Origin of the sequence: Vibrio sp. SCSIO 43155, from assembly GCF_023716605.1 — a bacterium.
Lineage (GTDB): Bacteria > Pseudomonadota > Gammaproteobacteria > Enterobacterales > Vibrionaceae > Vibrio > Vibrio harveyi.
Map to the genome: position 1 here is coordinate 692,060 of NZ_CP071853.1, position 57,671 is coordinate 749,730.

At 47.0% G+C, this 57,671-nt stretch carries 32 protein-coding genes (2 of these 32 running past the window's edge); 15 read left to right on the plus strand and 17 right to left on the minus strand.

Annotation, left to right across the window (positions count from 1 at the left end; translation table 11 throughout):
* The 6 genes in view from J4N44_RS20295 to J4N44_RS20320 are tightly spaced (at most 12 nt apart) and all read right to left on the minus strand, a layout consistent with a single transcriptional unit that may run on beyond the window.
* Positions 1-971, minus strand: the 5' portion of a protein-coding gene (locus J4N44_RS20295) for an ATP-binding cassette domain-containing protein (RefSeq protein WP_005442632.1). 1,168 nt of this gene lie to the left of the window's left edge; 971 of the gene's 2,139 nt are visible here — the first part of the coding sequence; the start codon lies at positions 969-971; the stop codon falls past the left edge of the window.
* Positions 968-2,554, minus strand: coding sequence for an ATP-binding cassette domain-containing protein (locus tag J4N44_RS20300; protein WP_041053448.1), 1,587 nt, complete (start codon positions 2,552-2,554; stop codon positions 968-970). Before J4N44_RS20300 ends, J4N44_RS20295 begins: the two co-directional genes overlap by 4 nt.
* Positions 2,544-3,968 (minus strand): TolC family protein, encoded by a 1,425-nt coding sequence (locus tag J4N44_RS20305; protein ID WP_252045665.1) that lies wholly within the window; start codon positions 3,966-3,968, stop codon positions 2,544-2,546. The genes J4N44_RS20300 and J4N44_RS20305 overlap by 11 nt, the downstream gene beginning before the upstream one ends.
* The gene (locus J4N44_RS20310; protein ID WP_252045666.1) at positions 3,943-6,174 is read right to left on the minus strand and encodes an ATP-binding response regulator; all 2,232 of its coding nucleotides are present in this window, start codon (positions 6,172-6,174) and stop codon (positions 3,943-3,945) included. Before J4N44_RS20310 ends, J4N44_RS20305 begins: the two co-directional genes overlap by 26 nt.
* A 3-nt stretch (positions 6,175-6,177) precedes the next feature.
* Positions 6,178-7,527, minus strand: coding sequence for an HlyD family type I secretion periplasmic adaptor subunit (locus J4N44_RS20315; protein ID WP_009704725.1), 1,350 nt, complete (start codon positions 7,525-7,527; stop codon positions 6,178-6,180).
* Positions 7,528-7,539: 12 nt separating this feature from the next.
* Positions 7,540-7,893, minus strand: a complete 354-nt coding sequence (locus J4N44_RS20320; protein WP_029790234.1) for a hypothetical protein — start codon at positions 7,891-7,893, stop codon at positions 7,540-7,542.
* Between the two features lie 200 nt (positions 7,894-8,093).
* Between J4N44_RS20320 and J4N44_RS20325 the strand changes: the two genes are divergently transcribed.
* The 4 genes from J4N44_RS20325 (at position 8,094) to J4N44_RS20340 (ending at position 34,513) form a co-directional block, all read left to right on the plus strand.
* Positions 8,094-31,091, plus strand: a complete 22,998-nt coding sequence (locus J4N44_RS20325; protein ID WP_252045667.1) for a tandem-95 repeat protein — start codon at positions 8,094-8,096, stop codon at positions 31,089-31,091.
* A gap of 167 nt (positions 31,092-31,258) precedes the next feature.
* Entirely contained in the window at positions 31,259-31,612 is a 354-nt protein-coding gene (locus tag J4N44_RS20330; RefSeq protein WP_005375589.1) for a hypothetical protein, read from the plus strand.
* 121 nt (positions 31,613-31,733) lie between these two features.
* Positions 31,734-33,734 carry a HAMP domain-containing methyl-accepting chemotaxis protein gene (locus tag J4N44_RS20335; RefSeq protein ID WP_252045668.1) on the plus strand — a complete coding sequence of 667 codons (2,001 nt, stop codon included), beginning with the start codon at positions 31,734-31,736 and terminating at the stop codon, positions 33,732-33,734.
* Positions 33,735-34,033: 299 nt separating this feature from the next.
* A complete protein-coding gene (locus J4N44_RS20340; RefSeq protein ID WP_005388254.1) occupies positions 34,034-34,513 on the plus strand; it encodes a Dps family protein in 480 nt (159 codons plus the stop codon).
* Between the two features lie 95 nt (positions 34,514-34,608).
* Here the strand turns inward: J4N44_RS20340 and J4N44_RS20345 are convergent, their stop codons facing one another.
* The gene (locus J4N44_RS20345) at positions 34,609-35,223 is read right to left on the minus strand and encodes an HAD family hydrolase (protein WP_005388252.1); all 615 of its coding nucleotides are present in this window, start codon (positions 35,221-35,223) and stop codon (positions 34,609-34,611) included.
* Between the two features lie 124 nt (positions 35,224-35,347).
* Between J4N44_RS20345 and J4N44_RS20350 the strand changes: the two genes are divergently transcribed.
* A complete protein-coding gene (locus J4N44_RS20350) occupies positions 35,348-36,343 on the plus strand; it encodes a S66 family peptidase (protein ID WP_252045669.1) in 996 nt (331 codons plus the stop codon).
* A gap of 28 nt (positions 36,344-36,371) precedes the next feature.
* Here J4N44_RS20350 and J4N44_RS20355 read toward each other — a convergent pair whose 3' ends face one another.
* From J4N44_RS20355 to J4N44_RS20370, 4 genes are all read right to left on the minus strand, one after another.
* On the minus strand, positions 36,372-37,448 hold the full coding sequence (locus tag J4N44_RS20355) for a PQQ-dependent sugar dehydrogenase (RefSeq protein ID WP_252045670.1): 1,077 nt from the start codon (positions 37,446-37,448) through the stop codon (positions 36,372-36,374).
* Between the two features lie 149 nt (positions 37,449-37,597).
* Positions 37,598-38,746 carry an L-threonine dehydrogenase gene (yiaY, locus tag J4N44_RS20360; RefSeq protein WP_005442614.1) on the minus strand — a complete coding sequence of 383 codons (1,149 nt, stop codon included), beginning with the start codon at positions 38,744-38,746 and terminating at the stop codon, positions 37,598-37,600.
* Positions 38,747-39,080: 334 nt separating this feature from the next.
* Positions 39,081-39,731 (minus strand): isoprenoid biosynthesis glyoxalase ElbB, encoded by a 651-nt coding sequence (gene elbB / locus J4N44_RS20365; RefSeq protein WP_005442612.1) that lies wholly within the window; start codon positions 39,729-39,731, stop codon positions 39,081-39,083.
* 12 nt (positions 39,732-39,743) lie between these two features.
* Entirely contained in the window at positions 39,744-39,890 is a 147-nt protein-coding gene (locus J4N44_RS20370; protein WP_005453721.1) for a hypothetical protein, read from the minus strand.
* Positions 39,891-40,019: 129 nt separating this feature from the next.
* On the opposite strand from J4N44_RS20370, the gene yddG reads away from it, so the two are divergent.
* Positions 40,020-40,922, plus strand: a complete 903-nt coding sequence (yddG, locus tag J4N44_RS20375; protein ID WP_252045671.1) for an aromatic amino acid DMT transporter YddG — start codon at positions 40,020-40,022, stop codon at positions 40,920-40,922.
* A 121-nt stretch (positions 40,923-41,043) separates the two neighbouring features.
* On the opposite strand, the gene J4N44_RS20380 is transcribed toward yddG, so the two are convergent.
* Both J4N44_RS20380 and J4N44_RS20385 read right to left on the minus strand, forming a co-directional pair.
* Positions 41,044-41,937 carry a cation diffusion facilitator family transporter gene (locus J4N44_RS20380; protein ID WP_050938438.1) on the minus strand — a complete coding sequence of 298 codons (894 nt, stop codon included), beginning with the start codon at positions 41,935-41,937 and terminating at the stop codon, positions 41,044-41,046.
* 175 nt (positions 41,938-42,112) lie between these two features.
* The gene (locus J4N44_RS20385; protein WP_005453726.1) at positions 42,113-42,991 is read right to left on the minus strand and encodes a LysR family transcriptional regulator; all 879 of its coding nucleotides are present in this window, start codon (positions 42,989-42,991) and stop codon (positions 42,113-42,115) included.
* A gap of 49 nt (positions 42,992-43,040) precedes the next feature.
* Here J4N44_RS20385 and J4N44_RS20390 point away from each other — a divergent pair, with 49 nt between their 5' ends.
* The gene (locus J4N44_RS20390) at positions 43,041-43,739 is read left to right on the plus strand and encodes a class I SAM-dependent DNA methyltransferase (protein WP_005453728.1); all 699 of its coding nucleotides are present in this window, start codon (positions 43,041-43,043) and stop codon (positions 43,737-43,739) included.
* 63 nt (positions 43,740-43,802) lie between these two features.
* On the opposite strand, the gene J4N44_RS20395 is transcribed toward J4N44_RS20390, so the two are convergent.
* Positions 43,803-45,773, minus strand: coding sequence for an acetoacetate--CoA ligase (locus J4N44_RS20395; RefSeq protein WP_252045672.1), 1,971 nt, complete (start codon positions 45,771-45,773; stop codon positions 43,803-43,805).
* A 221-nt stretch (positions 45,774-45,994) separates the two neighbouring features.
* On the opposite strand from J4N44_RS20395, the gene phhA reads away from it, so the two are divergent.
* A complete protein-coding gene (gene phhA, locus J4N44_RS20400) occupies positions 45,995-46,789 on the plus strand; it encodes a phenylalanine 4-monooxygenase (RefSeq protein ID WP_252045673.1) in 795 nt (264 codons plus the stop codon).
* Positions 46,779-47,117, plus strand: coding sequence for a 4a-hydroxytetrahydrobiopterin dehydratase (locus J4N44_RS20405; RefSeq protein ID WP_005433587.1), 339 nt, complete (start codon positions 46,779-46,781; stop codon positions 47,115-47,117). Before phhA ends, J4N44_RS20405 begins: the two co-directional genes overlap by 11 nt.
* Positions 47,118-47,212: 95 nt before the next feature.
* On the opposite strand, the gene J4N44_RS20410 is transcribed toward J4N44_RS20405, so the two are convergent.
* Positions 47,213-48,982 (minus strand): choice-of-anchor I family protein, encoded by a 1,770-nt coding sequence (locus J4N44_RS20410; RefSeq protein ID WP_252045674.1) that lies wholly within the window; start codon positions 48,980-48,982, stop codon positions 47,213-47,215.
* Positions 48,983-49,214: 232 nt separating this feature from the next.
* Between J4N44_RS20410 and J4N44_RS20415 the strand changes: the two genes are divergently transcribed.
* Positions 49,215-49,559 (plus strand): HopJ type III effector protein, encoded by a 345-nt coding sequence (locus J4N44_RS20415; RefSeq protein WP_009704711.1) that lies wholly within the window; start codon positions 49,215-49,217, stop codon positions 49,557-49,559.
* A 52-nt stretch (positions 49,560-49,611) separates the two neighbouring features.
* On the opposite strand, the gene J4N44_RS20420 is transcribed toward J4N44_RS20415, so the two are convergent.
* A complete protein-coding gene (locus J4N44_RS20420; RefSeq protein WP_017188880.1) occupies positions 49,612-49,920 on the minus strand; it encodes a cysteine-rich CWC family protein in 309 nt (102 codons plus the stop codon).
* A gap of 159 nt (positions 49,921-50,079) precedes the next feature.
* Between J4N44_RS20420 and J4N44_RS20425 the strand changes: the two genes are divergently transcribed.
* From J4N44_RS20425 to J4N44_RS20435, 3 genes are read left to right on the plus strand one after another with little or no spacing between them, the layout of a single operon-like run.
* Positions 50,080-50,760 carry a DUF3313 domain-containing protein gene (locus J4N44_RS20425; protein WP_005442584.1) on the plus strand — a complete coding sequence of 227 codons (681 nt, stop codon included), beginning with the start codon at positions 50,080-50,082 and terminating at the stop codon, positions 50,758-50,760.
* An 18-nt stretch (positions 50,761-50,778) separates the two neighbouring features.
* Positions 50,779-50,994 carry a DUF3820 family protein gene (locus J4N44_RS20430; RefSeq protein WP_252045675.1) on the plus strand — a complete coding sequence of 72 codons (216 nt, stop codon included), beginning with the start codon at positions 50,779-50,781 and terminating at the stop codon, positions 50,992-50,994.
* A gap of 41 nt (positions 50,995-51,035) precedes the next feature.
* A complete protein-coding gene (locus J4N44_RS20435) occupies positions 51,036-51,278 on the plus strand; it encodes a hypothetical protein (protein WP_009696087.1) in 243 nt (80 codons plus the stop codon).
* Positions 51,279-51,405: 127 nt separating this feature from the next.
* Here J4N44_RS20435 and J4N44_RS20440 read toward each other — a convergent pair whose 3' ends face one another.
* Positions 51,406-51,654: a YgjV family protein gene (locus J4N44_RS20440; protein ID WP_009696088.1), complete on the minus strand. Its 249-nt coding sequence runs from the start codon at positions 51,652-51,654 to the stop codon at positions 51,406-51,408.
* A gap of 322 nt (positions 51,655-51,976) precedes the next feature.
* Here J4N44_RS20440 and J4N44_RS20445 point away from each other — a divergent pair, with 322 nt between their 5' ends.
* Both J4N44_RS20445 and J4N44_RS20450 read left to right on the plus strand, forming a co-directional pair.
* A complete protein-coding gene (locus tag J4N44_RS20445) occupies positions 51,977-52,240 on the plus strand; it encodes a hypothetical protein (protein ID WP_005453751.1) in 264 nt (87 codons plus the stop codon).
* 281 nt (positions 52,241-52,521) lie between these two features.
* Positions 52,522-57,671, plus strand: partial view of a retention module-containing protein gene (locus J4N44_RS20450; RefSeq protein ID WP_252045676.1) — the start only. The gene runs 15,628 nt beyond the window's last position; the window shows 5,150 of its 20,778 coding nt (coding positions 1-5,150); its start codon is at positions 52,522-52,524; its stop codon lies off the right edge, out of view.

The following is a 57,671-nucleotide window of genomic DNA, read 5'->3' on the forward strand; positions in this document are numbered from 1 at the left end:
CAGAACACCAACATCAGAATCAAACCCGCCATGACGACCAATGCAGCGGTTCCTGACATGATGGCAATCGCGACAATGAACACGATAACAAACGGCATGTCGAAGTAGCTCAAGGTCGACTCTGCCGTTACCAATCGGCGGAATGTGTCGATGTCTTTCAAACGCGCCAACTGAGAAGACACGCCTGCGGTGGATGTCATCGCATAAGGGAGCCATAACAGCTTGGATATAACCGCTTGAGAAATGTGCACCGCCAAGTCCTTACCTGAAGTGGCAATGATGTTGACTCGCATCTTCTTAAAAAAGTATTCCGAAAATCCAACAATCACGGCAAACAACGTGAGCCAATAGAGCGTGGCTTGAGAGCTAGACGTCAAGGCGAAGTTGTACACACTCATGATAAAGAAGGGTTGGAGCGCGCCCAAGATACTGATGACAAAGCTAAGAATAATCAGGCTTTTGAGTTCATTGTTGTAGCGATAGAATGCGTATTTAATCCAGTTACTGCGGTCTTGAGATTCTGGTGGCGGCTCTCGGAACAAGCGCGAGTATTCGCTGATCGAAACTAACAAGCACGGCTTCTTGCAGAGTGGGTATTCAATGGTGTTGTTATTGGTGTAATCAAACAGGATCAGTTTGCCGTCTTTGGTGCCCAAGAAAATCGCAGTGAGGTTTTCTATCTCGATAAAACAAGGATGAGGGTGCCCCTCGATGTGCTCCAACGTTTTTAATTTGGTGACGTCACAACGGTAACCAAGGCGCTCAATCGTGGCAATAAAACTGTCGCTGTCTTTTGGTTTAGGGATAAAAGCGTCGCTGAGGATAGAAGGTGTGCCTTCCCATTCAAGCGCAATGAGGGTGTAAGCTAAACCACGAATTAAAGGTGACTGATTGTATCGTTCATCATAACTGCGAGCCTCAAAGTCCAACAAGCGTTGAGGAACATTATTAAAATCAACCAAAATACTCATTGGTCACCTCCGGTAAGTTTGACGCGTTTGAGGCGATGATTGAGCTTGTCCATCTTATTGCTGACGATGATGAGGATTTTGTCGTTGGCGCGATAGGCGGTACTGGTCAAAACCAATCGAGCAAAGTCGTCGTCATAAACACAGTCGATGTCGTCGAAGATCAACACTCGTTTGTTTGCAAGCAAGGCGCGCACTAGCAGCAAGGCATAAGCGACTTGGCGCGAGAATGGATTGCGTAAATGTCCTTTAAGTTCGGTGTAAAAACCAGCAGGAAGGGCATCGATTTGTGCTTTGATGTTCATGGTTTCGCAAAGCGCAAATGCGGTGTTGTTTAAGCTCGGGCGGAAACAAGTTAGGTTGTCGATGATGGTCCCTTCGACGAACGAGCTGGTTTTGTCGACCATCAGTACGCTATTGCGCCAGACGTTGTAATTAACGTCATCGAGCGGTGTCTCGTTGATTTGAATGTCCAGTTTGCTGTCGGTGTTTTGCCGCGTAATGCAATTGGCAAGATGGGTTTTGCCTGCGCCGCTTTTCCCTGTAAGCAAGTAAGCCTGACCGCGTTCAAACTCGATGCGTTGTTTTTCGGAATACTTCACCGAGATGCGCTCGACTTCTGTCGTGTCATTTTGTTGTTCTACAGACGCAGCAAGCTCAAGCAACTCGGCGATACGTTGAATATGAAGCTTGTTCAACTCCCAGCGGCTCACCGTACGCATCACTTGTTGGTATGGGGCGAAGTAGCGGTTGGTAAGCATGATGATGGCTGCCATGATGCCTTGGCTAGATTGCATGTTGATAACCGCTGTTGCCAAAACCACCACCACACAAGCGATGGAGAGCTGTTGTATGAGCGACAAGATAAGGCTGAAGTTTGATTCGATTTGCTCGTATTTGATGTTCTCGACTTCACGCTCTTCCACCATTTGTGTCATCAAGCTCTCAACGCGATATTCCATATTGCGCGCTTTGATATCGAGTGGGCTAGAGATGATCTCGATGATTTTCGAGGTGGTTAAGCCTTCGATGTCGGATTTGTTTTCTAGGCTATTGATCTTTTGCTTAGATAGGCTCAGTGCGAACACTGCTAAAACGATGGAGGCGAGCAAGATGGTCACCCCTGCCCAGATGTTGATCAGACCGATAATCAGAATGGTCAGTATGCTGACGGCAAGGTTGATCAATGCCCGTACAGATTCTCCGCCAAAGAAGGATTTAATCTCTGGAATGGTAGCAATACGCTCTAGGTATTCACCGGGTTCTAGGCGACGAAATTTCGAGATCTCAGCCAAACAGATGGATTGAAACACCTTGTTGGTTAGGTTGGTTTCGAACTGTTTCATGATCACCGACGAAATCTTCTCTTCCTGATTTTTTAAGTGATAGTCGAGGAAGATGGTGATCAAGATAATGGCAAACAGAAGAAACAGTGTGTCTTTGGCTTGGTTAGGTAAAACTCGGTCAAAGATAATCAGAATCGAAAAGGGAAGTACTAAACCAAACAGCGTCGAGATGACCGTTGAGAAAGTCAGGTAACATTTGTCAGCAAAGTTAATCTTCTGGGAAAAATGCTCAGTTTGCATTGCGACCTCCTTTCTTAATCGATGGTTTGGAGAGAAGGTGTTTTGGAACTAAGTCTTGATTGCTTCTGCCTTCGATATCGTTCATCAATTGCATGATTCTTTCGATGGATTGCACCGACAGCATGCCTTTGATTTGCTCTAGATTGATCGATTCAATGATGTAGTCATAACGCGCGCTCTCGTAATCACGTAGCGCGCTAAACAGTTTACTTTCTGCTGCCAGTAAGTCGGTAATGGTTCGCGTACCAAGCTGGTAAGCGCGCTGAATGCCTTTGTAGGAGGCGTAGTTAGCTCGGATGATATTCTCGTAACTGCTAATAGCGCGGGAGAAGTCATTAATGTTGAGTACCGAGGTGTTAACGCTATTGCGCGTCGTGAACAACGAATCTTGGTACAGTAGCTCCGTTCGCTCGATAGCAGTCGACGATTTTTGATAACCGTAGTAATCCGAACCACCGGAGAAAATCGGCACATTCAAGTTCAAGCCGACGCTGGTGGAGTTACTGTCCCCTGTTGCGGTGGGGTCGGTTCGGTCATAGTTGTTCGCATCGTCGTAACGGTAACTGGCAGAGAGCGAGACGGTCGGCACAAAGTTTGAACCGCTTTCTTTCAAGCCTCTTCGGCTGCGTTCTACGGTTTTCTTCGCAACCAATAAATCGTTATTGAGCTTCAAAGCTTGTTCAAGAATCGCACGTTGTTCGGACTCGCTGATTTCTGCCAAGGGCACGCTTTCGTAGATGTCCTGCGATGGGGTGACCGGGTATTGAACTTGAATCTCTAAACCGTTCAAAATCACACGTCGGTCTTTCTCTAAGGTTCTTAAGCGATTGGCAATGCCTTCTTTCTGAGCAATCACCTCATACAACTCGCTCGCCGCAGTGTTGCCAAGTTCCACGTTACGACGCATTTGGCGTTCACGCGTTTCGGACGATTTAAGCTCAACTTTGGTGGCTTTGATTTGCGCGTTGTTTTTCAGGTACTCGAAATATTGCGTCGCGATTTCAGAAATGGTGCTCTGGATTTTGTTCTCGTGTTTGATTTCTTCAATGTTGAAATCAAGTTTCGCGGTGCCGTATTTGAAGATGTCGCCAAGGTTAAACACCGATTGGGATAAAGACACGCTATAGCTGTTCGAGTTGTAGCTTGAACGCGTATCCGGTGTTCCCGTTAATATGGTCTCGTTTTCATTCCATGTGGTATCAGCGGCACCGTTTAAAGAGGGCAGGAACTTAGAACGGCTAATGTCGATGTTGTATTCGTTTTCTTCCACGCCTTTGTCACTAGCGCGCAGAGATAAATTGTTTTCCAAGCCGAGTTTGACCGCCTCAAGCAAGGTGGTCGCCATTGCCGAAGGAGCATTGCTCAATGTAAGCGCTGCCAATACGCAGCTAGTTAAGTTTCTGTACCGCCACATACTTGTTGATCACCTTGATGATTTCGTCGTTTTTATAAGGTTTGCTGATCACGTAATCCATTCCAGCTTCGATACAAGCTTGGTGTTCATTACTGCTGGTCAATGCTGTCGCACCTATGATGGTGCAGGGGTTTTGTCCGCTCTCTTGTTCGTATTGTCGAATGCGTTTGGTTGCTTCAATACCGCCCATGCCTGGCATGATGCAGTCCATAAAAATGATATCCGAGCGCTGATTCATGAAGTGCTGAACGGCGTCTGCGCCATCGCCAACGGTATCGGCTTCGTATTCTTGCTTGCTCAAAATACGTTTGAGTAGAATCTGTTGAACACGGTCATCCTCAACAATCAGGAATGAGCTGTTCTCCATCTGATCTTCAGAGGCTTCCGCTTCCATGATTGCTAACAGGTTAGGGATGAACTCATACGGAATCGCAGGAGAGTTCAGAATCTTGTCGACAAAGGTATGGCTCTCTTGTGCTTGCTGAGTGCTAGTGACTGAAAGCAACAACTTGGTGTTCGGGTGATTGCGCAATTGCGATTTCACTGTTTTGCTCAGTGAGGGCAGCTTGTTTGGCTCGAACGTATCGGTCAGCATGATGGCATCGTATTCGCCAAACGTTTTTGCAGCAGAGAAGAGCTCGTTCGGGGTTCGAATTGGCGTGATCTCTAAGCCCAAGTTGACCAGCATTTTGTTCATCACATCAATGCGCAGCTGAGAGTTGGCACACAGCAACAAACGTTTATTGTCGAAGCGAGTTTTCTCGGTGTGGAAGCTCTTGGCTTTTAAATCGAGCTGAATTTGAAAACGTTCCTGATTGCCCGATTGATACCAGTGGCTCTCGTAATAGCCATAATCTTTCAGCACGCTTTTTGCCAAATCGTCTTTGGTTGCTGTGTGCTGTTTATGGTCGCTCCAGTGTAGGGTATTGAGCTTGGCAAACGGCACATCCAGCGTGGTTAAGAAGTTTAGATTGATGGTCAAGCGGGTGTTTTCAATGTCTGACGCCGCCCCAGATTCAATGGTGACAAACAGTTTCTTATCGGCTTTGAGTTGGATGGCATTCGATAGCTGTAGGAACAACACCCAGAATAAGCTGGTGGACTGTCCTTCAACACGATTTGGTAAGTTATCCGAGATAAAGCAGTCTAGTTCACCTTCATTCCGCTGCACTTTGGAACTGATGTGAATCATCAATTCAGACAGTACATTTAGCAGTGAAAACTCTTTCGATTTGCTCTCTGTTCCTTGTGAAATGAGTCGGTTGTAGTTCTCTGCCAATTCAGACAGGGTATTCGCAGCCGAGGTTATATCTTGCGCCATCAACACGCCACTCTCATCGGTCTCTTGAACGAGATATTGCACGCCGCCGTTAATGGTGTTGGTGATTCCACGAATCTCGTAACCAATCAGAGCATAGAGCTGCTTGTAGAGATCGTTATTACGTTTTTGCTCTTCGAGTTTGCTGAAAATCAGTTTTAGGTGAGAGTAGATCTGACGCTGCTTCGGATTGATGCTCACTTCATTCAGCAACTCTTCCAACCTTTGTAAATCCAGTTGTTTGAGTTCTTGATAAAGCCCGTCGAATTCTTGATCAATGTCGCGCTCATTCGAACTGGATTTTCTCAGTTTAAGGATTGCCACTAAATTCGATAGAACGGCGATACCAACCAACACAACAACGACCACAAACAACCAAATGAAGAACTCGTTTTTCTCCATCATTAGGTCGCTCGCGTGGTTGTTAAACATGGTGCGATAGTTGTCGTCCATTTGTAGGTAGTTATTGGTGAGCGAGAGATACAGTGCCAACACATCGTCACGCGTTTTTGAGCTGTCCGAGAAGCGATTAATCGCCAGTTCAAGCTGCGTATATTCGGTCGCACCTACCAAGCTAAACTCGGTTTTGTTGAGTGACGCGAGAGCCTTAAACTGGTCAATTTCGTTTTTCAGAACCTCAAAATCGAGCTCTGTTGTACTGCAATAACGTGTGGCTAAACAGCGCTGAAGCGTTTGGATATCAAATTCGATGGTTTGGTTTAGTTGTTGGGCTTGAACTAACAGAGGCGCGTTTTGCACTTGCTCCACTGAATCCACTTTTTTCCAAGATACATACAAATAAAAGGCGAGGGCAGCCAGCACCAAACTGAAAGCAATGCTTAGGCGCATAACAGGAACGGAAATATTGTAGGAAGGTTTGTTACTCATCCATTACCTCTCATCGAACGCGTCTTCGATAGCCGACATAACCGGCTTCGCAGCGTATTCGATAACCCGACGTGACCCTGTTTTCACGTCGGCGGTAAACTCCATATAAGGGGACAGTTTGTATTGTGTGCCTCCACGCTCTAGATAGTTTTGGCTGATTTGGATTTCAGCGAGGTAGAATTCAGCGTCCTCTTCTTCATAGGACGAACGGCTGATCGACGCGATTCGACCTTCTAAAAATCCGTATTTGGCAAAGTTGTAGGTGTCCATCTTCACTTTGACTGCCTGTCCGATTTCAACAAAGCCCATGTCTTTACGTGGAATCTTCGCTTCGCCATGAAGGGAGTTATTGATAGGCGCAATGTCCGCGATACTTTCCCCCGGCGGTATCACGGCAGAACGGAAGTTAAAGTGCACTTTATCGACCACGCCATCAATAGGGGCGTAGACCACAAGACGATCCACTTTGTCAGAGTGTTGAGGACGAAGAATGCGTTTTAACTTGAGATCTTTCTTCGCTTGAATGATTTGCGCTTGGTATTCGGAGTTGCGATTTTCCACCAAGTCTCGGTACTGCTTTTCTAGTTTGTCCAGTTGGAAACGCTCATTCATGACCGACTCATCGAGATTTTCAATCTCACGCACCATGTTTGACTCTTGAACCTGCATATTCAGAACATCGACATAAGATGCCATTTCTTCTTTGTACAAGGTGTTCTTGATATTGAGCTGCTTACGAATCAAAGAAAGCTGGTTCTCGGAGCTTTTGCGGCGCTTAAGCATAGAATCAATCAACGAGTTCTTGTGGTTGATGTCGTGAGTAATCAACTCTTCATTAGAGCGGTTTTTGGAAAACTCTTGCTGCCAGGTATTCATATTTACCTGAACCAGTTCTGGGTATTTTTCGATGTAGGCAGAGAAATCGGGCTCTACCATATCGCGCAGGCTTTCATAACGGAGTTTGTCTAACTCGAGCTGAATGATTTCTGTGTTCACCGTATCGAGTTGAGTGTTTCTGTCCAAAGAGCGAATGCGCGCAATGGGTTGACCTTCGTAAACCACTTCGCCTTTTCGCACTAACATTTCTTCGAGAATACCGCCTTCAAGGTGTTGCACTTTTTCTACGTCAGACTCCAGCAATAGCTCACCGCGCACCGACACCACAATGTCGATACGAGCTTGAGACGCCACGGCGATCGCTACCATTGAAAGCAAAAAGATAACCAGCAACGTTTTGTGTACGCTGGTCATCGCACTGGCTAGCACGATCGTATCGTCTGCGGTCACCTTCGAAGACTCGTTGTTGGACACGAGTGCTTTTCTGAGGTGGTGCTCGATCTGCTTGTTACTCATGATCCACCCCGGTTATTCATCATCTGCGCTGTCATCGATAGAGTTCTCGATATCTAACAGCTGGCTTATTTGTTTGTTCACGTTGTTGAGCTCAGTTTTGATGTCCTCAATCAATTCATTAGGTGCGGGAAAGTGGTGCTTACTTAAATGTTCTAGCTTTGCCATCTTGGGTGGTAAATCATCATCACAAAGCAGGACCAGAATGGTTTTCAGCTTTTTTGAGTAGCCGCTCAGCTCTTCAAAACGGTTTTGTTTATGCAGCATTTCGATGTTGATCGCCGCGCTGCTGAAGTCCTTATAAAAATCTCCCAATAGCAATTGCAGCCCTTTGTGGCTGTTGTCGACTGAGCGCAACAGATTCGTCATGTTTATCATTGTTCCACCGCCCTAATTGCTTTAATGACAATAACTAAGGATCTTTAAATTGCGTTTTCAAATTTTTTTTACCTCTTTCTGGTTAAACAACATGAGTATGAAAAAAGTTGGATAAAAAAGTTGGTTTTCCAGAATGGTGTCCTTTACTGCCTCTAAACACGATCAGTTAGCTAATGGCAACGGAGGCTGTAATGGCAGGTGACAACAACCAAAATAACCAAAACAAAGACCTAAATGACGCGGTAGAACAAACGGAAACCAATGACGCGGGTACGCCCTCCCAGCAGCAGAATCAGCAAAACCAACAGAATACTATTGCTTCGACCGTAGCGACGGGTGCTGAAAATACCGATGCAGCAGACGAAGCCAATCAGGCGATGGAAGACAACCCAAGTGGTGCCGGAACAGAGGAAGAAGCCTCGGCGTCCGGTGGTGCGGTACAAGAAGACTCGCCAGAGAGTAGTGGTGGTTCGGATGCCGCTCAATCGAACGTGGTAGACAGCGTGGCATCAGATGGTGGGTCTGGTGAAGAAGCGTCTGGCAGCGGCGGTGCGGCTTCCGGTGCGGGTGCACAAGCCGTTGGTGGCGGTGATGCCTCTGGCTCTGAAGGTGGTTCGGACGCAGAAGGCAATGAAGCACAAGGACAAGCTGTACAAACGTCGGCTGCGCCAAGTGCCTCTTCATCCGATTCTGAAGGTTCACAAGGTGGTGATAACCTAGATTCAGAAACCACAGAAGAAACCTTTGCGGTGGACGTTCAAGACACCAGTGAAGAGACCACGACGCAAGTAGAAGATGATTTCGACTCTGAAACCACGAGCGAAACGTTCCAAATTAAAGTCGAAGGTGAAAACGATGCACCAGAGGTAGAACAAGATCTGGCTTACATCATGGATGAAGACGGCACCATTACCTTCACGCAAGAACAATTACTCGAATACGCAAGTGATGTTGATGGCGACGACCTTGTTGCGTCTAACGTCCAAGTAGGTGCGAATGCATCGGTTCAAGACAATGGTGACGGCACGTTCACCGTGGTTCCGGACGCTGATTTCAATGGTGAACTCGACTTAACGTTTGATATCAGTGATGGTCAAGAAACCGTTTCAAGTTCTATCGATTTAACCGTTCGTCCAATCAATGACGCACCAGTGCCTGAAGATAAAACCTTTGAGGTGGAAGAGGACGGAACTCTGATCTTCACCGATGCTGACCTGCTTGCTGGCGCAACGGATATTGAAGGCGACAACCTAACCGTTGAAGGCGTGAGCTACGATGGTGGCGACGGCATCCTGACCGACAACGGCAATGGGACTTACACTTTTGCGCCAAATGAAAACTTCAACGGCGATGTGAACTTCAGCTTTGATGTGTCCGACGGCACGGATACGGTTTCTGCCAACATTGATGTAAGCGTCACGCCAGTCGATGACGCACCAGTATCTGGCAATCTTGCTTACTCGGTGGATGAAGATGGCTCGATTCGTTTGAGCCAAGAGCAGTTGTTGTCGCAAGCTTCCGATGTGGAAGGCGATGCACTGACGGCATCTAACCTTTCGGTAGATGGCAATGCGACGGTGACTCAAAACGAAGATGGCAGCTTCACCATCACGCCGGACGCAGATTTCAACGGTGATATCGACATCAGCTTCGATATCTCAGATGGCACGAACACCGTTCAAGCAACCGCTGATCTAACCGTTAACCCAATCAACGATTTGCCGGTTCCTCAAGACCAGCAGTTCAGCGTGGAAGAGGACGGCACGCTGATCTTCACAGATGCTGACCTGCTTGCTGGCGCAACGGATATTGAAGGCGATAACCTCACCGTTGAAGGCGTGAGCTACGACGGTGGTGACGGCATCCTGACCGACAACGGCAATGGGACTTACACTTTTGCGCCAAATGAAAACTTCAACGGCGATGTGAACTTTAGCTTTGATGTGTCCGACGGCACAGATACGGTTTCTGCCAACATTGATGTAAGCGTCACGCCAGTCGATGACGCACCAGTATCTGGCAATCTTGCTTACTCGGTGGATGAAGATGGCTCGATTCGTTTGAGCCAAGAGCAGTTGTTGTCGCAAGCTTCCGATGTGGAAGGCGATGCACTGACGGCATCTAATCTTTCGGTAGATGGCAATGCGACGGTGACTCAAAACGAAGATGGCAGCTTCACCATCACGCCGGACGCAGATTTCAACGGTGATATCGACATCAGCTTCGATATCTCAGATGGCACGAACACCGTTCAAGCAACCGCTGATCTAACCGTTAACCCAATCAACGATTTGCCGGTTCCTCAAGACCAGCAGTTCAGCGTGGAAGAGGACGGCACGCTGATCTTCACAGATGCTGACCTGCTTGCTGGCGCTACCGATATTGAAGGCGATAACCTAACGGTTGAGGGCGTAAGCTACGACGGTGGTGACGGCATCCTGACCGACAACGGCAATGGGACTTACACTTTTGCGCCAAATGAAAACTTCAATGGTGATGTGAACTTCAGCTTTGATGTATCCGATGGCACAGATACAGTTTCAGCGAATGTGGATGTGAGCGTCACGCCGGTGAATGATCCTCCGGTGGCAGGCTCAACGTCTTACACGGTTCACGAAGACAACTCTATTACCATTTCTGACGCGCAGCTGTTGGCAAATTCTTCGGATTTAGAAGGGGATGTCTCGATTGATAGCGTGAGCTACTCTGGCAGCGATGGTGTGTTGCAAATCAATGGGGACGGTACGTACACCTTCTCTCCAAATGAAAACTTTAATGGTGAAGTGACGCTTGATGTTGTCGTCGCTGATGAAGAAGGCGCAACGGATGTCACCACTGCTGGCATTACGGTGCTGGAAGTGAACGATCCACCAGTCGCAGGACCAACTTCTTACACTATTGATGAAGATTCAGTTCTGACCTTCAGTGAGTCACAAGTGCTGTTGAATGCCTCTGATGTGGAAGGCGATGTAGAGCTTGTTGGCATTAGTTACGATGGTCCGGATGGCATTTTCACCGTTAACGATGATGGTACGTGCAGCTTCGCGCCAAACGAGAACTTTAACGGACAAGTTCAACTTGATGTGACCATTCGAGATGAGGATGGGGCAGAAGTTGATACCGTCATCAATGTGAATGTATTGCCAATCAATGATGCGCCAGTATCGGGTGATTTGGCTTACAGCGTTGATGAAGACGGTGCGATTACACTCAGCCAAGAGCAGCTTCTTTCTCAAGCGTCTGATATTGAGGGCGATGACCTGACTGCTAGTGATTTGACTGTTGATGGAAACGCAACCGTTACAGCGAACGATGATGGCAGCTTCACGATTACACCAGATGCGGACTTTAATGGTGACATTGATATCCAATTCAACATTACGGACGGCACAGACACTATCCAAGCAACGGCGGATCTAACGGTTAATCCGGTTAATGATCTTCCTGTTCCTCAAGATCAGCAGTTCAGTGTTGAAGAAGACGGCACGCTTCAGTTTACTGACGCAGACTTGCTTGCTGGCGCGACCGACATCGATGGCGATAACTTAACGGTTGATGGCATTAGCTACACGGGCAGCGATGGTGTGCTGACTGACCACGGTGATGGTACTTATACCTTTGCACCAAATGAAAACTTCAACGGTGATGTCAGCTTTAGCTTTGGTGTTTCTGACGGCACTGAAACCGTACCTGCCAATGTGGATGTGAGCGTCACTCCAGTGAACGATCCTCCGGTTGCGGGTTCAACGTCTTACACGGTTGATGAAGATAATGCGATTACGATTTCCGACGAGCAGCTTCTGGCTAACTCTTCAGATGTGGAAGGCGCAGTGTCCATCGATAGCGTGACCTATTCAGGCACCGATGGCGTATTCCAAGACAACGGTGACGGCACTTACACCTTCATGCCGAATGAGAACTTCAGCGGTGATATCAGCCTTGATGTGATTGTGGCGGATGAGCAAGGTGCGATTGACGAAACGACCGCAGGCATTACGGTCATTGAAGTGAATGATCCTCCAGTTGCCGGTCCAACGTCTTACACGGTTGACGAAGATTCAGTACTGACATTTAGTGAGTCACAAATTCTTGCCAACGCATCTGATATCGAGGGTGATGTAGAGCTTGTTGGCATCAGCTATGAAGGCTCGGATGGTATCTTTACCGTCAATGGCGATGGTACTTGCAGCTTTGCACCAAACGAGAACTTCAATGGTCAAGTTCAGTTGGATGTGACCATTCAAGATGAAAATGGGGCAACCGTTGATACGCACATCAATGTCGACGTATTGCCAATCAACGATCCACCAGTATCGGGTGATTTGGCTTACACCATCAACGAAGACAGCTCAATAACGCTAAGCCAAGAGCAGCTGCTTGCCAAAGCGGGCGATATTGATAGCGAGAACCTTGAAGCCATCAATCTATCGACAGATGACAACGCGACGATTCAATACAACGATGATGGCAGTTACACCATCACACCGGATGAAAACTACAACGGCGATCTAGACCTGACCTTCGATATCATTGATAACGATGGTGGTTCGGTACAAGTTGGTCTGGATATTACGGTTAATCCTGTGAATGACTTGCCACAAGCGCAAGATCAACAGTTCACGGTAGAAGAAGATGGCACCTTGCTGTTCACGGATGCAGACCTATTGGAAGGCGCATCGGATATTGATGGCGATGATCTGTCTATCGAAAACGTTCTCTACACAGGTGCGGATGGTGTGCTTACCGACAATGGCGATGGCACTTACAGCTTCGCGCCGAATGACAACTTCAACGGTGATGTTCAGTTCACATTCGATGTGTCTGACGGCACAGGTTCAACACCAGCATTCATTGATGTCAGCGTGACACCAGTGAACGATCCACCGGTTGCAGGTTCTACGTCTTACACGGTTCAAGAAGACGGTCAAATCACCATTAGTGACGAGCAGTTGTTAGCCAACTCTTCTGATGTGGAAGGCGACGTAGCCTTGGCGAATGTTAGCTACTCTGGTAACGACGGTAGCTTCGTGGACAATGGCGACGGCACATATACCTTCACGCCAAATGAGAACTTTGACGGTAACATTTCGCTCGACGTTACGGTCATCGACCAAGATGGTGCAACGGATACAACAACCGCAGGCATCGATGTTATCGCGGTGAACGACGCACCAGAAACGTCAGGTATCCAAGCGGAGGTGGATGAAGATAACGCCATCACCATCACGCAAGAACAGTTGCTTGCGAATGCGACAGACATTGAAGGTGATGACCTTGTTGCCAGCAATCTACAAACCAATGACCCGGATGCGACGATCGTAGCCAACGATGATGGTTCATTCACGATTACGCATACGGAAAACTTTAACGGAGAGTTGGACTTCACTTACAACATCAGCGATGGCGAAAATGATGTTCTGACCACGCTGGATCTGACCGTTAATCCTGTCAACGATGCGCCAGAAGCGGGCGACGAGATCTTTATTCAAGCGGAAGAAGACCAAACAGTGGGTGTTTCTCTGCGTGAAGAGCCTGCGTTACGTCTCGACCAAGCCCCTGAAAACGGCATCATTGAAGCGAATCTAAATGACGAATGGGTACAGTTAGAAGTCGGGCAGGAGGTGCCTGCAGATACGGAAGTGCGCTTCATTCCAAACGATGACGCATTGGCAAACGGTACGCATACGAGTCAAATTGGTACCTTTGACGACAACGCTAGCCTCGATGATTGGGGTACGGCTGTTGACCCTTACACACGTGAGTTTGTTGATGGTGATTTGAAAGTTACCGTTCAAAGTAATGATGACCCACTCGGTGCGTGGAATGGTAAAACACACATTGGTCACGGTATTGGCGATACTGACCGCCAAGGCTTGAGCGGTGATGAAAAACTGACTGTGACCGTTGAAGGTCAAGACATCAACGAAATCAGCTTCCACCTAGATGGTCTAGGCGGCTGGTTTATGGAAGAGTCTCGCCACTTTACCGAAGTCGAAATTCGCGCATTCAACTCCGATGGTGATTTGATCGACTCGATGACTTACCACAAAGAAGATCGTGGTAGCTATGAGACGGATTACACCCTAACGGTGAACGAGCCGGTGTCTTACTTTGAGTTAGGTACGATTCAAGGTAACGGTACATACGTGGTTCAAAACATGACGGTTTCGCAAACTTGTCATGATGAAGCGGTGTTCACATCTATTGGCGTGGATGGCACGGAAATCACTGAAACGGTAGAACTGAATATCCGTGAAGGTGACAGTGAAATCGAACTGACTGCTGATCTACCAAATGTGACCATTGATACCGAAGGTTCTACGCAGTTTGCCTCTGTGGTAATCACAGAAGAACAGCTTTTAGCACAAGCGAGTGATATCGATAGCGATGTTCTTGATATTCAAAACCTTGAGCTGGTGGGGGATAACGCGGAGCACGCTACGTTAACCGACAACGGCGATGGTACATGGACAGTCACACCAGATGAGAACTTCTACGGTGAGATTGAGCTTGGTTACCAAGTCACGGATGGTGAACTCACCGACGACAACATCATCAACATCAACTTTGAAGCAGTAAACGATGCACCAATTGTTTCTGGTCCGATTGTGTTGTCGACTGATGAGGATGTGGGCATTACGTTTAGCGCGGATGATTTGCTTGCCAATGCAAGTGACGTGGAAGGCGATGCGCTGTCTATCTCTGATATCTCTTACAGCGGTGATAACGGTGAGCTTGTCGACAATGGCGACGGCACTTACACCTTTATGCCGAATGAAAACTTCAATGGTGAAGTCGACATCGATTACAAAGTCTTCGATGGCACCGATGAAGTCGATACCCATCTAGATCTGACCGTTATTCCAGTCAACGATGTGCCAGTTCCTGGTGCGCCGCTGCATACTCAAATGCTAGAAAACGGCACCATCATCATCGAAGCAAAAGACCTGTTATCAGGTGCGACTGATGTGGATGGCGACATTCTGCATATCGAGAATCTGCTGCTTGTTGACCAGTCACAAGGTACGTTGACAGACAACGGCGACAACACCTTTACCTTCGAGCCAACTTCGAACTTCTACGGTGAAGTGAACCTGACCTTCGACATCAGCGATGGTCAAGCAAGCGCACCAAGCACTGCGAAGATCGATGTTGAGATCGTCAACGAAGGTCCAGAAGTAAGCGGTCCTGTTGATGCGGTCGTCGATGAAGATGGCTCAATTACCATCACTCAAGAAGACTTGCTGGCGAACGCGACGGACGTGGATGGTGACAACCTTGAAGCGGTGAACCTGTCGACCAACGATCCTAATGCAACCGTCGTTGAGAATCCTGATGGTAGCTTCACGATTACGCCGAGTGAAAACTTCTTTGGTGAAATCGAATTTACTTATGACGTAACTGACGCGATCGAAACCGTCGCCGCGGATCTAAACCTCACCGTTAACCCAGTGAACGACCTGCCAGATGTGCCTGATTTGTCCTTCACCACAGAAGATGGCGAAGCTATCACGATTACTGAAGCAGAGCTGCTGGCTCAAGCGACGGACATCGAAGGCGATGATCTGTCTGTTGTTAACGTGACGAGCCTAAGCGATACGGTTCAAGTGACAGACAATGGCGATGGCACTTACACGTTAACGCCGGAGCAGGGCTTCTTTGGTAATGTTGACCTCACGTTTGATGTGAGCGATGGCACCGATGTGGTGGCGGCAAACATCGACTTGAAAGTTGAGTTCGTTAACGATGCACCAGAAGCAGCACCAATCGTGGCAGACGTGGACGAGGATGGATCTATCCTCGTGACACAAGAAATGCTGCTTGAAAACGCCAGCGATCAAGATGGTGATGACCTATACGCAACGGCACTAGAAACCAATGACCCGAATGCCTCTATCGTGGATAACGGTGACGGCACCTTTACCGTTACGCCTTCACAACACTTCAATGGAGACATCGAGTTTACTTATGAAGTGAGCGATGGTGAATTGAGTGTTGCCAATGAAATGACATTGACGGTGAACCCAGTCAATGACATTCCAATTGTTGCGCCTGGCATGTACCACATTGAAGAGGATGGCAGCATCCTGTTCACGCAAGAAGATCTGCTAAGTGGTGCGATTGATATTGATGGTGATGACCTCACCGTTACCAGCATTAACTACTCGGGTGATGAAGGTACTGTAACGGACAACGGTGACGGTACATTTAGCTTCGTACCAGAAGAGCACTTCAGTGGTGACTTGCAGTTCAGCTTTACGGTTTCTGACGGTACTGATGAAGTTGAGCAAGACATTAATGTCCATATCGAAGCCGTAGCAGATGCGCCAGACCTAGTCATCACTGATGGCGACGGTCGAAACGTGGATGACCAAGCAATCTTGGTTGAGCCAGGCGGTATTGTTGAAGTGAACATCGCCGCAGCATTGGTTGACCAAGACTTGTCAGAAACGCTGACTGTGACCGTTGATGGTGTTCCTGAAGGTTCGGTGATCAGCTACGACAACGAAGGGGTACTTAACGATCAAGACAACGGTATCACCAGTTTCAACGATACTGAAATCACGGTTACGTTTGAAGGTGAAACCGCGGGTTACCAAAACACAGCGGGTTACTACAAAGTCGATGAAGATGGCAACATCACTGGCGTTGAAGTGGTGTACGAAAATGCATCTCAAGTTGGCGGAGGTGGTGACCTAGTTCCGGGACAAGATCAGTTCAGCTTCCAAATCTCGGAAGGGGAAAGCTTCAACCTATTCTTGATTCCTAACGGTCATAACTTCAATGACTTTGCATCCATGCAAGATGGTCAGTACGAGTTCCGTGCAGCAGATGGCTCTCCTGCGAACATGGATACGGTTGACCCACAACTCGTGTTTGTTGGCGCTGATGGTTCTGAAACCGTAATTCAAAGCCAATTCGGTGATGCAGTCTTCCATGGTGGTTCAAGCTCAGAGCTCAACCAAGATGGCATTGAACATACCCGAACTACCGTGAACGAAGACGGTGAACTGGTTTACGGCTTTGAAGATCTCTACGGTGGCGGCGATGCCGATTACACCGACTTCAACTTCACCATTGATGTCGGTGAAGTGAACAGCCAGATCTACAGCGGTGAAGTAACAGTAGGTCCAGATGGTTCTGTAACGCTTCCAACCACAGCAATTGAACAAGAGCTACAGATTCAATTGCCAGAAGACTTTAACCAACAGCTAGAAATCAACGTAACGGCAACGGCAACAGAGCTATCAAATAATGATTCTGAAACCGTTTCTCAAACCATCTACGTCAATGCAACTGGTGCCCACATTGAACATGCGCCTGAAGCATTGCCTGTTTCAGCGATGGTTGAAGAAGATGGCTCAATCCTAATTACGCAAGAAGATTTACTCGCTAATGCGCGTGACTTGGATGGAGACCAACTGACAGCGCTGAATCTGGCAACGGATGATGAAAACATCACCATCACAGACAATGGCGACGGTACTTACACCTTAACGCCAGATGCGGACTTTAATGGTGATATCACCTTTACGTTCGATGTGTCTGACGGCGATGATGTTGTCTCTACCAACCTTGAGTTATTGGTGTCACCAGTTAACGATGCGCCTGAACCACAAGATCAAGCGTTCACTGTTGGTGAAGATGGTGTGCTGACCTTTACTGATGCGGATCTGCTAACAGGCGCTACCGACATTGAAGGGGATGACCTATCTGTTGAGGGCGTCACTTACACAGGCGCAGACGGTGTTCTTACTGACAATGGTGATGGCACCTACAGCTTCGCACCAAACGAGAACTTCAATGGCGACGTGAATTTCACTTTCGGTGTTTCCGATGGCACGGATACCGTGACGGCAAATATCGATGTAACAGTGACGCCAGAGAACGATCCTCCGGTTGCAGGCAGCACGGCTTACACCGTTCATGAAGACAATTCGATTACCATCAGTGACGAACAGCTATTAGCGAACTCATCGGATATTGAAGGCGATGTGTTGATTGAAAGCGTGAGCTACAGCGGTAACGATGGTGTGTTAGAAATCAACGGTGATGGTACTTACACCTTCTCACCAAACGAGAACTTCAGCGGCAAGGTGAGCCTAGATGTTGTCGTTGTCGATGAAGAGGGTGCAACGGACTCTACCACTGCTGGCATTACTGTGATTGAGGTAAATGACCCACCAATCGCAGGTCCTACCGCATACACTATCGATGAAGACCAAGTTCTAACCTTTAGTGAATCTCAAGTGCTACTGAATGCTTCGGATGTTGAAGGGGATGTTGAGCTAGTAGGCATCAGCTACGACGGTCCAGATGGTATCTTCTCAGTAAACGGCGATGGTACTTGTAGCTTTGCACCGAATGAAAACTTCAATGGTCAAGTGCAGTTGGATGTGACCATTCGTGATGAAGACGGCGCAGAGGTCGATACTTACATCACAGTCGATGTCTTACCAATCAATGATGCTCCAGTATCGGGTGACTTGGCTTACAGTGTCGACGAAGACAACTCAATCACGCTAAGCCAAGAACAATTGTTGGCACAAGCAACGGATGTAGAAGGTGATGCACTAACTGCTTCTAACCTAGTGGTTGACGGTGATGCGACGGTTACGGCTAATGACGATGGTAGCTTTACCATTACGCCTGACGCGAACTTCAATGGCGACATTGATATCACGTTCGATATCAACGATGGCAGCGATACTATCGTTGCAACGGCGGACCTAACGGTTAACCCAGTTAATGACTTGCCGCAGCCGGAAGATCAAGCGTTCACTATTGGTGAAGATGGTGTGTTGACCTTCACTGACCAAGATCTGCTTGATGGCGCAACGGATATCGATGGCGATGACCTATCGGTAGAAGGTGTCACTTACACAGGTGCGGACGGTGTCCTAACTGACAATGGCGATGGCACATACAGCTTCGCTCCAAACGAAAACTTCAATGGCGACGTAAACTTTACATTCGATGTTTCTGATGGCACGGACACCGTGACCGCGAATATCGATGTGAGTGTGACGCCAGAGAACGATCCACCGGTGGCAGGCAGCACGTCTTACACAGTGCATGAAGACAACTCGATCACCATCAGTGATGAACAGTTACTAGCGAACTCATCGGATATTGAAGGTGATGTATCGATTGATAGCGTGAGCTACAGCGGTAACGATGGTGTGCTAGAAATCAACGGAGATGGCACGTACACCTTCTCGCCAAACGAGAACTTCAATGGCGAAGTGAGCCTAGATGTTGTTGTAATCGACGAAGATGGCGCGACGGATTCAACTACCGCAGGTATCACGGTACTTGAGGTGAACGATCCGCCAATCGCAGGTCCAACTGCGTACACCATCGATGAAGACCAAGTTCTAACGTTCAGTGAATCACAAGTGCTTCTGAATGCTTCGGATGTCGAAGGGGATGTTGAGCTTGTAAGCATCAGCTACGACGGTCCAGATGGCATCTTCTCAGTAAATGGCGATGGCACTTGTAGCTTTGCACCGAATGAGAACTTCAATGGTCAAGTATCGCTAGACGTGACTATTCGTGATGAAGATGGCGCAGAAGTCGACACCTATATCACAGTGGATGTATTGCCAATCAACGATGCGCCAGTATCGGGCAACTTGGCTTACAACGTAGATGAAGATAACACGATTACATTGAGCCAAGAGCAATTGTTGTCTCAAGCGAGCGATGTGGACGGCGATGACCTTGTTGCTGAAAACTTGCTTGTAGATGGTAATGCGACAGTAACTGCTAACGACGATGGCAGCTTCACCATCACACCAGATGCGAACTTCAATGGTGACATTGATATCACGTTTGATATTAGTGATGGTTCTGACACCTTGGTCGCGACGGCAGACCTAACGGTTAATCCAGTTAACGACCTTCCACAGCCAGAAGATCAAGCGTTCACCATTGGCGAAGATGGCGTCTTGTTGTTCACTGATGAAGATCTGCTTGATGGTGCAACGGATATCGATGGCGATGACCTATCGGTAGAAGGTGTGACCTACACAGGTGCTGATGGTGTCCTAACCGACAATGGTGATGGCACTTACAGCTTCGCGCCAAACGAAAACTTCAATGGCGACGTGAACTTTACCTTCGATGTTTCTGATGGCACGGATACCGTGACCGCAAACATCGATGTAAGCGTGACGCCAGAGAACGATCCACCGGTGGCAGGTAGCACGTCTTACACGGTGCATGAAGACAATTCGATCACCATCAGTAACGAGCAGTTATTGGCTAACTCATCTGACGTCGAAGGCGAAGTAGCAATCGACAGCGTCAGCTACAGCGGCGCAGATGGCGTGTTCCAAGACAATGGCGACGGTACTTACACCTTCTCGCCAAACGAGAACTTCAATGGTGAAGTCAGCCTAGATGTTGTTGTGGTAGACGAAGACGGTGCAACGGATTCAACCACCGCGGGTATTACAGTACTTGAGGTAAACGATCCACCAATTGCCGGTGCAACTAGCTACTCAGTCAACGAAGACGAAGTCATCACCATTAGCTCTGAGCAGCTATTGGCGAATGCTTCTGACGTTGAAGGTGACGTCGCGATTGATAGCGTCAGCTACAGCGGCTCCGACGGTATCTTCACTGACAACGGCGACGGTACATTCAGCTTCGCACCAAACGAAAACTTCCACGGTGATGTCAGCCTAGATGTAGTCGTGACCGATGAAGATGGTGCAACGGTAGCAACCAATGCAAACATTGATGTATTGCCAGTCAACGATGCTCCGGTATCAGGTGATTTGGCATACAGCGTGGATGAAGATGGTTCTATCACTCTCAGCCAAGAGCAGCTTCTTGCACAAGCAGGCGACGTGGATGGTGATGACCTAACTGCATCCAACCTGACTGTTGACGGTAATGCGACCGTTGTTGCAAACGATGACGGCAGCTTCACTATCACACCAGATGCGGACTTCAATGGCGACATTGATCTGAGCTTCGACATTACGGACGGTGATGCAACCATTCAAGCGACTGCCGATCTGACTGTGAATCCAGTAAACGACCTACCAACGGTTGGTCAGCCACAGTTCGTCACGCAAGAAGACACCAGCTTCACCTTTACCGAAGAGCAACTGCTGCAAAATGCAGGTGATATCGATGGTGATAACCTAACGGTTGAAAACGTTGCCTCTGACAGCGGTACTTTGGTTGATAACGGTGACGGCACGTACACCTTTGCACCGAATGAAAACTTCGATGGCAATGTGAATGTGACGTTTGATGTCAACGATGGCACTGCAACGGTTCCTGCTGAAGCGAACATTGATGTTCAATCTGTGGTTGATATGCCAGAGCTTTCGATTGCTTCGGACTTGGTGATTGCCTCTGATAACTTCGAGTCTGGCTCGAACGGTTGGAACGCGAACACAGAGAGTTCACAAGGCTTCGAAACGGGCGACATGCTGGGTCGTATTGGTGGCACTGGCGGTGATGAAGCGGTCAGCAAAACCTACGAGATCCCAAGCGATGTCAATGAAGTGAATATTTCGTTTAGCTTCTATGAAATCGATTCTTGGGATGGCGAGTCGTTCCAAATCTTTGTCGGCGGCGAACAGCTAACCACCTTGGAGAACTCCGCGTTCCGTACTCAAGATGGTACGACAACGCTTTACGATTCTGACGGTAACGAAGTAGGTGAAGTGATCCACGGAGCTTCTCAACGTGAAGGCTTCAGTGGTTGGAACGACCAAGCTCACCAAATCAATCTGACGGTTCCTGTCGAGGATGGTGAATTGCAACTTGGCTTCGGTTCAACCTTGAATCAAGACGTTTGGGATGAATCGTTTGGTATCGACAACATCGAAATCACGGTAGCGGACGCGGATTACCAAATCATTGGTACCGAAGATACGCCAGTGCCGCTTGATATCGATGCCGCGTTAACAGATACCGATGGTTCAGAAAACCTCGCTATCTTGATTGAAGATGTGCCAGAAGGCAGCTCGCTATCAGCAGGTGTTGATAATGGCGACGGCACTTGGTCACTACAACCAGGCGAGCTAGAAGGACTAGAGTTTATCCCTTCTGCGGACTTCAACGGCGATGTGACGTTAACCGTGAACGCAACCTCTACAGATGTGGATACCGGAACCACGGCGACAGCGACGCAAGATGTGACGATTCATATCTCGCCAACCAATGATGCACCAGAAGTGACGGGTGATATCAGCGCAGTCACTGCCGAAGACAACAGCATTACGCTGACTCAAGAGCAGTTACTGGAGCACGCTGTTGATATCGATGGTGATGATCTAAGCGCAATCAACCTAAGCACCAATGATGAAAATGCGACGGTTGAAATGAACGAGGATGGCAGCTTCACCATTACTCCGAGCGAGAACTTCTACGGTGACATTGAGTTCACCTACGATGTGACTGACGGGGAAGAAGTGGTCGCCGCAGGTCTCGATCTAACAGTAACACCAGTGAATGACGCGCCAGAGCCACAAGATCAAACGTTCACCGTGGGTGAGGACGGTCTTCTTACCTTCACAGATGCAGATCTATTAACAGGTGCGACGGATGTAGAAGGTGACAACCTAACAGTTGAAGGTGTGACTTACACTGGCGCGGACGGTGTCCTAACCGACAATGGCGATGGCACGTACAGCTTCGCACCGAATGAGAACTTCAATGGCGATGTGAACTTCACGTTTGATGTGTCAGACGGTACGGATACAACCTCTGCCAACATTGATGTGAGTGTGACGCCAGAGAACGATCCACCGGTGGCAGGCAGCACGTCCTACACAGTACATGAAGACAACTCGATCACCATCAGTGATGAGCAACTACTGGCTAATTCGTCGGATATCGAGGGTGATGTTGCGATCAGCAGCGTGAGTTACAGCGGTAACGACGGTGTGCTAGAAATTAATGGCGATGGTACTTACACCTTCTCACCAAACGAAAACTTTACAGGCGATGTTAGCCTAGATGTTGTCGTGGTTGACGAGGACGGCGCGGTTGATACAACGACAGCGGGTATTACCGTTCTTGAGGTGAACGATCCACCAATCGCAGGCACTACCAGTTACACCATTGATGAAGATGAAGTCATCACCATCAGTGCAGAACAGTTGTTGGCAAACTCTTCCGATATTGAAGGTGAGGTAGCACTAGATAGCGTGAGCTACAGTGGCAGTGAAGGTATCTTTACCGACAATGGTGATGGTACGTTCAGCTTTGCACCAAACCAAAACTTCAATGGTGAAGTGAATCTTGATGTTGTAGTCGTGGACGAAGATGGTGCGACCGCTTCGACGGCGGCAAACATTGATGTTCTGCCAATCAATGATGCTCCAGTTTCGGGTAACTTGGCGTACAGTGTCGACGAAGACAACTCAATCACACTGAGCCAAGAGCAGCTTCTTGCTCAAGCATCGGATGTAGAAGGTGACGCATTAACCGCATCTAATCTAGTGGTTGATGGTGATGCAACGGTTACGGCAAACGACGATGGTAGCTTCACTATCACGCCAGATGCGAACTTTAATGGCGACATTGATATCACGTTTGATATCAACGACGGCAGCGATACTATTGTTGCAACGGCGGACCTAACCGTTAACCCAGTTAATGACTTGCCGCAGCCGGAAGATCAAGCGTTCACCATTGGTGAAGATGGCGTGTTGACCTTCACTGACCAAGATCTGCTTGATGGTGCAACGGATATCGATGGTGATGACCTATCGGTAGAAGGTGTGAGCTACACTGGCGCAGATGGTGTCCTAACCGACAACGGTGACGGCACATACAGCTTCGCTCCAAACGAAAACTTCAATGGCGACGTGAACTTCACCTTCGATGTTTCTGATGGCACGGATACCGTGACCGCGAATATCGATGTGACAGTCACGCCTGAGAACGATCCACCGGTGGCAGGCAGCACGTCTTACACAGTGCATGAAGACAACTCGATCACCATCAGTGACAAGCAGTTACTGGCGAATTCATCAGACGTCGAAGGAGATGTCGCGGTTGATAGCGTTAGCTACAGCGGAACAGATGGTGTGTTCCAAGACAATGGTGACGGTACGTACACCTTCTCGCCAAACGAGAACTTCAATGGCGAAGTGAGCCTAGATGTTGTCGTAGTCGATGAAGACGGTGCGACGGATTCAACTACCGCAGGTATTACAGTACTTGAGGTGAACGATCCACCAATTGCAGGCGCGACTAGCTACTCAGTGAACGAAGACGAAGTCATCACCATTAGCTCTGAACAGCTGTTGGCGAACGCTTCTGACGTTGAAGGTGAAGTTGCGATTGATAGCGTGAGCTACAGCGGCTCCGACGGTATCTTTACCGATAACGGCGACGGCACATTCAGCTTCGCACCAAACGCCAACTTTGATGGCGATGTTAGTCTAGATGTTGTGGTTGTTGATGAAGACGGTGCAACTGCGGCAACTAACGCAAACATCGATGTATTGCCAATCAACGATGCGCCAGTATCGGGCAACTTGGCTTACAGTGTCGATGAAGACAATTCAATTACGCTTAGCCAAGAGCAGCTTCTTGCTCAAGCATCGGATGTAGAAGGCGACGCGCTAACCGCATCTAACCTAGTGGTTGACGGTGATGCAACGGTTACGGCAAACGATGATGGCAGCTTTACCATTACGCCTGATGCGAACTTCAATGGTGACATTGATATCACGTTCGACATCAATGATGGCAGCGACACTATTGTTGCAACGGCTGACCTAACGGTTAATCCAGTTAACGACTTACCACAGCCAGAAGATCAAGCGTTCACCATTGGTGAAGATGGCGTCTTGCTGTTCACTGATGAAGATCTGCTTGATGGTGCAACGGATATCGATGGCGATAATCTTTCGGTAGAAGGTGTGAGCTACACTGGTGCAGATGGTGTCCTAACCGACAATGGTGATGGCACTTACAGCTTCGCGCCAAACGAAAACTTCAATGGCGACGTGAACTTTACCTTCGATGTTTCTGATGGCACGGATACCGTGACCGCAAATATCGACGTAAGTGTGACGCCAGAGAACGATCCACCGGTGGCAGGTAGCACGTCTTACACGGTGCATGAAGACAATTCGATCACCATCAGTAACGAGCAGTTATTGGCTAACTCATCTGACGTCGAAGGCGAAGTAGCAATCGACAGCGTCAGCTACAGCGGCGCAGATGGCGTGTTCCAAGACAATGGCGACGGTACTTACACCTTCTCGCCAAACGAGAACTTCAATGGTGAAGTCAGCCTAGATGTTGTTGTGGTAGACGAAGACGGTGCAACGGATTCAACCACCGCGGGTATTACAGTACTTGAGGTAAACGATCCACCAATTGCCGGTGCAACTAGCTACTCAGTGAACGAAGACGAAGTCATCACCATTAGCTCTGAGCAGCTGTTGGCGAATGCTTCTGACGTTGAAGGTGACGTCGCGATTGATAGCGTCAGCTACAGTGGCTCCGACGGTATCTTTACCGATAACGGCGATGGCACATTCAGTTTCGCACCAAACGAAAACTTCAACGGTGATGTCAGCCTAGATGTTGTCGTGACCGATGAAGATGGCGCAACGGTAGCAACCAATGCAAACATTGATGTATTGCCAGTCAACGATGCGCCAGTATCAGGTGATTTGGCTTACAGCGTGGATGAAGATGGTTCTATCACTCTCAGCCAAGAGCAACTTCTTGCTCAAGCCGGCGACGTGGATGGCGACGACCTAACTGCATCCAACCTGACTGTTGATGGCAATGCGACCGTTGTTGCGAATGACGATGGTAGCTTCACTATCACACCGGATGCAGACTTCAATGGCGACATTGATCTGAGCTTTGACATTACGGACGGTGATGCCACCATTCAAGCCACTGCCTATCTGACTGTGAACCCAGTGAACGACCTACCAACGGTTGGTCAGCCACAGTTTGTTACGCAAGAAGACACCAGCTTCACCTTTACCGAAGAGCAACTGCTGCAAAATGCAGGTGATATCGATGGTGATAATCTAACGGTTGAAAACGTTGCCTCTGACAGCGGTACTTTGGTTGATAACGGTGATGGCACTTACACCTTCGCGCCAAACGAAAACTTCGATGGCAACGTGAACGTGACGTTTGATGTCAACGATGGCACCGCAACGGTTCCAGCAGAAGCGAACATTGATGTTCAATCAGTGGTTGATATGCCAGAGCTGTCGATTGCTTCGGACTTGGTGATTGCCTCTGATAACTTCGAGTCTGGATCGAACGGTTGGAACGCGAACACTGAGAGCTCACAAGGCTTCGAAACGGGCGACATGCTGGGTCGTATTGGTGGCACTGGCGGTGATGAAGCGGTCAGCAAAACCTACGAGATCCCAAGCGATGTCAACGAAGTGAATATTTCGTTTAGCTTCTACGAAATTGATTCATGGGATGGCGAGTCGTTCCAAATCTTTGTCGGCGGCGAACAGCTAACCACCTTGGAGAACTCCGCGTTCCGTACTCAAGATGGCACGACAACGCTTTACGACTCAGATGGAAATGAAGTGGGTGAAGTGATCCACGGAGCCTCTCAACGTGAAGGCTTCAGTGGTTGGAACGACCAAGCTCACCAAATCAATCTGACGGTTCCTGTCGAGGATGGTGAATTGCAACTTGGCTTCGGTTCAACCTTGAATCAAGACGTTTGGGATGAGTCGTTTGGTATCGACAACATCGAAATCACGGTAGCGGACGCGGATTACCAAATCATTGGTACCGAAGATACGCCAGTGCCGCTTGATATCGATGCCGCGTTAACAGATACCGATGGTTCAGAAAACCTCGCTATCTTGATTGAAGATGTGCCAGAAGGCAGCTCACTATCAGCAGGTGTTGATAATGGCGACGGCACTTGGTCACTACAACCAGGCGAGCTAGAAGGGTTAGAGTTTATTCCTTCTGCAGACTTCAATGGCGATGTGACGCTAACCGTGAACGCAACCTCTACAGATGTGGATACAGGTACAACGGCGACAGCGACGCAAGATGTGACGATTCATATCTCGCCAACCAATGATGCACCAGAAGTAACGGGTGATATCAGCGCAGTCACTGCAGAAGACAACAGCATTACGCTAACTCAAGAGCAGTTACTTGAGCATGCCGTTGATATTGATGGTGACGACCTAAGCGCAATCAACCTGAGCACCAATGATGAAAATGCAACGGTTGAAATGAACGAGGATGGCAGCTTCACCATTACTCCGAGCGAGAACTTCTACGGTGACATTGAGTTTAGTTACGATGTCACGGATGGCGAAGAAGTGGTCGCGGCTGGTCTCGATCTAACGGTGACACCAGTCAATGACGCTCCAGAGCCACAAGACCAAGCGTTCACTGTGGGTGAGGACGGTATTCTTACCTTTACAGATGCGGACTTGCTAACAGGCGCGACGGATGTAGAAGGTGACAACCTAACAGTTGAAGGCGTGACCTACACAGGTGCAGACGGTGTCCTAACCGATAATGGTGATGGCACTTACAGCTTTGCACCGAACGAGAACTTCAACGGTGACGTGAACTTCACGTTTGATGTATCAGACGGTACGGATACAACCTCTGCCAACATTGATGTGAGTGTGACGCCGGAGAACGATCCACCTGTGGCGGGCAGCACGTCTTACACAGTACATGAAGACAACTCGATCACCATCAGTGACGAGCAACTACTGGCTAATTCGTCGGATATTGAAGGCGACGTAGACATCAGTAGTGTGACTTACAGTGGCAACGATGGCGTCTTCCAAGACAATGGCGATGGTACGTACACCTTCTCTCCAAACGAGAACTTCAATGGCGAGGTTAGCCTAGACGTTGTAGTTGTCGATGAAGAGGGTGCGACAGACTCAACCACTGCGGGTATCACAGTACTTGAGGTGAACGATCCACCAATCGCAGGTGCGACAAGTTACTCTGTTAATGAAGACGAAGTCATTATCTTCACGGAAGAGCAACTGCTAGCGCAATCAAGTGACGTGGAAGGCGACGTGAGCCTAGAAAGCGTCTCTTACAGTGGTAGCGACGGCATTCTAACGGCGAATGACGATGGCACTTACAGCTTCGCACCAAATGAAAACTTCAACGGTGGCGTAAGCCTAGACGTAGTCGTCGCAGATGAAGACGGTGCAACTGCGACAACCAACGCGAACATTGATGTATTGCCAGTCAACGATGCTCCGGTATCTGGCGACTTGGCTTACAGCGTCGATGAAGACGGTTCAATCACATTGAGTCAAGAGCAGTTACTGGCTCAAGCGGGTGACGTCGACAGCGATAATCTAGAAGCAGTGAACTTAACCGCGGTAGCCAATGCAACCGTTGTTGAGAACCAAGATGGTAGCTTTACGATTACGCCTGATGCGAACTTCAATGGCGATATCGACCTAAGCTTCGACTTGATTGATAACGATGGTGCAAGCGTGGAAGTGGGCGTTGACCTAACGGTGAACCCAATTAACGATGCGCCGCAATCAACGCCAGTGAATATTGCTGGCACCGAAGATACCACCATTCTTATCACGCAGGACATGTTGCTTGCTAACGCGACAGACATCGATAACACCTACGACGAACTGTCTGCTGTCGACCTAGTGATTGATGAGCAATACGGTGACTTGCTAGACAACGGTGATGGCACTTGGTCATTCACTCCGGCTGAGAACTTCAATGGTGATGTGCCAATGTCGTTCGGCGTCAGCGATGGTGATTTAGTTACGCCGGTTGAAGGCAATCTAAACGTCGAAGCGGTTAACGATGCACCAGAAGCGCCAACCATCCAGATGCAAGGCGAAGAAGATGTGGTCATGGTGATTGACCCTGCTTACATCGCTGATCAAGTTACGGATCTTGATGGTGACGAAATCAGCGTAGAAAGCATCACGGTTCGTGCTCCTGCAAATGCGACATTAACTCAGCAGCCAGATGGTATGTACCACTTGGTAACCACTCAAGACTTCAATGGTTTGGTGGAACTGGGCTATACCGCTACGGATGGTGAAGAAGTGGTTGAAGGCTCGTTGAATGTGGATGTTATTCCAGTCAACGATGCTCCATTCAATGTGGGTAATGCCTTTATGGCAACCGACGAGGATGGCGCATTCACCTTCGACGCGGGCGACCTGATGAACTTGTTTGGCGATATCGACACTGAAAACCTAGTCGTATCACGCATTATCACCGCAGAAGGTGAAGATGGTGGTGAGGTAACGGACAACGGTGACGGTACTTGGACATTCACACCGACTGGCGATTTTGCAGGGGTTTCTGACTTGCAAGTTGTGGTAAGTGACGGTGAGTTTGAAACAGTACTTGATGTACCAGTGTTTGTTCGCCCTGTTGCAGATGGCGCGGTCATCACAACCGACCATGATGGTCCGTTAGTGTTCGGTGAGGACGAAACGGGTCACCTAGGCTTGAATGTCGGTCTAATCGACGATTCAGAAACGCTAAGTAACCTAGTGATGACTGGTTTCCCTGTTGGCTTCGAAGTTACGGATGGTGTGAACACCATTACCATTACGGAACCGGGTCAATACATCGACTTGAACGAGTGGGATATTTCAGACTTGCAAATGACGCCTCCGGCTGACTTTAATGGCGAGTTCTTCGTAACCGTGACCGCAACAACGGTGGATTATGGTGACGAGCCAGAAGAGTTCGAAGATGGTATCGATTCAGGTGACTTCGAAACCCTAGCGGGTGAGTCCGTTATCCTAACCGCAGATGACCTAATCGGATTGGCAGAGAATGTGGACGCTGACGCGGGTGATGAAGTGAAATTCGTTCACCTAGCTGATCGCAGCCAAGGTGAGATTGTCGATAACGGTGATGGCACATGGACATTCAATCCAGCACCAGGCTTTACTGGTGAAGCGGATATCGCTTATGTGATTGATAAAGACGGTGTGCTTCATGATGAGCAAACAGGTGTGGTCGTGAAAGAAGACGCACCACAAGAGAATGCTTCTCCAGAAATCGACAGCATTTCTACCACAGAAATGGCAGCGGATGGCACCTTGTCGTTCACCAATGACGACATGCTATCGACCTTGAGCGATGCAGAAGGCGACAGCTTGAGCATTGAGTCAGTCAGTCTAATGGAAGGTCAAGGTGTGATAGAGACCGATAACCAAGGTAACTACCAATTCACACCAGCAGAAGGCTACACCGGAGATGTTCAAGTTGGTTTTATCGCAACTGACGGTGAAAACCGCATTGAGAGCTTCTTTAATGTCGACATCCAAGGTGAGGGTGAAACTACTACCAGCGAAGGCTACGCACTCGCTGATGATGGTTCACTAACACTAACGGAAGCACAGTTGATTGATGAGCTTGGCATTAGCCCTTCAGCAGAAGTGTTGGATGTTGCCGATGCAAACGATGCTGGTTTCTTCGCGAAATCAGGTGATGAAGAGTGGACATACTGGCCGAATGATGACTTCGATGGCAATTTGGCTATGGATGTTCAGGTCAACGACAACGGTGAAGTATCGACTCAGAATCTGAGCATCCAAGTTGCGGACGATTCAGCGCAAAGCGACGAGCCACAAATCCAAACTGCTCAAGCATCATCAGAGCAGCAAGTCGGCGAAGCGCAACAGCCTGAAGAGCAAGCAACAAACGGTGCAGACAGTGAAGAGGAGAGCGCAGCTGATGTGACTGCAGCACCAGGCGATACCATTTCTATCTCGGTTCCAGATGAGGTCAGTGGTAACGAATCGGTGGATTATGCAGAAATGTCCGGTCTACCTGATGGTGCATCAGTAAGCAACGCACTGGATAATGGCGATGGCAGCTTCACATTAAGTGGCAACCTGAACCAACCAGTATCGGTTGACTTACCAGAAGGTTACGAAGGTACGAGCGAAATCCAATTCCAAGGTTACGACGAATTGGGCAGCGCGGTAGAAGGTGCGAGTGGCACAGTTGAAGTTGAAGTCGATGATCAATACACCATGCAAGGTTCTGCTCAAGATCAGCAGCCAGACATGGCGGGTATGGAATCTGGCGGCAGTGACTGGACAAGTGCAGGAGGTCAAGATCAAGGTGTTGACTTCACGGACGACTCTGGCAGCTTCGACTCGGATACTCAAACGGGTACTGACCAAGGCAACGATTTCGACCAAAGCTCAATGTAAGCAGTCCTAGACGAGGGCAGTGTCATTGCTGCCCAAACCAAAGCCATGCAGAGCCTACTTTGCATGGCTTTTTTGTTGGTCTTCTTTCTATGAGCTTTAGAAAAAAACTTGGAAATTGAAAAAAGTATTCTTAGCTAGTTAAAGAGTGAGTTACAAGGAGGAGCGACATGTACCGTTATGTCAGTTCGCCAAAAGCGTCGAAGTACATAGTACCGCCGCCACAGCATCGTGAGTTGTCGAGTATCGATGTGCCGGAGTCCGAACTAGAGATGCGTGAAATTCTGAACAATTGGTTTGCCGATGGATTGGCGCCCATCATTCAAAATGAAGACAATTACATCTCTGCTAATGAGCAACAGCGCTTTGAGCAGCTAAGCCGTACGGTGGGCGTGCTACTGCGTAATAAAGATTACTACTTTGCCACCAAGCGGATTCTTTCATTGTGGGAGCAAGACTGTTTAGAAACCACTTACGTTAATTATCTGATTTTACGTAGTGAGCGCATACCATACTTCGAATAAGTCCCATTTCTTGGCTTGAAATAGTGGTTTACATGGTTTTCTTAGTAACTTTTGATACCTGTATTTAACATTTTTGTAAACATCGTTATATTTAAGGCTCATCGTTGTCAGGAGTTTATGGATGAACCTTACGATATCAGGGAAGTTGCAGCTCAGTTTTGTGCTGCTAGCCGTACTTTTTATGGCATCAGCGGTATTCACGTATCGCAACGTCACCACCGTAGAGCAATACGCCTCTTCGTTACTTAAATCCGATTTACCGACCGTCGACACCAGTCGCGGTATCCAACAGTCCGTTCAAGCGTCGCTGTCTTCTATTCGAGCCTACATGTTGCTAGGTGGCGATGAAGAGGCGAGCGCACGTCTGAGTGAGGACGTACGCAATATCATGGCATCTACAGACGAGTCGCTTCCAACTTTGCAGGCGTTGATCTCTGAACAGGATTTTCAAGCGATTCAAAGTCAGTGGGATGCAGTCAAAGTCTCCTTGAACAAGCTGATTGAACTTAGCCACAGTGACGAGAACTTACCCGCGCACAACCTCTTTATTAACGAAGCGGCACCCATTGCAGAAGTGGCACTTGATCAGCTTCAAAGCTTAATCAATGAAGAGTCAGGAAACCCATTTGGTGGAGACAGAAAACGTCTGTTTAAAGTCTATGCCGACAGTTATACCTCCCTCGCCAATGCAATGTCTGCTTTGCGAGATTTCCTGTTGTACGGGCAGCGAGATCATTTGGACAAATACCACGACTTGATTAAGTACCACAATCAGTCCGTGGCGGAAATCGACAGTAAACTCGACAGACTAACTGATAACGACCAATCATTGTGGTCACTGTTTAAGGAAATGCAGCAACTGTACTTTCCTTTAGCAGAGCAGGTAATTGCATTGCGTCAGTCACCAGAGTGGAACGAATCAAACTTGCTGATGGCGAACGAACTGTTGCCAGCAGCGGATGCCCTAGACCAAAGTTTAGAAACGATCGTATTGGCTCAGCAAAGTCGTGCTGATCAAAGCGGGCAGGGCATTAATCAGTCAATCAAGAACGTACTCACCACCATGTTGATTGCAGCGGCATTGGTTTTGTTTGCCGCAGTAGCGATTTCAAAATACATGGGCAATACCATTGGTCGTCGAGTGAAAAACTTATCGGAACGTGCAAAGACGATCGCTTCAGGGGACGTTTCTCAGCCTCCGCTCACCGTTGTTGGGAAAGATGAATTGGCAGACCTTACCGATTCGATTAACCGCATGAACCAATCGTTAGCGAGCATCGTGGCAGGGGTGAGTGAAAAAGCGCACCAAGTGGATACCAGCATGGGAGCTTTGTTGGAATCGGCGCAAGTCACTTCATCGAATGTTGAACAGCAACAGACCAGCATTGTTGAAATGGGAAGCCAATTGGATGAAATCGCTTTAGCCGCGCGTAACACCCTAGATCAAGCCAATCAATCGGTGCAGAAGCTTTCTGATTCAAAAGGTGAGATTGAACAAGGTCGTGATGCTTTAGAGCAAAACAAAGTCACCATGGAAAGCTTACATGGCAGCATTGAAACCGCGAGCACGCAAGTGACGCAGTTAAGCAAAGAGAGCGAAGCCATTGGTCGAGTTACAGAGGTGATTGAAGGCTTAGCAGAACAAACTAACTTACTGGCATTGAATGCCGCGATAGAAGCAGCGCGTGCGGGTGACCAAGGACGAGGCTTTGCGGTTGTGGCGGACGAAGTACGCATGTTAGCGACGCGCACTACTCAATCGACGACAGAAATCAACGGTATCATCAATGCGATTCAACGCTCGACCAATTCTGTGGTTGAGGAGATTGAACACAGTCAATCACTTGCGGAGCAGGGCGCTGAGCACATTGAAAAAGCGGTAACTCGTTTGCTCGTCACTACTGAACAAATTGGTTCTTTGAATGAACAAATGGCAGAACTTGCGGCAGCGGCAGAGCAGCAATCTCATGCGACCAATTCGATCACTGGATTGATGTCCGGTATTACTCAATCAGTGGATGAGGTTTCGAATAACAGCCAACGTGCATCAGAGACATCATTGCAAGTAAAAGAGCAAGTTACTGAGCTGAATCAACAGATGGCAACTTTCAAAACGGCGTAGATAAGGTTTACATCGTTCATCGACTTTTGAACGTTAACCAAATAGTAAAAAAGCCCCAATCCTTTTTACACAAAAAGGATTGGGGCTTTTTGTTGGATGATACGCCGATATTCGTCTATTTGCTCATTGGATTTGGCTATTTAAATCATAGCTAAAACCAAATTCTCTTCACCGAGCCGGAGTCGTAATATGACTCCATCGGCAGCAAATACTGCAAAAGAATTTTTAAACTTTATACCAATCTCAGTAAGAGAATCGTTCGTTACTACAATTGGTATCATCCTTCTAGGAGCAAGATTATGAACAAACAAGTAAGCCTAATTGGTCTAGACAGCGAACAATCAGCACAACTAGCTCAACAGTTAAATCAACTGCTAGCGCATTACCAAGTGTTGTACATGAACTCTCGCGGTTACCACTGGAACATTAAAGGTGCGCAATTCTTCGAACTGCACGTAAAATTTGAAGAGATTTACACTGATCTACAAACAAAAATTGATGAGCTTGCAGAGCGTATTCTAACTTTGGGTCATACGCCAGCGCACGCATTCAGCAACTACTTGGAAGCAAGTGAAATTAAAGAACATCAAAACGCGACTTCTGGTGAGGAGTGTGTACAAGGTCTGGTTCAAGGCTTTAGCGTTCTACTTCTAAAACAGCGTGAGATTCTACAAAACGCGGGTGAAGCAGATGACGAAGGTACAGCGGCATTGATGGGTGACTACATCCGTGAGCAAGAAAAATTAATGTGGATGCTTAACGCTTACCTACAAGGCTAAGCAGCGCATCACCCAAGCAATCCATGGGAACGCTTGAAACAATCGGGAATAAGTCATAAGGGGGACGTTAGTACCCCTTTTTTTGTTTGCGTATTTTATTTGCGTGGTAAGGATTCGAAACGGCTCAATAAATCACTGAGTTCATTAAGCGCCAACGAGGCTGAGTCATTGAAGGTTTCTTGATTCCCATGGTGCACAAGGCAAGAGGGCATCTGCGCGTTATACGCTGCCTGTAAGTCATAGAGGTAATCGCCGACATAAAGCACTTCATCAGGCATCAAACGCCACTCTTTCGCCAACACCTGCAAAGACAATGGGTCTGGCTTGGGCGGGAAGCATTCACGAGTGATGACTCGTTCCACTGAGATTTGGTTGTGTTCTAGTTTGCGCTGCGTGGCGATTTGGCAGTTGCGCGTCACGATAGCGGTTTTGATTTCATTTTGATGCAAGTGGGCGAGCAATTCATGGCAGCCAATCATTGGAGCAGACTGCTCAGCATCAGAAATCTCGTAATCAAATATCACGTTATGAGCGTGCTCTCGATGATGAGGATGCTCAAGTGCGTCGACAAAATCCAATAGATCTTCACTCTGCGGACAACCTAGCTGTTGTCGCAATTCGCCGAAGTTCATATCAGAACTCACCAAGGTGTTGTCTAAGTCAAACACCACGGCTTTAATTTTATCGAGCTGTAAAGGGAATGGAATCATAATGACCTCGTACAACTTAACCGAACTATCGTTTTAAAAAACAAAAGGTTATTGTTAAGTTTAGATTCTTCTGCTTAGATTATACGAAAATAAATCAACCATGTATCACAAAACAAGGACGCGCATGATCATTCCTAAACCATTACAAAAAGGCGACACCATCGGCTTTTTCTCGCCATCCTCCCCAGCCACGGTATTTGCACCAACACGTTTTGAGCGTGCCAAAGCGTACGTGGAATCTCATGGTTACCAGCTAAAAGCAGGCAGCTTAACGGGTAAAACTGACCAATACCGCTCGGGTTCGATTCAAGAGCGAGTAGAAGAATTGAATGCGCTGATTCGTGATCCCGAAGTGCGCTGTATTATGTCGACCATTGGCGGTAACAACAGTAACTCATTGCTGCCTTACATTGATTACGAGGCATTGAAGAAGGATCCAAAGATCATTGTTGGCTATTCGGATGTGACAGCTTTGCTTATGGGCATTTACGCACAAACTGGCATCGTTACTTTCTATGGTCCAGCTTTGGTGGCATCTCTGGGTGAATTCCCGCCATTGGTGGACGAGACCTTCGCTTCGTTCGAATCGATAGTGAATACATTAGTCGGCTTGGATCATCAATACACAATGCCACTAGGGTGGACAGATGAATGGATAGAGTGGGGCGAGCAAGACCGCGCAAAGCAAACCTTGCGAAACCATTGGCACTTCAAAGGTGAAGGCAAGATCACAGGGCGTTTGATTGGCGGCAACCTTAATACCATGACGGGTATTTGGGCAAGTGAGTTTATGCCGAGTATCGAACAAGGCGATATTTTGCTAGTGGAAGATTGTTTGCAGGGCATTGAAACGGTCGAACGTTCTTTTGCGCTGCTCAAGCTCTCTGGTGTGTTTGATAAAGTTGGTGCGGTTGTGCTCGGCAAGCATGAAAAGTTCAATGATAAAGGCACAGGACGAGCACCTGTAGACGTGTTACTAGAAGTACTTAACGGTCAACCACTGCCAATTTTGTATGACTTTGACAGCTGTCATACCCACCCAATGCTCACCGTTCCATTGGGCTCGACCATGACGCTCGATTTTGACAATGAAACGGTGGCAGTGAGTTTAAAGAGCTAGCTTTTTTTGACTCGTTCGTCAGAGAAAACTATTTCTCCTCAAGACGAAAGATTTTGCCGCTGTCGGTAGAAAAGTAGATATAACCATCGGGGCTGATGGTTATATCTCTTACTCGCTCACCAAGATTCTCCATCAATCTTTTTGATTCGGTGAGCTTGCCATTCTCAATAGAAACCACGTTGATGTGCGCCAGTTTCAATGCACCGGCGAGGATTTTTCCGTCCAACTCTGGGTATTTATCGCCACGGTACAAAATCATATTGCTGGGTGCGATAGAAGGGATGTATACCAACTTTGGATCTTCCATTCCCGGTAACGACTTAGCTTCCCCGACGTCCAACGGTCCCCAATATTCTTTACCATGAGAGACTTTTGCCCAGCCGTAGTTCGCGCCTCTCTTGATTAAATTAATTTCATCGCCGCCGCGTGGTCCATGTTCAATCGACCACAGCTGTTTTGTTGCTTCGTCGTAAAACATACCTTGTGGGTTGCGGTGCCCGTAACTCCATATCTCAGGACGAGCTCCGGAAGATTTGAATGGGTTGTCTTGTGGAACCGAACCATCAAGGTTAAGGCGCAGAATACTGCCAGCATGGGTTTGAGTGTCTTGCCCATTATCTCGTTCGCCACGGTCACCGATTGAGAAGTAAACTTTGTCGTCAATAAATGAAATTCGACTGCCGTAGTGACGCCCTGTGTCAGTGATGGCATCAGCAACAAAGAGATCTTTCCAGCCCACAAGCTGATTGTTTTGCAATTGCGCTGTCGCTAACGCCACCGTATTGCCTTTGCTCGTGCGCTTGCTGTAGGTAAAGAAGAGTTGCGGATTTTGCGTATCGGCATTCGGTGCGAGCGCGACATCCAATAAGCCAGCTTGCCCACTGGTATTCACATCGGGAACGTTAAACAGCTTTTGAGGTTTGCCTGTGGTGATATCTAGCAACGAAACCGTACCGTTCTTTTCATTGACGATTACGCGTTGGCTATCTAAGAACTCGATCCCCCAAGGGATCTGAAATCCATTCGCCACTTCGTTGGCGCGGTATTCGGCAGCGTTGGCAGAAAAGGATAAACAAGCGAGTAGGGCAGCAGCAATCGTTCTCATGGTTCCTTCCAATATGAATCGTATTAATGCTTAAAAGCTAACACTAAAAGGGAACGTTTTGCAGAGCATGGATTGTATAAGAATGTAAAAAATCCCCGATACGAGATCGGGGATTGAATTAAGGCTAGAGAATTGTTTATGTAGCGAGATTACATCGCTTCTTCGAAGATCTTAGAGATTTCTTCGTGAGTTGCTTGTTTAGGGTTAGTGAAACCACAAGCATCTTTCAGTGCGTTGTCTGCTAGTGTTGGGATGTCTTCTAGTTTCGCACCAAGCTCTTTAATACCTGCTGGGATACCCACATCTTTCGCTAGTGTAACGATAGCGTCGATTGCTGCCGCTGCACCTGCTTCAGCAGACATGCCTTCTACGTTTACGCCCATTGCTTTCGCTACATCACGTAGACGCTCAGGACATACTTGCGCGTTGTAGCGCTGTACGTGAGGTAGAAGAATCGCGTTACAAACACCGTGTGGAAGGTCGTAGAAACCACCTAGCTGGTGCGCCATTGCATGTACGTAACCTAGAGACGCGTTGTTGAAAGCCATACCCGCCATGAACTGTGCGTATGCCATTTGTTCACGAGCTTCTAGATCTTCACCGTTTTTCACTGCTGTGCGTAGGTAAGCTTGGATAAGCTCAATTGCTTTGATTGCTACCGCATCAGTGATTGGTGTTGCCGCGATAGATACGTAAGCTTCAATCGCGTGAGTTAGGGCATCCATACCTGTTGCCGCAGTTAGCGAAGCAGGTTTAGCTAGCATTAGCTCAGGATCGTTTACTGAGATAAGCGGTGTTGTGTGCTTATCAACGATAGCCATCTTGATGTGACGCTCTTCGTCAGTGATGATGCAGAAACGCGTCATTTCAGATGCAGTACCCGCAGTCGTGTTGATTGCGATAAGTGGCATCATTGGTTTTGCAGATTGGTCTACGCCTTCGTAATCTGCGATTTTGCCGCCGTTAGAAGCAACAAGCGCGATACCTTTCGCACAGTCGTGTGGTGAACCGCCACCTAGAGAGATAACGAAGTCACATTCGTTATCAGTAAGAAGTGCCAAGCCGTCGTTAACGTTGCTGATAGTAGGGTTTGGTTGAGTGCCATCGAACACAACAGTTGCAACGTCGCGTTCTGTTAGTAGATCTTGAACCTGCTTTACTACACCGATTTGGTTAAGAATCTTATCCGTAACAATCAAACCTTTTTTAAAGCCTTGAGATTGGATGCTGTCTGCTGCGTCTTTCAGACAACCAGCGCCCATTAGGTTTACGGTAGGGATAAAAAATGCACTTGTCATATTGGATTGCTCCGTCGTTATTTTTAATAATCTTTCTTAATCTGTCATTTACTCTTGCATACCCCGTTCTTGATTTAGATTGATCTAGGACAAGTTTAACCCCTTAGGGGTATCTTGAGGGCTGAAAGTGTGATGACAGTCTTGTTGCACAGTGAGATGGTGCAACACCTACTTAACGTAGCTGAAATATCTCATTTATCACGCAAACGATTGGCAAAAATAACAAGATTCGTACGGTTTATCTCTCAATTCGACTAAAGTATAAAAAATCCCCATTAATATGTAGTCTATCAATGGGGATTCGTATGGTGTGTTTTAAGCAAACGTTTTCGATTTAGGCGATTTTAACTAACTTATCTACTAGTTTTTCAATGCCTGATGCGGCTTGGGAGATATTCTCCGCTAACATATAAGCTGGTGTTGAAAGCACGTTGTGTTTTTCATCGAAATGGATTTCATCCACCTGACAATTGACATGCTCGCCCCCCATATGACCGAATGCTGCAGCAGTGGCTTCATCGTTACCAATGGTGCCTTTTACACCTTGATCATAAATCATCGGGATAATAGTTGGTGCGATGCATAGATACCCTGCAGGTTTGCCCGCTTGAGCGAACGCACGACACGCTTGGGCGACGTGAGTATTAATCGAACACTCTGCGCCTGAGACGGCGAAGTCGGTTAAGTTTTTCGCGGCACCAAATCCACCTGGAAGCAGTAGGGCATCGTATTCATCAACGTTAAGTTTGGCGACATCGTCAATGTTACCGCGAGCGATACGAGCTGATTCGATCAAGACGTTGCGTGTTTCATCCATTTCGTCACCAGTTAGGTGATTGATGACGTGGAGTTGGTCAATGTTAGGTGCAAAGCAGTGCCAAGTTGCACCTGCTTTCTCGATGGCGTAGAGCGCCAATACGGCTTCGTGGATCTCAGAACCGTCGTAAACGCCTGAACCACTTAAAATGACTGCGACTTTTTTCATGATTGGATTCCTTTACTCTGAACGTTCCTTAGATTGTTCTTCACTATCTAGACCATGCGTTTCCGAATGTGTTTCAACGTTTTCACTTTCGTCGTCTTCCTCATAGTAGCGCACAACAAAAGGTGTCAGCATGACACTCGAAGGTAGAAAATGTTTCATATCGACTCCAACCGCTTAATAGAGTGGTTTTTATACCGATTTTGGAAAAAGAGTACGTTGAAGCGGATCATTTTTGAGTTAAGCTGCAGTTTCCTTTGGCATTCATGAGCAGTAGGTCACATAGATAACATGCAATCCTATCAGTTTCGTTTCACCCTTTATGGTTGTATCGCCATTCTCTCTTGGAGCTGTTTGTTAGGCATCGCAAGATTGGTCACAGAAAGTTTGGGACCCGTGGGCGGATCAGCCATGCTGTATTCTCTGAGCTCCATTTTTCTGTTGATTGTGGTTGGCATCCCAAAACTGTCGTATTTCTCACCCAAGTATTTAGTTCTGGGTGGGGCGATGTTTGTTTGCTACGAGATCTTCCTGGCGTTGGCATTGGGCTACTCCAATTCTCGTTCTCAAGCGATTGAAGTTTCCATCGTCAATTATCTATGGCCGGCACTAACCGTTTTGTTTGCGGTATTGGGCAGTAACAAAAAGCCGAACTGGCTACTGTACCCGGCAGTTATATTGGCATTCATTGGTGTCGCTTGGACGGTCAGTGGTGATAGCGGTTTATCACCGACGCAGTTATTGGCGAACATCAGCAGCAATCCGATTGTTTACTTTATGGCATTTGCAGGCGCAGTCATCTGGGCTGTGTATTGCAATCTGACCCAAAGACAACAATCGAAGCACAACGCGATTACTTTGTTTTTTATCGCGACAGCCATCTCTTTGTGGATCAAATACGCCTTTACTGATGAGCCGCCAATGGCATTCAGTTGGGAAGCGATGGGGTATTTAGTGGCGTCTGCGGCTTTAATGGCGGGTGGCTACGGATTATGGAACATCGCGATTGTGGGCGGCAATATGGTGTTTCTCGCAACCTTGTCTTACTTTACGCCGATTTTTTCTGCTCTGTTTTCCTCTCTTATTCTAGGCGTCACTCTAAGCCACAGCTTCTGGCAAGGAGTCGTAATGGTAACGGTTGGTTCGCTGATGTGTTGGCTGGTCACCAAAGAGAAGCGCGAAGCGGCGGGATGAACGCTGGTATAGAAATATGTAGAGCACGCTCGAGTGTCTTTCAGGTTCAAATCAAAGCAAGAAAAAAGCTCCCGAGATTGGGAGCTTTTCTTTTGAGTTCTAATGATTGTTTGGTGGCGCTCTAATAAGCGACGTTCAAGTTCAGTTGAAGCTTGAATCTGTGCTTCGATAGTCGCTTAGTAAGTTGCTTACGAGTGTGTTCTAGCGTATCAAGCTCTAGCGTGTCGTCATCCACATGCACGTCCACATTTACTCGCAGTTCTTGACCAACTTTAGTTACGCCAGCCAGTTTCAATTGGTGCTCAGTCACTTTTTCAATCTCAAGAACGTCTTTACCAACGCTCTGACACAACTCTTTGCTTGGTGTCATCATTAACAGTTCGCGTAGGGCACCAACTAGCATATCAAATGGTACTTTAAGGAAGTAGAAGCCCATCAAGACCATCATCATAGGGTCTGCATAGACCGCGTAGTGTGCGTATGGTGTTAGTGATACCAACCATGCAGCGATAAAACCAACCGTTACTGCCACGCTTAACAACGTATCCATTTGCCATTGTTTTTTCTCGGCTTCGATCAAACCTGATGAGAAACGACGACTTTTCTTCGCCATAAACCACCAAGCGTAACCACAACCAATCACGTTAACGACACCGAAGATGGTTGCGATGGAAGCGTCTACCTCACGACCGCCTGTCATCAACGCGGTTACCGCTGAAAATAATGAGAAAGAAACCACCACTAAAATAACAGCGGCTTTAATAGCGATAACGATAGGTTCAAGTACAGCTTTGCCGAAAGGAAAAATAGATTTTGATGGCTTGCTGATGTAGTAAGAAGCTGCCAGTGACAATAAAGTTAACAGCAGACTGACTAGAGAATAAACACCGTCAAAAACGATGACGATCGACCCAACAAGCAAGCCAAGTACCATCCCTCCAATTGCAAACCCAGATGCTAAAAGGGCTGAGAAGGTTAGGATACGGTTTTCGTTTTTGCTTGTCCTGTCACACATAAAAGATGCCTTAAATTATTACACCCTTACATTCTTCTCCTTAGGGCAAATTTAAGCAAATGAAAACTGTGTGACATTTAAACGATAAAATGTTGATTTTGAATTATGTTTTTATTTTTCAATGAGTTAATATTAAATTTTGCTGTCAATATAATTGACGCTCACTGCAATATGTTTAGAAGTCGAATAAATACTCGCTTAACTTATCGGCCAACCAACTCATTGCAGGGTGTTCTGTTTGTCCATTTGGTACGAACATACAGTAGTCTTCTTGCGTCAAACCATAGGTGTGTTTGATCACCGCAAGTTTCTGATGTCTTAAGTAATGTCGGATCAATGGCTCTGGTAATACGCCCCATGCATCTTCTTCTAAAATAGTGTTCAGCATGTAGTCAAAACTGGAGAAGCCAATGTATCGAGTAGAAAAGGGTTGTAGCTCGGGGTTGTCTTTCTCATTCAAATACACCATCAAAGCTTGCATCTGGTTACGCAAATCTTCATCGGTGACGCGACGCATTTTGCTGAGTTGGTGATCGAAGCTACAGACCGACATCATACGAATTTTACCAAGTGGATTGTAAACGATGTGTGGGTCATCCACGCGCTCGTAATCAACACCAAATGCAAAATCGACCTGTTGAGTACTGACCAAATTAGCTAAGTCACCACTGGAAGCGAGAATCAGGTTGAATGTGGTGGAAGGGAAGCGATTGTTTAGAGTATGCGAGAGCTCTTGCCAAAGTTCGTCTGGCAGCGAGTCATCACGTGCCACCCAGACCTCAGCGTTGAAGCCGTCAGAAACTTGAGCGCAGGTCTTTTTGATTCGTTGTGCGGTTACGAGCAGGTTTTCGCAGTCTTTGAAGATGGCTTTCCCCGCTTCCGAGAGCGTTAGTTGATTGCCTGTGCGAGTGAATAGCTCGACGTCTAAGTCTTTCTCAAGCGCTTTAATTGCCATACTGAGTTTGGTGCGGTTGCAATCGAGTTGACGCGCAGCCTCCGATACGGAGCCATATTCGGCGATGGTACAAAAAGCTTCGACTTGAGTTAAGTTCATGATTAAAAAAGACCTAAACTAAAAAGATGAGAATCGATAACGTAGATGAATGAGCGTACTGACGCTTAGAAAGATTATCGAAAAAAACACGGATTCGCCAGATAAGTCTATGGTGTTTTGGCGTTTTTGCGGTAATCTATGGGGGTTACAAGAAGTGAACATGGAGGCCACGATGGCACAAGATTGGGACGGCTTAGCAAAGAATTGGGAATCTAACCCAGCAACAGATCAATTTGCTCAGTCGGTGTTTGCACAGTTACAACAGCTTACTCAGCTTGATGGCATTAAAGTATTGGATTTTGGATGTGGGACAGGGCAGTTAAGCCAACTATTGTCGCCATCCGCAAAAGAGATTGTGGCGCTGGATGCATCTGAAGCCATGATTGAAGAGCTTGATAAGAAAGAGTTAGAGAATGTAGAACCAGTTGTTGACGCATTGACGCGTGGTTTAGTTGCTCAGCACCCAGCATTCCGTGGTCAGTTTGACTTAGTCGTTGCTTCTTCAGTTCTGGCTTTTATCGAAGACTACGAAACGTCTCTAGAGATTGCTCACTCGTTACTTAACGCTGGTGGTCACTTCGTGCATTTTGATTGGATCGCAGATTCAGCAAAAGAAGGCTTCACGCTAGCGAAATCAGAAAACGCACTTATCAAAGCCGGCTTTACTGAGGTAGAAACGAAGAAGGTCTTCGAAATCACATCAGACGGTCACACAATGTCAGTATTAATGGGTGTAGGTCGCCGTTAATCTCCGACAAAGAACATAAGAAAAGCGAGCTGTTTAGCTCGCTTTTTTGTTTTCTTTGATTAGCTAGACAAACGTGAGTTGTCGAATTTCTTCTAAAACATCCGGGTTCGCAATCGCACCTAAGTTCTCAACTTCCTTACCATTTATGACTTGTTTGACTGCAAGTTCTACCAACTTTCCTGAGCGTGTTTTAGGAATGTCGCTGATGGCGAAAATTTGGCTTGGCACGTGCCTTGGCGAACAGGACGTTTTGAGGCGCGACTTAATCTCTGCTACTAACCTGTCATCTAAAGTGACGCCAGAAACGGTCTGAACAAACAGCCAAATTTGTTCGTTTCGCTCGATCTCTTTACCAACGGCAATGGAATCGACGATACCTTCAATGGAATTTACCTGCTGATAAATCTCCGCTGTGCCGATGCGCACACCGCCAGGATTCAACAATGCATCGCTACGACCGTAAAAAACAAACCCACCTTTGGCGCTGCGTTCGACATCGTCACCGTGACGCCAGATATCATCGAACTTGTCCCAGTAAGCGTTGTGGTAGCGCTCCCCTGTATCGTTCCAAAAGCCGACAGGGAAGTTAGGCATGGAATTGACACAGACGAGCTCACCGCGTTGTTCACTCACGCTTTGACCCTGTGAGTCGAACACTTGAACATCAATCCCCAAGCCAGCGTACTGGCACTCACCACGATAAACAGGCGAGATAGGGTTGCCTAGTACAAAGCAGCCACAGATGTCTGTTCCGCCTGAAATAGAAGCCAAGTGCAAATCTTGCTTGATTCGTTGATACACGTAGTCAAACTGCTCTGGATAAAGCACTGAGCCCGTAGAGCACAAGGTTCTCAAAGCTGGGAGAGAGTAATCTTGGATTGGCGACAGTCCGGCTTTTTCTATCGCCTCTAGGTACTTGGCGGCAGTACCAAAGAGACTTACTTCTGCTCGCTGAGCTAAATCCCACAACACATCAGGCGTTGGGTAAACCGGGCTCCCATCGAAAATCACCAAGCACGCGCCACTCGCTAGAGCAGATACGTGCCAGTTCCACATCATCCAACCACAGGTTGTGTAATAAAAGACGCGATCTTTAGGCTGAATATCTGAATGAAGTTGATGCTCTTTAAGGTGATTAAGAATCGTACCGCCAACAGAATGCACGATGCACTTAGGCTTGCCAGTTGTGCCGGAGGAATAAAGCACAAATAGCGGACTATTGAATTCCACGCGAGTGTAATGCAACGGAGCAGGGGAATATTGATTAATGATGTTTTGCCAATCGTGAGTACAAACATCGCATTCGAACACATGCGGTTTGAGGTAACCGATCTGGCACACTTGTTTCAGTCCATCGAGATGATCCGCGATGTGGTGGTTCTTCTCCGACATATCGAAGGTTTTTCCATTAAAGGTATAACCATCGCAGGTAAAGAGAACCTTTGGCTTCACTTGCCCGAAGCGCTCAATAACGCTTTCTACGCCAAAATCAGGGGAGGTGGACGTCCAAGTCGCTCCCAAGCTGGTGGTAGCAAGCATTGCAATAATGGTCTGTGGCATATGTGGTAAATAACCTGCAACCACATCGCCTTGCTTGATGCCACATTCGACTAACCATTGCTGAACGCTCGAGACCTCGTCACAAAGCTGTTTCCAAGTGTAAGTCTGTTTGTCGCCGCGTTCGTTTTCAAACCAAATCGCCAGCTCATCCGCTTGTTGCTCTGCCAAACTGAGCAGGTTCTCTGCGTAGTTAACTTGAGCTTGAGGGAACCACACGGTATCTCGATTTTGCATTGGTGATTGCCAACGGCTTTCACCTTGTGCTTTTACGGTATCGCCTTGCGTGCCAATTAGATCGCAAAATTGCCAAACCTCTTTCCAGAAATGCTCGTTATGCTCCAAAGACCATTGGTGCAAATCAGAGTAGTTTTTGAGCTCGAAACCCTGCCGATTAATGTGCTCGATAAACTGCGTGATATTGGCTTGCTCGATTCGATCTTCCGTCGGCTGCCAGACTTTGTTGCTCTCGCGCATAGCTCCCTCTATAACAAAGTTTTAACGTTTTCAGTCTGAGGTGAACCAGAAATAAAGTCAAACTCGTTGGAGAAACTGGCTCCTTATGTATATCAATGTGTTAGGAGTTGATGTAAAGAAAATGTTACACCTGAATTTTGAGTGGAAAATGGTCAGGGGATTGGAAGGACAAAAGAGTGTAGATAGGCTTAATGTAAAGGATTTGTTAACGGAGATGTGCAATGACTCAGTATCATTCAAAACCCGTCGATCAGGATGGAAGGGTAGAATGGAGCCATGAAGAGGATGCCATTTGGCGCGACTTGGTAACAAGACAAATGAGCGTGATTCAAGACCGTGCATGCGACGCCTATCTGCATGGACTCAAGCTACTCGATTTACCTCATGACCGCGTGCCACAACTGCCCGAAATCAATCGTGTCTTGATGGAAACAACGGGCTGGCAAGTGGAGCCAGTACCTGCATTGATCGACTTTGATCGTTTCTTCAATTTGCTTGGCAATAAACGCTTCCCAGTCGCGACATTTTTGAGAACGCGAGAAGAGTTTGATTATCTACAAGAGCCAGATTTCTTCCATGAGATCTTCGGTCATTGCGCCATGCTCACCAACCCTGATTTTGCCGCCTTTACCGAGCATTACGGACAGCTCGGACAAGCCGCGACACCGAAGCAGCGAGGGTACCTTGCGCGTCTATATTGGTTTACAGTCGAGTTCGGCTTGGTTCAAGAGGGCAACAAAACCAAGATCTACGGTGGCGGCATCCTTTCATCTCCGGGAGAAACCATCTATTCATTGGAAAGCGACATCGCGATTAGAGACGAATTCGACCTACAAACTGTACTAAGGACCCCTTATCGCATCGATATCATGCAGCCGAAATACTACGTGATTGAAGATTTGTCCCAGCTTTTCCAAATTAGCCAACTGAATCTATTGAAACAAGCCGATCTAGCGATTGAAGCCGGATTGCTTCCACCAGTTTTTGAACCAAAGGAACCTGCTCATGTTGAATGAACAAAAATGCGAAGCTTGTAGTATCGATGCCATTGCACTTAGTAAAGAGGAACAACAGTCTTTGCTGCTGCAATTATCAGATTGGCAGATCATTGAGAGAGATGAGATTCCTCAACTTGAGAAGGTCTACAAGTTTAAGAACTTCAAACAAGCGTGGGCGTTTAGCAACAAGATTGCTGAGCTTGCAGAAGATGAATTCCATCACCCATCAATCTTGTTGGAGTGGGGCAAAGTGACTATCACGTGGTGGAGCCATTCTATTAAAGGTCTGCATAAGAACGACTTTATCTGTGCTTCTAAGTGCGACGCATTGGCGATTGAAGAATAGAGCAGAGTGATTATGTTCACTCGTTATAAACAAAAAGCGTCCGGACTAAAGTTCGGGCGCTTTACTTTTAGTTTTGTCGTCTTGAAGAGTGGGTATTAAAGCTCAATTCGAAACACAGATGTCGTGCCTGAAACTTCATTGCCTACTGCGATAAAGTGTTGTCCGTTACGAGCAAAGTAGTTGATTGACTCTGGCGCCAAATCACCTGCTTTCGGATTGTAAGTGTCGTTCGCACACTCGCCGTCTTCCACTTCAGTACAAACTGGTTGGCTGTAATCACGACGGTTTACGTAATGCAGGAACTGCGCTTGCTTCGGGTCTGTGATGTCATAAATCATGATGCCACCTTGACGTTCCAAGCCGATAAACGCGTAGTGACGACCATTGATTTGTGCTACTTCAATCGCTTCTGGCTCAATGCCTTTGTCGTCGCTGCGGTCATCGCCACTGTCATTGCTATCGTTGGTGCTGTTGAAGTTCTTACCTTCATTCATTAATGCGATTGTCGCGAAATCGTCACCACTATCGAAAACCAACTCACCGTTTTCATCCCAAATAGAGAATGAACGGGCACCAAAGGCTTGAACATTGTCTTGTGCAGAAAGCGTTTGTTCAGGCTTAATCACTTTTAGACGCGCGAGTTGCTTGTTATCTTTTAGCGCCTCTGCCAGCGGGTGATCTGCTGCAACTTTCAGCTTCTTACCGCGCACCTCATCAACATGGCTTAAACAGGTGCCTTGCTCAGAAGTATATTCATCTGTACCGAGGTAATCGTCTTCATCCCATTTGAAGCCCGCTTGGTCACATAGAGCTTGTGTTGTTTTGAAGCCATACTCACGACCGTCACCTTCGTTGGCAGAGAGGATGTAAGTTTTGCCATCTACCGAGTAGCTGTCGATGGTATCTGGCATGTACAGACCAACCAGTTGAGGGTAGCTCTTAAAGTTGCCAATGATTTTGTCTTTGTTCGAAGCATCCAGTTTTGAGTCCGACCAAGATTTCTCGCCCAGACCCACAATCTTCTCTACCGATTTGCTTTCAGGGTTTACGATTGCCATCGCGTTGTTTTCTTGCAGCGCAACGTAGATTTTACCGTTTTCAGCAAAGGTGAGGTATTCCGGTTCTAGATCTTGCGCCACTGTGGCATTTGGACCAGAGATTCGAACATCAGCAGGCAACTCAGACTTACGTGCACCATCAAACTCATTGAAACCAATCTGCGTGACTTCTGCTTGTTTTACGCCTTGGCTCAAGTCGATTAATGTGATGCTGCCCTCTGGGTCGACACTGTAGTCACCATTTGGCTCACCTTCGTTTGCTGTCGCAATGTATCTGCCGTCTTTTGAGAAGCCGACCATGTCTGGCAGTGCGCCGGTAGGGAAGGTGGTGATCAGCGACAAATCATCCGAACGGTACAAGCCAACAATACCATTCGCCTGCTTATTACTGTTTTCAATCGCAACAGCGACTAAACCATTAAAGACAGCAACGCTGTTTGCCGCACCAATCTCAACGCCTGACGCTTTGCCCGCGCTGTTGAGATCGATGAATTCGGTTTGCGTTGGTGCGCCGTTGTCATCCATAGAAAATACATCGACACGCTTTGCTTGAGCGTTGACCACGTAAAGCTTGTCAGTACACGCATCATATTGAACGATTTCTGCTGCTGATGTGTCGAACGGTGCGTCAGCGATAGACGTTCCCATAAAGGTCAAACCTTGGATGGATGTCTCCCCAACAACAGGTGCTACCGATGCTTTACACTGAGCTGCAAACGAAGAGAGAGAATCGTCAGGTTGAGATGAACATGCGATGGCAAGTGAAGATAATGCCAATACGCCTATTGCCTTAAATGGGGTGGTCATGATATTTCCTTATTAAGCAGATACAATGTTGCTCAATGCACCTAAATTAGATATCTATTCATTCATTACAACAGTGAGGAATAGTGCATTGATTGATGTGTTATTAAATAAGGTTCTGAATATATTTATGATTTATGACTCTTATATTGGCTTTTGATGAAACAAATGTGTCAGTTTAAATCTGAACGTCTGTCGAACATTTAAGATGAAAAGACACTAGGAACTAGAAATAATGGAACTTAAAGAATTTTTGGATGCGCTAGCGGCATCACCTGAGACAGTAGAATTTGAAACGACAATGGCAGCGATAGAGGCAAACTACGCGTTTACGCCAGCGGCTTTTGTGAATGGTGAAACGCACAATAATGCAGGTGAGAATAACGGCTCGTGCAAGATCTTCGCGTTTGGTCAATTGAATAACCTAAGCAAAGAAGCAACGTTGGCGTGTTTTGGTCGCTTCTACCGAGAAGACGTATTGGCACATCCAGAGAACAACGACCATCAAAACATTCGTAACTTTATGGTGACAGGTTGGGATGGCGTGAAGTTCGAATCCCAAGCGTTAGCGCAGAAATAGCGCGCTAAAAGTCTCGATTTCAATGACAAGCCAGTCAGCAAAGGACGACTAACTAGGCGACTGGCTTTTTCTCCAAACATTTACGACACAAACAAAGCTGTCCCGCTTCTGGCTTGGGTAGATCTCTGGTCTCAATATCAAAGCACCAGCACGTCTCTTTCCCCGCAGCAATATCGCAGTGCGCATTCGTGCCACACTCAGGGCAAGAGTGGGTTGAGTCATTTCCAACCAATTGCTCGATGATCGCGTCTCGTTGAGCATCAGACTTATCTTTCCACTGCACGATTTCTTCCATGGTTCGGTGACAGCCAGAACAGATTCCGCCGTTGTTTTTACAGGCTGCGCGGCAAGGTGACTTCATTATTTTTCTCGTTATGCTTTCCAGTAAGCGGCGTACTTTAACATGAAATTGTGCAGCGGGAAGCTCAATACTTGATTCAACAAAATATCCATTAGGTGAATAAATACTGGTCAAATTTATATGGAATGATAAACTGTATACTCAATTGTAGGAGGCGTCATGTTTAAACCGTATTTTAAGTGCATCACCTTGTCTGTTTTTATCGTTCTTTTGGCTGGTTGTGCCAGAGGTCCACAAGTCGATGAAACGAAATTTACGTCGTATGAGGACTTTCGACCGGGTCCTGAAGGCAGAGTCGATTTAGTGTGGGCAAGAGATGACATTAAAGATGCGCAAACATTAAAAGCCGTTCTTGATAAATACGATAGCGTACTAGTGGATCGTGTTTTTGTGGTTGTGAAAGATGCTGAGTTGGATGATGAGAGCATTAATGAATTGTCTGACTACATGGTGATGAGGCTCAAAGAGAAGATCTCGACCAATAAACGCATTGTAGATGAGCCAAGTGACTCAACACTTCGTTTGAGTATCGCGATCAGTAATGTGGAAACGCCTAATCCGATCTTAGCGGTAACAAGCTCTGTACTGCCTTTTGGTATTGGTGTTTCTACAATATCCAAGCTAACAACGGGCGAGCACACCAATGTGGGAGAGGCGACCATTGAACTGCTGGTAAGCGACTCTAAAACGGCGGAACCTATCTTTGCGGTGATAGACCGACATGTTGGCGATAAAGATTTGGATAACATTGTTGACGGGTTAAGTGGAGCGAAAGACGCAATCGACTGGTGGGTTAATCGATTATTTGTTACTTTCGACAACCAAGTTACCCAAATCTAGGTCGTTAGACAAAACGCCATGTTAGAAAAAGAAAATTTAATCAAACTCGCTCGAATGCAAATGCCGTTTGGCAAATACGCAGGGCGAGTACTGATTGATCTTCCAGAAGAGTACCTACTCTGGTTTGATAAAAAAGGCTTTCCTGAAGGGGAGCTAGGTGAACTGCTGAAATTCTGCCTCGCGCTAAAAATTGAAGGCTTAGATAGTGTTGTTAAGCCTTTAAAGCGCATGTAACCTGCCATAGAAACTCCCTATTTTTGATTTAAAGAATTACCATGAATTTTGATATTAATGCACTGAAACACCACCAACTGGTCGAAGATGGTCAACTTGAAGGGTGCTACCTTCATCAACCTGCAAAGGGCAGTCAGCAAGATGACAAAGCGGTTTTGGCAGAACGCCAAGCGCTGGAAAAGATGGGGTATAAGGTGATACAGGTTCAAGCGAAAGGCGGGACCACAACGTTTGCAGAAGCGATGCAGGAGTTTGCGCAGAAGACGGGGCTCCAGTCCAAGTAATAAGCGAATGGAGAAGGGCTTTTTATGTCTGGCTTAATGGCTTAGTGGTTTTGATACTTTTTCGCGATCTAGAACGCACAAAAAAGCCCGTAGCATCACGCTTACGGGCTTTCTTAATTCGTTTTAACTAGGCTTTTTCAGGCGCTAGGCTTTTTTTTTCCTGTTGCATTTTCGCAAGGAAGTACACGTTAACACATGCAATAAAGCCGTTTGTTAGTACTACTGGCCATGAATCAATCATCAAACCGTAAGCTGTGAAAAGCGCACAGCCGATAAAGTTAAGGATACGAAGCTTAACGATATCTTTCATAGTTAGTGAGATTGCAACCATGATTGAAGCCGCGTAGCCTAGAATCTCAACCATATTCATTTCCATTATTTGACCCTCTTAAATCTGCCGAATTCTGTCGGTACCACTTCTTCTCATCTTGAGATTAACGAGGAAGCTCCATGCCTCGAATGGTCTTGTTCGTTTTGATGGGTGAACTATAGCAATGGAAAAACCGTGATGAAAGCCTCAAATCAAGGTTAAGAGAAGGTTAGCGATTACGCAAACGTTTAGGAAAAAAATCATTGATAATTTTACTTATTATGTTGATTGATAATAACGATGTCACCAATAGATAAAACAAAGTTGAAGAAATAAGAGTTATCGCATACTATTGCAAATGAGAATTATTTACAACTAAGTCGATATTATGCCAGTAGCCATCAGTTTCTTGTTTTCGTTTGCTCTAATGATGCGTACTAAACCTCATACATGGGGCGTGATTCTTCACGTTTTAACACATGTGTTGATGCTACTTCTTATCCCTTCTGACTATGTTGTCCAATACCTTATGGTGATGTTTTTCTCTTCTCCATTCCTTATTCGACTTGCAAAACGCTCCTCTTCTTATGACATCTTATTTGCCTTTTTACCGCTTCTTATCGGTACTGGCGGGATGATGTTTACCGCTTAAAATCTGCTGGTTTCTACTTTTTACAATTAAGGTCTAAGCTTTAATTAATAGGCTTATGTTTTCATATGGTTATGTAATGTATTGCCATGGTGACAAATGCCATTGTTGTGATGAAACACAGATAACATGTCTAAAGCGTATTGAATGTTCAAAATTTGATTGTTTATTGAGTTGATTGTTAGTTAAATCAGCATTGTGAGCTAATGCGCATCACATTTCGATAAACTAAAATAATTTATAAAGGTCTTTCGTAAAGACGTTAGGCAATGAGCGGGGGTCAGATGAGTACACAAACTGTGCCGCAGGAAGTAGTTGTTGATGCTGTCAAAGGTAGTGTTTACGCTTTAACCCCAGAAGGGAATGTTAGAGAAGTAAAAGTTGGGGATGTTTTATTTCCTGATGAGGTGGTCATCACGGAAAATGGTGCTGCTCTGGAGGTTATTGCTGAGGGGGCACTTTATCTCGTTGATGAGAATTGTGTTGCTTGCATACCAACCTCAAGCCCTGAACAAGACTCTAGTGATGCGCTTGTCGTTGCGCCTGTTGATGGCAAGGTTAACGTTGACCCAACCGCAACTGGTAATGCTGAATTCGGTGAAGAAGATGTCGCTGCGATTCAACAAGCTATTTTAGAAGGCGCCGACCCAACGGCTATTCTTGAAGCTACTGCTGCTGGTCCAGGTGGTGGTGGCGGTGCGGGATCGGCAAATGCGGGTTTTGTCACCATTGAATACAATAACCCTGAAATTCTTGCTTCGACCTTTTTTGAAACCTCCGCTCCAACAACCGACACTGAAACTGATGAAGATTTGGATGGCATTAATGTCACCATCTTTGCTGATGGCGGTCAAACGCTGTCTTCTCAAGTAACAGAAGGCTCTATTTCTCTCTCTACTTACCCTCAAACTATTTCTTCAACTGTGGTGGTTGGCGCCGCTGATCTCGCACTTGATACAGACTCCTTTGTACCTGAAGCCGCATCTCTTGCATCTTTACTGGCAGAGTTAAACGCGGATATCACTTCCGGTGGTGTTGCCGTTTCATTTGTCTATGATGAAAACCAAAATGCGATCATCGGTACTCAAGGTAGTAACGAAGTTCTTCGTATTGAAATTGATGCAACGTCGTTAGGTTTAGATGCAGAACTTGAAGTCACCACGACAATTAGCCAAGGTATTGATCATTTACCTTCGATAGCGGATGGACAAGTCTCCATCGCTGGCGACCAAATTAGCATTGCATTTGATATTACGGGTGCAGATGTAGGTGGTAACAGTATTCTAGCTCCAGTGGATTTTACAACCACTGTGATTGATGGTGATAACCCAAGTTCGCAAGACATCGCGTTTGAAAATGTTGAGTCTTCTTCAACACCTATTACAGGGAGCTTTGTCGATATTGGCAGTGATCAACTATCTTCTGTCTCTTTTAACCAAGAAGGCTTGAGCCAGTTTAATGGTTTGCTTAGTGACAACCAAGCAACAGAAGTAACACTATCCGATGACGGTAGCACCATTATTTTATCTATCGCCGGTTCTAACGAAACGGTTTTATCGATAAGTCTCAACACAGATGGTACGTATCAATTCGAGCAGTTCAAACCGCTAGAGCAGAGTAATGCCGACGATACCATTGTGCTTTCCCTGCCTACCACTATTGTTGATTTTGACCAGGACATCACTGCTAATACTTTCAGCCTGACCATTTCTGATGGCAACAATCCAGTTATCGAAAACGTGACAGGGCTATCTTTAGACGAAGCGGGCGTAGATCAAGGCTCTCAAGAAGGGGCTGTGATTACCAGTGGTGCTGGATCTATTACGACTTCTGTTGGCAGTGACATTGTCGACCATTATGAATTAGAACCGAGCGAATTTAATAACTCTGGAGAGCTGCAATCTCAAGGGCAAGTTGTTCAACTGGAACAAACCTCCGAGAGCAATGGCGTTCGTACTTATGAAGGGTATATCGAACTGGGTGGTAATCGCATCACGGTCTTTGATGTGACGGTTGACTCTCCGGATCTTGGTGAATACCAGTTTAATCTATATGAACAGTTGGATCACACTGGTAGTAATAATGATTCTCTAACGTTTTCTTTGCCAGTCTATGCAGTGGACGCCGACGGAGACCGCTCATCTATTACCGCTGGCTCGAATACACCTGAAGCTGCTCAGATTGTCATTCAAGTCCAAGATGACACACCTACGATTGATGATGTAGTTGCCTTGTCAGTTGATGAAGATGATTTAGCGTCAATTGGTTCAGATGGCTCCGAACCAATTTCAGTTGGTGGTAACTTCACGACGACACAAGGCTCCGACCGAGTGGTGAGCTACCAGCTTGATGGATCTGCGACGCCAGTTGATGGTTTGAAATCACAAGGTGTCGACGTCGTTCTGAACGAGACTGCCAACCCTGATGGCAGCTTCACGTATGAAGCGACCGCTGGGACCAATGCGGTCTTTACGTTAACGGTCAACACCGATGGCAGTTATAACTTCACGCTACAAGGTCCAATTGACCACGCGCCAAACAGTGATGAATTGCTCCTCAATTTCCCAGTTATAGCGACAGATTTTGATGGCGATACCTCGACGGCAACGATTCCTGTCACGATTGTAGACGACAAGCCAACGATTACTGATGCCGATGCCATCTCTGTCGATGAAGATGATTTAGCAAGTATTGGCTCAGACCAAAGTAATCCGGTTTCTATCGATGGCAACTTCACTACAACACAAGGTTCTGACCGAGTGGTGAGTTACCAGCTCGATAATTCTGCAACGCCAGTCGATGGTTTGAAATCACAAGGTGTTGATGTGACGTTAGCGGAAACAGCGAACTCAGATGGTAGTTTCACTTATGAAGCGACAGCGGGTGCAAATGCGGTCTTTACGCTGACGGTAAACACCGATGGTAGCTACAACTTCACGCTGCAAGGTCCAATCGACCATGCTCCGAACAGTGATGAGCTGATCCTCAATTTCCCAATCATTGCGACAGACTTCGATGGCGATACCTCTACAGCAACAATTCCGGTTACCATCGTAGATGATCAGCCGACCATTGCCGACGTCGTTGCGCTTTCTGTCGATGAAGATGACCTAGCGAGTATCGGCTCAGACCAAAGCAATCCAATTTCCATTGATGGCAATTTCACGACGACACAAGGTTCTGACCGAGTAGTAAGTTATCAATTAGATAGCGCTGCAACGCCAGTTGATGGTTTGAAGTCGCAAGGTGTTGACGTCACTCTGAGTGAAACAGCAAACCCAGATGGTAGCTTTACGTATGAAGCGACAGCAGGTGCTAACGCTTTATTCACGCTTACCGTTAATACCGATGGTAGCTACAACTTCACGCTGCAAGGTCCAATCGATCATGCGCCAAACAGTGATGAGTTGATCCTCAACTTCCCAATCATTGCGACAGACTTTGACGGTGATAGTACAACGGCAACCATTCCAGTAACGATTGTGGATGACAAGCCGACGATTACTGATGTAGATGCGATCTCTGTCGATGAAGGTGATTTAGCGAGTACCGGCTCAGACCAAAGCAATCCAGTTTCAATTGATGGTAACTTTACGACAACACAAGGTTCCGACCGAGTAGTAAGTTATCAATTAGATAGTGCTGCAACGCCAGTCGATGGTTTGAAGTCGCAAGGAGTCGACGTCAGTCTAAACGAAACGGCTAATCCAGACGGTAGCTTTACTTATGAAGCGACAGCTGGGGCAAATCCCGTATTCACTCTGACGGTGAACCCAGATGGCAGCTACAATTTTACGCTACAAGGTCCAATTGACCACGCGCCAAATAGCGATGAGTTGGTTCTCAATTTCCCAATTACGGCGACCGATTTTGATGGTGATACGTCAACCGTAAGCATTCCAGTGACTATCATCGATGATAAACCAATAATCACAGACGTAGATGCGATTTCTGTCGATGAAGATGACCTAGCAAGTATCGGCTCAGATGGCTCCGAACCAGTTTCAATTGATGGTAACTTCACGACGACACAAGGTTCCGACCGAGTGGTTAGCTACCAGCTTGATGGTTCTGCAACGCCAGTTGACGGTCTGAAATCGCAAGGTGTCGACGTGACATTGGTGGAAACTGCGAACCCAGATGGCAGCTTCACATACGAGGCGACAGCGGGTGCAAATGCAGTATTCACGCTTACCGTTAAGACCGATGGCAGTTATAACTTCACCCTGCAAGGTCCGATTGACCATGCTGCAAACAGCGATGAGTTGGTTCTCAATTTCCCAATTACGGCGACCGATTTTGATGGTGATACGTCAACGGTAAGCATCCCAGTCACGATTGTGGATGATAAGCCGACCATTACTGATGTTGAGGCGATCTCTGTTGACGAAGATGACCTAGCAAGTATCGGCTCAGATGGCTCCGAACCAGTTTCAATTGATGGTAACTTCACGACGACACAAGGCTCTGACCGCGTGGTGAGCTATCAGTTAGACGGTTCTGCAACTCCTGTCGATGGTCTGAAATCGCAAGGTGTCGATGTAACATTGGCGGAAACCGCAAATCCAGATGGTAGTTTCACTTATGAGGCTACAGCAGGGGCGAATGCGGTCTTTACGCTGACGGTGAACACCGATGGCAGCTATAACTTCACCCTGCAAGGTCCAATTGATCACGCGGCAAACGGTGATGAATTACTCCTTAACTTCCCAATCATTGCGACCGATTTTGATGGGGATACTTCTACCTTAAGCATCCCAGTCACGATTGTGGATGATAAGCCGACGATTACTGACGTTGATGCGCTCTCTGTTGACGAAGATGACTTAGTAAGTATTGGTTCAGATGGCTCCGAGCCAGTTTCAATTGATGGTAACTTCACGACGACACAAGGTTCTGACCGAGTGGTGAGCTACCAGCTTGATGGTTCTGCCACGCCAGTTGATGGTCTGAAATCGCAAGGTATCGATGTAACATTGGCGGAAACTGCAAACCCAGATGGTAGCTTTACTTATGAGGCAACTGCGGGTGCAAATGCAGTATTCACGCTTACCGTTAAAACCGATGGCAGCTATAACTTCACATTGCAAGGTCCGATTGACCATGCTGCAAACAGTGATGAGTTGACTCTCAATTTTCCAATTATTGCGACCGATTTTGACGGCGATACCTCGACAGCCACTATTCCAGTTAGCATCGTAGATGACAAGCCAACCATTACTGATGCCGATGCGATCTCTGTTGACGAAGATGATTTAGCCAGTATTGGTTCAGATGGCTCCGAGCCAGTTTCAATTGATGGTAACTTCACGACGACACAAGGTTCTGACCGCGTGGTGAGCTACCAGCTTGACGGTTCTGCAACACCTGTCGATGGTCTGAAATCGCAAGGTGTCGATGTAACATTGGCGGAAACCGCAAATCCAGATGGTAG

Excerpts from the sequence above, each read along its gene's own strand:
- J4N44_RS20405 (WP_005433587.1), top strand. The coding sequence starts at position 46,779 with ATGTTGAATGAACAAAAATGCGAAGCTTGTAGTATCGATGCCATTGCA.
- J4N44_RS20435 (WP_009696087.1), top strand. The coding sequence starts at position 51,036 with ATGAATTTTGATATTAATGCACTGAAACACCACCAACTGGTCGAAGAT.
- J4N44_RS20440 (WP_009696088.1), bottom strand. The coding sequence starts at position 51,654 with ATGGAAATGAATATGGTTGAGATTCTAGGCTACGCGGCTTCAATCATG.
- J4N44_RS20390 (WP_005453728.1), top strand. The coding sequence starts at position 43,041 with ATGAGCGTACTGACGCTTAGAAAGATTATCGAAAAAAACACGGATTCG.
- elbB (WP_005442612.1), bottom strand. The coding sequence starts at position 39,731 with ATGAAAAAAGTCGCAGTCATTTTAAGTGGTTCAGGCGTTTACGACGGT.
- yiaY (WP_005442614.1), bottom strand. The coding sequence starts at position 38,746 with ATGACAAGTGCATTTTTTATCCCTACCGTAAACCTAATGGGCGCTGGT.
- J4N44_RS20420 (WP_017188880.1), bottom strand. The coding sequence starts at position 49,920 with ATGAAGTCACCTTGCCGCGCAGCCTGTAAAAACAACGGCGGAATCTGT.
- yddG (WP_252045671.1), top strand. The coding sequence starts at position 40,020 with ATGCAATCCTATCAGTTTCGTTTCACCCTTTATGGTTGTATCGCCATT.
- J4N44_RS20340 (WP_005388254.1), top strand. The coding sequence starts at position 34,034 with ATGAACAAACAAGTAAGCCTAATTGGTCTAGACAGCGAACAATCAGCA.
- J4N44_RS20415 (WP_009704711.1), top strand. The coding sequence starts at position 49,215 with ATGGAACTTAAAGAATTTTTGGATGCGCTAGCGGCATCACCTGAGACA.
- J4N44_RS20310 (WP_252045666.1), bottom strand. The coding sequence starts at position 6,174 with ATGAGTAACAAACCTTCCTACAATATTTCCGTTCCTGTTATGCGCCTA.
- J4N44_RS20325 (WP_252045667.1), top strand. The coding sequence starts at position 8,094 with ATGGCAGGTGACAACAACCAAAATAACCAAAACAAAGACCTAAATGAC.
- J4N44_RS20380 (WP_050938438.1), bottom strand. The coding sequence starts at position 41,937 with ATGTGTGACAGGACAAGCAAAAACGAAAACCGTATCCTAACCTTCTCA.
- J4N44_RS20370 (WP_005453721.1), bottom strand. The coding sequence starts at position 39,890 with ATGAAACATTTTCTACCTTCGAGTGTCATGCTGACACCTTTTGTTGTG.
- J4N44_RS20385 (WP_005453726.1), bottom strand. The coding sequence starts at position 42,991 with ATGAACTTAACTCAAGTCGAAGCTTTTTGTACCATCGCCGAATATGGC.
- J4N44_RS20320 (WP_029790234.1), bottom strand. The coding sequence starts at position 7,893 with ATGACGAATCTGTTGCGCTCAGTCGACAACAGCCACAAAGGGCTGCAA.
- J4N44_RS20445 (WP_005453751.1), top strand. The coding sequence starts at position 51,977 with ATGCCAGTAGCCATCAGTTTCTTGTTTTCGTTTGCTCTAATGATGCGT.
- J4N44_RS20330 (WP_005375589.1), top strand. The coding sequence starts at position 31,259 with ATGTACCGTTATGTCAGTTCGCCAAAAGCGTCGAAGTACATAGTACCG.
- J4N44_RS20430 (WP_252045675.1), top strand. The coding sequence starts at position 50,779 with ATGTTAGAAAAAGAAAATTTAATCAAACTCGCTCGAATGCAAATGCCG.
- J4N44_RS20335 (WP_252045668.1), top strand. The coding sequence starts at position 31,734 with ATGAACCTTACGATATCAGGGAAGTTGCAGCTCAGTTTTGTGCTGCTA.
- J4N44_RS20350 (WP_252045669.1), top strand. The coding sequence starts at position 35,348 with ATGATCATTCCTAAACCATTACAAAAAGGCGACACCATCGGCTTTTTC.
- phhA (WP_252045673.1), top strand. The coding sequence starts at position 45,995 with ATGACTCAGTATCATTCAAAACCCGTCGATCAGGATGGAAGGGTAGAA.
- J4N44_RS20345 (WP_005388252.1), bottom strand. The coding sequence starts at position 35,223 with ATGATTCCATTCCCTTTACAGCTCGATAAAATTAAAGCCGTGGTGTTT.
- J4N44_RS20410 (WP_252045674.1), bottom strand. The coding sequence starts at position 48,982 with ATGACCACCCCATTTAAGGCAATAGGCGTATTGGCATTATCTTCACTT.
- J4N44_RS20300 (WP_041053448.1), bottom strand. The coding sequence starts at position 2,554 with ATGCAAACTGAGCATTTTTCCCAGAAGATTAACTTTGCTGACAAATGT.
- J4N44_RS20395 (WP_252045672.1), bottom strand. The coding sequence starts at position 45,773 with ATGCGCGAGAGCAACAAAGTCTGGCAGCCGACGGAAGATCGAATCGAG.
- J4N44_RS20425 (WP_005442584.1), top strand. The coding sequence starts at position 50,080 with ATGTTTAAACCGTATTTTAAGTGCATCACCTTGTCTGTTTTTATCGTT.
- J4N44_RS20355 (WP_252045670.1), bottom strand. The coding sequence starts at position 37,448 with ATGAGAACGATTGCTGCTGCCCTACTCGCTTGTTTATCCTTTTCTGCC.
- J4N44_RS20315 (WP_009704725.1), bottom strand. The coding sequence starts at position 7,527 with ATGAGTAACAAGCAGATCGAGCACCACCTCAGAAAAGCACTCGTGTCC.
- J4N44_RS20305 (WP_252045665.1), bottom strand. The coding sequence starts at position 3,968 with ATGTGGCGGTACAGAAACTTAACTAGCTGCGTATTGGCAGCGCTTACA.